Raw genomic sequence first — 53,851 nt, forward strand, 5'->3', positions numbered from 1 at the left:
TATGAGGAGCGCGACCTCACCGGGTTCTTCGGCGAGGAATATGCCGAATATCAGCGCGAGGTGGGGATGGTCGTGCCGGGGTTGGGGCGGCGACCCTGACGGCTATGGCTCAGCACGCCACCACGTTGACCGCGAGCCCGCCCTGGGCGGTCTCCTTGTATTTCGAGCGCATGTCCTCGCCGGTCTGGCGCATCGTCTCGATCACCGCGTCGAGGCTGACGATGTGGCTGCCGTCGCCGTGGAGGGCCAGATACGCCGCGTTGATCGCCTTGATCGCGCCCATCGTGTTGCGCTCGATGCAGGGGATCTGGACCAGGCCGCCGATCGGATCGCAGGTGAGGCCGAGATTATGCTCCATGCCGATCTCGGCGGCATTCTCGATCTGCGCGTTGGTCGCGCCGAGCGCGGCGGCCAGCCCGGCCGCGGCCATCGAGCAGGCGACGCCCACCTCGCCCTGGCAGCCCATCTCGGCGGCCGAGATCGAGGCGCGCTTCTTGTAGAGGAAGCCGATCGCCGCGGTGGTGAGCAGGAAGGTGCGCGATCCGGCGGGCGTCGGGTTGGCGCAGAAGGTCTCGTAATAGCGCAGCACCGCCGGGATCACGCCGGCGGCGCCATTGGTCGGCGCGGTGACGACGCGGCCGCCGGCGGCATTCTCCTCGTTCACGGCGAGCGCCCATAGGCTCACCCAGTCGAAGACGAGCGAGGGATCGCTGCGCGGGCCGCGCGCGAGCAGGCGCTGGTGGAGGTCGCGGGCGCGGCGCTTGACCTTGAGGCCGCCGGGCAACTCCCCCTCCCCGCGCATACCGCGGTCGATGCAGGCCGACATCGCAGCGCGCAGGCTGTCGACGAACGCATCGGTCTCGGCATCGTCGCGCCAGGCGGCTTCGTTGGCGCGGACGATATCGGCGATCGTCGCGCCCTGCGCGTCGGCCACGGCGAGCAGCTCGGCGCCCGAGGTGAAGGCGAAGGGCAGCTTGATGTTGGTCTGCGGCGCCTCGCAGCCACCCTCGACGATCGCGCCGCCACCGATCGAGTAGAAGAAGGTCTCCCAGGGCTCGCCCTCGGCATAATGCGCGACGAAGCGCATGCCATTGGGGTGCGAGGGCAGGAACTTGTCGTCGCGGAAGACGAGGTGGCGGCCCTCGACGAAGGGCACAGTGACATGGCCGCCGAGCGCCAGCTGCTGCTCGGCGCGGACGGTGGCGACGATCGCGTTCACCGCATCGGGATCGACGCTCTCGGGCCGGTAGCCGGCGAGCCCGAGGATCACCGCGATATCGGTGGCGTGGCCGCGCCCGGTGAGCGCGAGCGAGCCGAACAGCTCGCAGGAGACGGCGACGGGGGTGCCGCGATCGAGCGCGGCTTCGGCAAAAGCATGCGCCGCGCGCATCGGGCCGACGGTGTGCGAGCTCGACGGGCCGATGCCGATCGTGAACAGATCGGCCAGCCCAATGGTCGCGTCCGCCCGGGCGCGGGCCCGGGTGGTGGTGTCGTCAGACATTTCTACTCCTGCGTCCGGGCTCTGGTGGCCGGATTGCTCGTTATGGTTGTAGTTTTATGTCTGTAGGTTGAAGTTTTATAACTTCAAGCCGAGGCAATACCCATAACCGTCATCCCCGCGCAGGCGGGGATCCAGAGTGGTGGAGCGATGTCCTGTTTGACTCTGGATCCCCGCCTGCGCGGGGATGACGATGGAAAATAGGATGCGGTGGGTTCACCCCGCCGAAGGATCGACGATGCCGTCGGTGCCCTTCTTGGCGAGGTCCGCCGCGACCTGCGGGGCGAGGCGGATGTTGAGCTCCTTGAGCTGCTTCTCGCTGACGAAGGACGGCGCCTGCATCATCAGGTCCTCGGCCTTCTGCGTCATCGGGAAGACGATCACCTCGCGGATGTTCGGCTCGTCGGCGAGCAGCATGACGATGCGATCGACACCCGGGGCCGAGCCGCCGTGCGGCGGGGCGCCGAACTTGAAGGCGTTGATCATGCCCGCGAAGTTGGTGTCGACATCGGCCTGGGTGTAGCCGGCGATCTCGAACGCCTTGTACATGATCTCCGGACGGTGGTTCCGGATCGCGCCCGACGACAGCTCGATGCCGTTGCAGACGATGTCGTACTGGTACGCCAGGATGTCGAGCGGGTCCTTGGTCTCCAGCGCCTCGAGCTCGCCCTGCGGCATGCTGAAGGGGTTGTGGCTGAAGTCGACCTTCTTGGCGTCCTCGTCATATTCGAACATCGGGAAGTCGACGATCCAGCAGAATTCGAAGCGCTTCCTGTCGATCAGCTCGAGCTGCTCGGCGGCGCGGGTGCGCGCGAGGCCGGCGAGCTTGGCGGCCTGGGCTTCCTTGCCCGCGGCGAAGAAGATGCCGTCGTTCGGGCCGAGGCCCATGGCATCCGCAATGGCCTTCATGCCCTCCTGGCCGTGGTTGTTGGCGATCGGGCCGCCGAACACGCCGTCCTTCTGGGTGGCATAGCCGAGGCCCGGGAAGCCCTCCGACTGCGCCCAGCTGTTCATGTCGTCGAAGAACTTGCGGCTCTTCTCGTGCGTGTTCGGTGCCGGGACCGCGCGGACGACGTCGCCTCCCTCGACGATCGAAGCGAAGCGGCCGAAGCCCGAGCCCTTGAAGAAGTCCGACACGTCGGTGATCAGCAACGGGTTGCGCAAGTCCGGCTTGTCGTTGCCGTACTTCAGCATCGATTCCTTGTACGGGATGCGCTTGAAGGGAAGAGCGGAAACGCTGCGGCCCATGCCCTCCCAATCGGCGAATTCCTCGAACACGCCGTGCAGCACCGGCTCGATCGCGGCGAAGACGTCGTCCTGGGTGACGTAGCTCATCTCGAAATCGAGCTGGTAGAATTCGCCCGGGCTGCGATCGGCGCGAGCGTCCTCGTCGCGGAAGCAGGGAGCGATCTGGAAATAGCGGTCAAAGCCGGCGACCATCAGCAGCTGCTTGAACATCTGCGGCGCCTGGGGAAGCGCGTAGAACTTGCCGGGGTGGACGCGGCTGGGCACGAGATAGTCGCGGGCACCCTCGGGGCTGCTCGCGGTGAGGATCGGCGTCTGGAACTCGGTGAAGCCCTGGTCGATCATCCGGCGGCGCAGCGAGGCGATGACGCTCGAGCGCAGCATGATGTTCTTGTGGACCTTCTCGCGGCGCAGATCGAGGAAGCGGTACCGAAGACGAATGTCCTCGGGATATTCATTGTCGCCGAACACCGGGAGCGGCAACTCCTGCGCCTGGCTCTGGATTTTCGCCTCGGTGACGCGGATCTCGACCTCGCCGGTCGGCAGGTTCGGGTTCACTGCCGCGGTATCGCGGGCGACGACCTTGCCGGTCATCGTCACCACCGATTCGCTGCGCAGCGACTCGATCACCTGGAAGGCCGGGCCATCGACCTCGGTGACGATCTGGGTGATGCCGTAATGGTCGCGCAGGTCGATGAAGACCAGGTCGCCATGGTCGCGCTTGCGGTGGACCCAGCCCGACAGGCGGACTTCCTGGCCGACATGTTCGGCGCGGAGCTGGGCGCAGGTGTGCGTGCGATAGGCGTGCATGATCGGCATCAACTTTTTGTGCGAGTGAAAAAGGATCGCGTGCGCTTTCCCCTCCCACCCTCTTTTGTCAACCCGAAGACCGGTCTATGGGCCTAGGATGCATATCCATGGTCTGATTGAAGACAGTGCGGCTCTCGCCAATCTCTGCGCCCGTTTCGCCAACAAGCCCTATATCTGCGTGGACACCGAGTTCATGCGGGAAAACAGCTATTGGCCCGAACTCTGCCTGATCCAGATCGCCGACGACGAAGAGGCCGCGGCGATCGATCCGATGGGCGATATCGACATGACTCCCCTGCTCGACCTGATGACGAACAACGAGGACGTGCTGAAGGTCTTCCACGCCGGCGGGCAGGACATCGAGATCGTCTACAACCTCACCGGCAAGACCCCGCACCCGCTGTTCGACACCCAGGTCGCGGCGATGGCGCTCGGGCTGGGCGAGCAGATCGGCTATTCGAACCTGGTCGACACCTATCTGGGCTTCACGATCGACAAGGGCGCCCGCTTCACCGACTGGAGCCGCCGACCGCTCGACAAGCGCCAGATCGACTATGCCATCGCCGACGTGACCCACCTCTCCAAGATCTTCCCCAAGATGTTGGAGAAGCTGAAGAAGACCGGCCGCGGCGCCTGGCTCGACCAGGAGATGGAGCGGCTCGCCGATCCCGAGAACTACCACAACGACCCGGACGAGGCCTGGCAGCGCGTGCGCGTCTCCAGCCGCAAGCCCGAAGTGCTGGGCCGGCTGAAGGCGCTCGGCCGGTGGCGCGAGCTCGAGGCGCAGGGCAAGGACCTGCCGCGCGGCCGCATCATCAAGGACGAGACGCTCGCCGACCTCGCCGGCAACCCGCCGCGCAAGCAGAGCGACCTGGGCAAGGTGCGCGGGCTCTCGGCGGCCTGGGCGGGCAATGATATCGGCGGGCGGCTGATGGCGGCGCTGGAAGGCGCCACGCCGATGTCAGCGGACGAGATGCCGGCGCGCGACGACCGCAAGCCCTCGCTCGGCAAGGACGGCGCGCTGGTGGCGGACCTGCTCAAGCTGCTGCTCAAGATCCGCGCCAAGGAGATCAACGTGGCGCCGCGCCTGCTCGCCCGCTCGGACGACCTCGAATCGCTCGCCGCGGGCGTGCGCGACGGGCTGTCGATCCTGCAGGGCTGGCGCTTCGAGCAGTTCGGGCGCGACGCGCTCAACCTGGTCGAGGGTCAGCTGGGGTTCACCGTCAAGAATGGCAAGCTCAAGATGACCCGCACCGAGGAGCCGGAAGCATGATTCGCCTCGCCATCCCCGCCGCTGCTGCGCTGCTGACGCTGGGCGCCTGCGCGCCCAAGGCGCCGCCCGAGCCGATCCCCGGCGTGGAGTGCAATGCGAGCAAGCTGGGCGGGCTGGTCGGCAAGACGCGCAGCCCGGAGACCGAGGCGGAGGCGCTCCGGCTGTCGCGCGCGCGGACGTCGCGCTGGCTCGGGCCCGACAGCGCGGCGACGATGGATTTCCGGCCGGACCGGCTGAACGTGATCCTCGACGCCGAGGGGAAGATCATATCGGCGCGCTGCGGCTAAGGGCGCGGTGAGCTAGGCCCGCGGCTCCGCACCGAACAGGCTGTCGGTGAACAGGTCGATCGCCTTTTGCGAAATCCCGCTGTTGTTGAGCAGCACCATCGCCTCGCGCGTGTCGTAGCGATGCGCGAGCAGGGTGCGGTAGCCCGCGGTGCGCCCGGTTTCCCATGCCGCCTCCACTGGTTTGCCGCCGATCGTCATCGTCCGCACCCTGCCGCCGAGCGCATAGTCCTGATCGGGCACGCGCACGGTGCGCAGCGCCTGAAGCGACGCCGGCGACAGGAAGCCGGCGTCGAACACCAGGTGGCCGGCGCGGACGAGGTCGGGCGCATTGCTGTAATAGCCGCCCGACGCCGCCGTGATCGGGGTGCGCGGATTGGGCCATTCGACCGGGGGCTCGAGCGTGCGATAGGATAGCGCCGCGCCGGGCGCGATCTCGACGCCCGCCGCTGCGCTGGTGTGGGCGAGGCCGAGCGGATCGAGCGTGATCGCGCGCATTGCCTGCTGGAAGGGCTTGCCCGTCGCCGCCTCGACGATCGCGATGACGAGGAACCAGTTGGTCATCGCATAATCGAACTTCGCGCCCGGCTCGAAGGCGAGATCGCCCGAGGCGAAGCGGCGCACCGAGTCGGCGGTGCCGATATCGGTGGTAAGCAGCGCGGGCTCGGCCTTGAGCGCGGCGATATAGTCGTTGGGGATGCCGCTGGTGTTTGACAGCAGGTGCGCGAGCCGGACCTTGGCGCCGGTGTCCGCGCGGTAGCCCGGCAGCAGCGTCGCGATCGGCGCGTCGAGCGAGAGCCTGCCCGCTTCGACCAGCTTGAGGACGGTCACGCTGGTGAGGAACTTGGAGATCGAGGCGATGCCGTACACCGTATCGGTGGTCGCCGGCCTGGCGGCGGCGATGTCGGCCATGCCGAAATTGCGGGCGTAGAGGAGCTTGCCGGCCTTTGCCCGCACGATCGTGCCGGTGAACCCGTTCGCCTTGACGAACGCGTCGATCAGGGGATCGTCCTTGACGGCCCGGGCGGATGCCGGCAGCGGCGCCAGCGCGGCGACGCCGGTGGCGAGGCTGCCCTGCAAAATGGTGCGTCGATCGATCATGCTGTCCCCCCACAAAGCCACGCGGATGCGGGGTCATTGCGGGAGCGGCATGAACTCCGGATGACTAGACCTCGAGCACCGGCTGGCGCCCGAACGCTGCCGCCAGCGCCTTGTGGCGCTTCTCGACCGCTTCGCCGTAGAGCGCCTCGTCCGCCGGATCGAGGACCAGCGCAAGCGTCTCCGCGTCGATGTGCAGCTCGGAGCGCCGGATCGGCGCGGCGACGCCGCCCGAGAGGCGCTGGCCGAGGCGGATGGCGAGGCCCCAGAGCTTGGCGCGCCACAGCGTGTCGTCGTCGGCGAGCTGTTGGAGCGGCGCCGGGGTGTCGAGCCCGCCGCCGAGCGCAGTGTAGAGCGCCTGGCCGAGCGCGGCGCGGCCGCTCGAATCGATCGCCACCCAATTGCCGTGCAGCGCCGCATCGAGGCCGCGTTCGGCACGGAACTCCGGATTGGCGTGCCAGCCGACGTCCACCAGCTGGCAGGCGGCCTGGCGCAGCCGGGCGAGTTCGGGCGGCTCGCCGGCGAAGAGCGGCGCGATCCACTGGTCGAGCAGGTCGCCATGCTCGGCGAAGCGGCCGAGCCGCTCGCCCTCGTCGCGGGTAGCGGCGATCAGCGGGTCCTGCTGGCGTTCCTCGGCGGAGAGGCGCTGGTAGAGCAGCCCTTCGCGCAGGCCATAGGCGGATACGATCGTGCCGCTGCTGCCGAGCTGCCGGAGGACATGGCCGAGCAGCATCGCGGCGTCCTCGAGCGAGCCGACGCGCGCGCTGGAGATGTTGGGGATCGCCTTGAGATCGGACTTGGGCATCACCGCGATCGAGCTGGCCAGCTCGGCGATGCGGGTGACCGCCATCGGATATTGGTGCGCGACCGGCAGCGGATAGTGGCGCAGGTGCATGTCGAGCCGCGCCAGGCTGCGCCACGAGCCGCCGACCAGGTAGAAGGGCAGCCCCTTGCCCCGCCCCTTCCACCCGGCGTCGGTGAGCAGCCTGGTCACGCGGCGTTCGAGCGCGCCTTTCCCCTCCGCCCGGACTGCGCCGAGGCGCAGCACACCGAGCGGGAACGACACGCGATCGGTGACCGTGCCGGCGACGACGCGGACCAGCTCGAGCGAGCCGCCGCCAAGGTCGCCGACGATGCCATCGGCTTCGGGAATGCCCGAGAGCACGCCCAGCCCCGAGGCCATCGCCTCTTCCTCGCCCGACAGCGTCTCGACTTCGAGGCCGAGGTTGCGCGCGGCGTCGATCAGCTCGCGGCCGTTGGAGGCGTCGCGCACGGCCGCGGTGGCGACGGTGCGCAGCTCGCTCACCTGCATCTCGCGCGCCAGCGTGGCGAAGCGGGCGAGCGCGCCGCGGGCGACGGCGAGGCTGCCGGCGTCGATCGCGCCGGTCTCGGCCAGGCCGCGCCCGAGGCCGGCCATCACCTTTTCGTTGAACAAGGTCGCCGGCAAGCGCGCCGAGCCCTGATAGACCACCAGGCGCACCGAGTTGGAGCCGATGTCGATGATCGCGGTGCGGCCGTCGACGGGCTGGGGCTTGGTGCGTGCCTTGCGGAACAGGAGCGTGCTCATCCCTTGGCCTTGGCCCTTGTTCCGCGGCGCTTCAACTGGAGCTTGGGCACCGGCTTGCGGGCATCGAGCGCGGCGCCGCGGCCCGAAAGCGACGGATTGGTCATGAAATAGCGATGCAGGTTGAAGCTGCCGTCCTCGCCGGGCTCGACCCGCGTGTAATGGCCGTCGCTCTGCAGCACCCAGCTCTGCTCATTGTCGAGCAGGTTCGCGACCATCACCTGGTCGAGCACCTGATCGTGCACCGTCTTGTTGAGGATCGGCAGCATGAACTCGACGCGGCGATCGAAATTGCGCTGCATCCAGTCGGCCGAGGAGATGTAGACCTTGGCGCCGTCATTGGGCAGCGCCTTGCCGTTGCCGAATGCCCAGATGCGACTGTGCTCGAGGAAGCGGCCGACGATCGACTTGACCTTGATGTGCTCGGACATGCCGGGGACGCCGGGGCGCAGGCAGCAGATGCCGCGGATGATCAGCTCGATCTCCACGCCGGCATTGCTCGCCTCGTAGAGCTTCTCGATCACCGCGGGGTCGACCAGCGAGTTCATCTTGGCCCAGATCGCGCCCGGACGCCCGGCGCGGGCATGGGCGATCTCGTCGTCGATCAGCCCGACCAGGTTGTTGCGTAGGTCGCGCGGGGAGATGCCGAGCAGCTCGAGCCCCTGCGGCTCCACATAGCCGGTGACATAGTTGAAGATCTGCGCGGCATCGCGGCCGATGCGCGGATCGGCGGTGAAGAAGCTGATATCGGTGTAGATGCGCGCGGTGACCGGGTGGTAGTTGCCGGTGCCGAAGTGGCAATAGGTGCGATAGCCATTGCCCTCGCGCCGCACGACCATCGAGACCTTGGCGTGCGTCTTCCAGTCGATGAAGCCATAGACGACCTGGACGCCGGCGCGCTCGAGTGCCGTTGCCCAATAGAGGTTCTGCTCCTCGTCGAAGCGGGCCTTCAATTCGACCACCGCGGTCACCGACTTGCCCGCCTCGGCCGCGCTGATCAGCGCGTTGATCACCTGGGGCTGCTTGCCGGCGCGGTAGAGCGTCTGCTTGATCGCCACCACGTCGGGATCGGCTGCCGCCTGGCCGAGGAAGGAGAGCACGACGTCGAAGCTCTCATAGGGGTGGTGGACGACGATGTCCTTGGCCTTGATCGCCGCGAAGCAATCGCCGCCATATTCGCGGATCCGCTCGGGAAAGCGCGCCGAGAAGGGCGTGAACTTGAGGTCGGGCCGGTCCTCGTCGACCAGCATCGCCAGGTCGCCGATGCCGAGGAAGCCGCCGGTCTCGGTGAGCAACGCCTCGCTGCCGCCCAGCTCCTCCTTGAGCACCGCTTCCAGTTCGGGCGAGATGCTCTCCTCCATCTCGAGGCGGATCACCCGGCCCCGCCGCCGGCGCTTGATCGCCGAGCGGAAGGTCATCACCAGATCCTCGGCCTCTTCCTCGATCTCGAGGTCGCTGTCGCGCAGCACGCGGAAGGCGGCGGCGCCGAGCAGCGTGTAGCCGGGGAAGAGCAGGTGCGAGAAATGCTTGAGCACCGTCTCGACCGCGACATAGCGCGCCGGCGTGCCGGGCAGCCGGACGAAGCGCTTGAGCGCGGTGGGAAGCAGCACCAGCTCGCGCACCGGCTCGCGGTCCGACTTGCGGACCAGATCGAAGATCACGCTCGACCCCTGGTTGGGGATGAACGGGAACGGGTGCGCCGGATCGAGCGCCTGGGGGGTAAGGATCGGGAAGATCTGGTCGCGGAAATGGGTTTCCAGCCAGGCCTCGGTCTCGCCCTCGATCTCGGCGGCGTCGAGCACGAAGATGCCGGTCTCGGTCAGGTCGCCGCGGATATCGACCCAGACGCCCTGCTGGTTGTCGGCCAGCGCCTCGGCCTCGGCGGAAATCGCCTCGAGCTGCTGGCTGGGCGTGAGCCCGTCGACCGAGCGCGCCTCCACATTCTGGAGCTGCTGGCCCATCAGGCCGGCGACGCGGACCATGAAGAACTCGTCGAAGTTCGAGCCGGAGATCGACAGGAAGCGAAGCCGCTCGAGCAGCGGCTGGGCGGGGTTGCACGCCTCTTCCATCACGCGGCGGTTGAACGCGAGCCAGCTCAGCTCGCGGTTGAAGTAACGTGTGGAATCTTCCGGCAATTCGGTCATCGAACCCTCTTCAACGGCGCGCATTCTTGCTGCCTTGGCCATCGCCGTTAGTCGCCGTCCGTTTCGGTTATGAGACCAGTCGTGGCCAATGTGGCCCGGACCGCGGGTATCGACAAGCGCTTCCCCGCCTCCAGCTCCAATGCATCGGCAACGCGCAGGATCGCGATATGGCTGCGCTCGATCCGCCGGGCGATCCAGGCGATCACGTCGGGCTTGGCGTGGAGCAAGTGGCGCTCGAAGGCGCGCTCGAGCAGCTGGGGGATGAGCGCGTCGTCGGGCGGGCCGAGCTCGAGCAGCGGCGAGGCGGCGAGGCGCGACTTGAGATCGGGCAGCTTCACCGCCCATTCGGGCGGCGCGGCCTGCGCCACGATCAGCAGCGGGCGGTGATCGGCCTGGGCCTGGTTCCAGGCGTGGAACACCTCGGCCTCCTTGCCGAGATCGGCATCGTCGAAGATCCGCGCGCCGGTCTTGGCGGCGAAGATGCGCGCAAGCAGGCTGCGGCCGGACTTGCGCGGGCCGACGAGCAGCGCCGACATCACCGGCCAGGTTCCCCAATGTTCGAGCTGATGGACCGCGCGGGAATTGGAGTCGCTGACCAGGAATTCCGTCTCGCGCGCCTCGGGCAGTCCAAGCGGCAGGCGAAGCTGCGTCATCCGCCGTTCGGGGCTGCCGTTGCCGTGCCGGTGGGCGCCGGTATCGGTTGCTGGGCACCGCCGCCGCTTCCGCCCGCACGGCGGATGCGGAGCACCCCTGCCCCCTCCTGCACGCTCCAGCCGCGCGCCTCGAGCTGGGCGCGCAGGCCCGGGATCGCGCCGTCATAGGTGACGCGCATCACCGAGACGCCGCCGAGCGCCAGGCTCGAGGTGACCGCGGTGCGCACGCCCGGAATGCCGCGCAGCGCCGCCTCGCCGGCATTGACCGAGCCGACATTGGGCGTGTCGAACTGGATGTTGACCGCCGCGCTGCCGGCGGCGGTGGCGCTTGCCTCCGGCGTGGGCGTGGCTTCCGCGGTCGCCTCGTCGGTCGGCTTTTCCTCCTCGGCCTTGGCCGAGGGCGGGCGCGTGGCGAGCAGCCGGTCGGTATGGAGCTGGCCGAGCGCGAGCGCTTCCTGATAGGCCTTGTCGAGCCGCTGGACGCCGGCGTCCATCAGCGTGTCGAGCGAATCGCCATTGTCTACCCTGAGGGCGAAGTCGGCGATCTTCTGGCGATCGGGGCCGTGGGTGGCGGAGAAGATGCCGATGATCGGACCGCCGGGATATTCGCGGCGCAGCTGCACCTCGGCGATCAGCACGTCGGCCGCGCCATATTGGTCGAGCACCGAGCGCCACCAGTTGCGGCCGCGGCGCAGCACCTGGCCGGCGTTGAGCAGCATCGCGTCGGGGCCGTTGCCCTGCACGCGGACATAATCGACCGTGCTGCCGCCGCTCTTGAAGCGGTTCCACGCCTTGGCCCAGGCAGTCTCGCGCTCGAACACCAGCCCCGAGCCGCCCGAATATTCGAGCGGGACGATCAGCATCGGCGGCGACTGGTTCACCGCCACCGAGACGCCGAGGATGCTGCCCGCCTTGTTGCGATCGAACAGCACGCTGAGCTTGGCGATATAGCGGGTCGGGCCGATCTGCTCCTGCTCGACGACGATGCCGGTGACCAGCGAATCGAGCGCCGAATCGGACATGGTCGAGGCCTTGCCGGTCAGCTTGCGCGACAGCATATCCCAGCCCTTGCGCTGGGCGAGCCGCCAGCCGCCATAGCGGGTGGACTCGGCATCCTTGCCCTTCACGTCGACATCGACGCCCGAGACCTCGAAGCTGCCGGAGGCGTCGATCGGCACGGCGCTGCCGCCGCCGCTCTTGCCGTCGCCTTCCGCCCACACGGCGCCGAGCCCCGCAAGCGAAAGCGCGGAAGCGATGCCGATGGTGAGGAATTTGCGGGCGGCGGTCATGTGAGCGCCCTTTTGGCGAAGCGAGCGGGGAAAACCAAGCGCAGATGTAACAAAGCGCATCCCGGAGCGGGGTGACGCGGCGAACGGATGGCGCTAAGCGCGCGCCATGAGCGACCCGAAGAACTATACCTACGCCCAGGCGGGCGTCTCGATCGCGGCCGGCAACGCGCTGGTCCGTGCGATCGGCCCGCTCGCCAAGTCCACGCGCCGCGCCGGCGCCGACGCCGATCTCGGCGGGTTCGGCGGCGTGTTCGACCTCAAGGCGGCCGGGTTCACCGATCCGCTGCTGGTCGCGGCGAATGACGGCGTCGGCACCAAGCTCAAGCTCGCGATCGACTATGACGCGCATGACGGCGTCGGCGTCGACCTGGTCGCGATGTGCGCCAACGACCTGATCGTCCAAGGTGCCGAGCCGCTCTTCTTCCTCGACTATTACGCCAGCGGCAAGCTGGTGGCCGAGACCGCCGAGCGCGTGATCGCCAGCATTGCCGAGGGCTGCCGCCAGGCCGGCTGCGCGCTGATCGGCGGCGAGACCGCCGAGATGCCGGGCATGTATGCCGAGAATGATTACGACCTGGCCGGCTTCTGCGTCGGCGCGGTCGAGCGCAGCCAGCTGCTCGACGGCAGCGCGATCCGCCCGGGCGACGTGCTGCTCGGCCTCGGCTCCACGGGCGTGCACTCGAACGGCTTCTCGCTGGTCCGCCGCCTCGCCGCGGACAAGGGCTGGAAGATGGACCGCCCGGCGCTGTTCGACCAGGACGTGATCCTGCTCGATGCGCTGATGGCGCCGACGCGCATCTATGTGCAAAGCCTGCTTCCGCAACTTCGCAAGGGCACGATCCACGGCCTGGCGCACATCACCGGCGGCGGCCTGCTCGAGAATGTTCCGCGCGTGCTGCCCGAAGGCTGCCATGCCCGGATCGAGGCGGGTGCCTGGCCGCTGCCGCGGCTGATGGCGTTCCTGCAGGCGCAGGGGAATATCGAGCCCGAGGAAATGGCGCGCACCTTCAACTGCGGCATCGGCATGGTCGCGGTGGTCTCGCCCGACGTGGCGGATGCAGTGAAGGAAGAACTCACCGCCGCGGGCGAGGAAGTGTTCGTGATCGGCACCGTCGAGGCGGGCGAGCGCGGCTGCACCGTGTTCGGCGCGGAAGAGGTCTGGAGCGCGCGTGGCGACTGGTCTGCGACCCACAATGCCTGAGTCCAAGCTTCCCCCGGCGAAGGCCGGGGCCCAGACTCAGCGTTGCAACTTTCAAGACTGGGCCCCGGCCTTCGCTGGGGAAAAGTAGAGCCATGCGGCGCAAGCTGGGGATTTTGATCTCGGGCCGAGGCTCGAACATGGCCGCGCTGGTAGAGGCGGCCAAGGCGCCGGACTGCCCCTATGAAGTCGCGCTCGTCGCCAGCGACAAGCCTGAGGCCGAGGGGCTCGCCTGGGCCGCTTCGCAGGGCGTCGCCACCTTTGCGCAGAGCCCCAAGGGCATGCCCAAGGCAGAGTACGAGGCGAAGATCGATACGGCGCTGCGCGAGGCGGGCGTCGAGGCGATCGCGCTGGCCGGGTACATGCGGCTGCTCTCGGACGATTTCGTCCAGGCCTGGCGCGGGCGGATCGTCAACATCCACCCCTCGCTGCTGCCCAAGTACAAGGGGCTGGACACGCATCGCCGCGCGCTGGTCGCGGGGGACCTGGTCGCGGGCTGCTCGGTGCATGTCGTGACCGAGGAGCTCGATGCCGGCGAAGTGCTCGGCCAGGCCGAAGTGCGGATCGAGGCGCGCGATACGCCCGAGACGCTTGCCGAACGCGTGCTCGGCGAGGAACATCGCCTCTATCCCCGGGTTGTCGCGCAATGGCTGGCGCGCTGAACTCCGATCCCGATCCCGTCCTCGCGCAGGTCCGCGCGATCGCGCTCGACTTGCCCGAGAGCGAGGAGCGGCCCAGCCACGGCCAGGCGACCTTCTTCGTCGCCGGCAAGCAGTTCGCCCAGTTCCGCCACGACCATCATGGCGACGGCCGCACGATCGTCGCGGTGAAGACCGCCGACGACGAGGAAGGCCCGAACCTGATCGAGGTCGCGCCGGAGACCTATTCGAAGGTCGCCTATTTCGGCGTCGGCTGGGTGGGCATTTCGCTCGCCGGGCCCGAGATCGACTGGGATTTCGTCGGCGACCGGATCGCGCGCAGCTGGGAACTCGCCGCCCCGCGCCGCCTGCTCGAGGCCGGCGGTCGCTGAAACCAAAGGTTTTTCGGGATATTTTCCCGTTCACCTTTGTTGGGGTCCCATTCCCGTCTCGCTGCCCGAGACCGGCGAATGGAGAAAATAAGATGGGAAAGATCTCCCACGCCGAACCGGAAGAGCTGCCTGGCGTCGCGACGGCCGAACAGGGTGTGGTGCTGCTCGACGGCCCCGACGGCGTCGCCATCGCGATGACGCCCGAGGCCGCGGAAGAAACCGGCAGGCGCCTGGTGGCGGCGGCGCAGGAAGCCGCCAGCCAGACCAGCGCCGAGGCGCACCCGAGCTGAGGCCCTTGCACATGCTCCCCTGCTCCCGTGATAAGGAGCGCCGATGATCAAGGTCGCCAGCTACAACATGCGCAAGTCGATCGGCACCGACCGGCGCCGGCGGCCCGAGCGCACGCTCCAGGTGCTCTGCGAGATCAATGCCGACATCGTCGCGCTCCAGGAAGCCGATCGCCGCTTCGGCGAGCGCTCGGCGGTGCTGACCGGGCATCTGCTTGCCGAGCATAGCGACTACAAGGCGATCCCCTTCGGCACCAAGGCGCGCTCGATGGGCTGGCACGGCAACGCGCTGCTGGTGCGCAAGGACGCGACCATTCTGGACTGCGAGGCGATCCATCTGCCCGCGCTCGAGCCGCGCGGCGCAGTGATGGCCGATGTCCGGCTGGCGAGCGGCTCGGTGATACGCGTCGTCGGCATGCATCTCGACCTGTCCGGCCTGTGGCGGCGGCGCCAGGCCCATGCGATCATCACGCACCTCCAGGCGAGCACGCACCAGCATCCGACGATCCTGATGGGCGACCTCAACGAATGGAGCGCCCAGTCCGGCTGCCTGCGCGACTTCGCCAGCCACTTCACCTTCGCCGGCACGGGCAAGAGCTTCCATGCCCGCCGCCCAATGGCCAAGCTCGACCGGATCATGGCGAGCCCGGAGTTGACCTTCACCGGTGCCGGGGTGCACGACAGCCTGCAGGCGCGGACCGCTTCGGACCATTTGCCGATCTGGGCGACTATAAAGCTTTAATGGCCGAAACGCGCGACAAGGAACTGCGGCTCGCACTGGTCTGCTACGGCGGGATCAGCCTGGCCGTATACATGCACGGCATCACCAAGGAGATCTGGCGCCTCGCCCGGGCGAGCTGCGCCGAGCGCGACGGTGCCGATGCCAGCCCCGACGTCTATCGCGAGCTGCTCGAGGAGATCCGCGAGACCAGCGGCGTCAACCTGCGCGTGCTGGTCGACATCCTTGCCGGCGCCAGCGCGGGCGGGATCAACACGGTGTTCCTGGCGCAGGCGATCGCCACCGGCCAGTCGCTCGATCCGCTGACCGACCTGTGGATGGACAATGCCGATGTCGAGGCGCTGCTCGAGCCGCGCCAGCGCCCGTCGCACCGCTTCGCCAAGCTCTGGGCGGTGCCGATCGCCTGGCTGGTCGCCAATCGCTCGAAGACGGTGGACGAGACGGTGGAGGCCGGCGCGCGCACCGAAGTGCGCGCCAAGCTCGAGCATTTCGTCCGCTCGCGCTGGTTCGAGCCGCCATTCGGCGGCAAGCGCCTGGCGAACACGATCCTCAACGCGTTCGAGGCGATGGCCAAGGGGCCGAAGGAAAAGCGGCTGCTGCCCGACGGCCAGCCGCTCGACCTGTTCGTCACCGTCACCGATTTCCGCGGCCATCCCGAGGCGCTGCGGCTCAATTCGCCGGCCTCGGTGATGGAGAACGAGCACCGCCTCGTCTTCTCCTTCACCGATCGCGGCTATCCCGGCGAGCAGTTCGCCGATGCGCCGAGCCTGACCTTCGCGGCGCGGGCGACCTCGAGCTTCCCGGGCGCCTTCCCGCCGATGACGGTGGCCGAGATGGACGAGCTGCTCGCCGAGCGGAAACAGGCCTGGCCCGAGCGCGACCAGTTCCTCGAGCGGATGCTGCCGCACCAATGGGAGGACAACAAGGCCGAGAAGGCGATCCTGATCGACGGCTCGGTGCTCGCCAACGCGCCCTTCCGCCCGGCGATGGAAGCGCTCAAGGAGCGCCCTGCCCGCCGCCAGGTCGACCGGCGCTTCGTCTTCGTCGATCCCTTCCCGAATTTCCGCTTCGATTTCTACGGCGCCAGCGACGAGAAGCCGGGCTTCTTCGCGACGATCATCGGCGCGCTCTCCGAGCTGCCGCGCGAGCAGCCGATCCGCGACAATCTCGACGAGATCGCCCGCCGCTCGCACCGGATCGAGCGGATGCTGTCGATCGTCGGCGAGATCCGCGCCGAAGTGGAGACGCAGGTCGAGGCGCTGTTCGGCTATACGCTGTGGCTCGACTATCCCAACCAGAAGCGCCTCGCCGCCTGGCGCCGCCGCGCCCAGGTCGCCGCCGCGGCCAAGGCGGGGTACGGCCACACCGCCTATGGCCTGCTCAAGGTCGAGGGCGCGATCGATCGCACCGCGCGGCTGCTCTACACGGTCGGCGAGCGGCACGGGCCCGAGCGTCTGCACGAGATCCGCGAGGCGCTGGCCGCCGCGGTCCAGTCGCGCGGGGCGGACCGGTTCGGGGCGACGCTGTCCAACGGCGCCTCGCCCGAGACGCTCGAATTCCTGCGCGCGCACGATCTCGGCTTCCGCATCCGCCGGCTGCGGCTGCTCGCCCGGCGGCTGACCGAGATCGACCTGCCGACCAGCCACGGCGCGCTCAAGCCGATGCGCGAGGCGATCTATGACTCGCTCGCCGCCTATCTCGAATTGAAGCGCGCCGACACCTATGCGGACCTGCGCGACGAGGTCCGGATGATGACCGACGATGCCGGGCCGATCCTCGATCGCCTGGCGGAGCGGATGCAGCTCAAGCAGCTCGACGCCGAGACCGATGCGCGGCTGGCCGGGGGGCTGAGCACGCTCTCCAAGGAGCTGCGCCGCCCGCTCCTCCTCGCGCATCTCGGCTTCCCCTTCTACGACATCGCCACCGTGCCGCTGCTCCAGGGCGAGGGCGTCGACGAGTTCGACCCGATCCGCGTCGACCGCATCGCTCCCGACGATGCCACCGCGATCCGCACCGGCGGGGCGGAGGCGACGCTGAAGGGCATCCAGTTCAACAGCTTCGGCGCCTTCTTCAGCCGCGCCTATCGCGAGAACGACTATCTCTGGGGCCGCCTGCACGGCGCCGACCGGCTGATCGACATCGTCCTCTCCACGCTGCTGCTGGAGGCGCGGCTGCCCGAGGAACGCGTGAAGGCGATCAAGCGCCGCGCCTTCCACGCGATCCTCGACGAGGAGGAGACCCGGCTGACCAGCATTCCCGGGCTGTTCGAGGAACTGCGCGCGGAGATCGGGTAATTTCCCTCTCCCCTTGGGAGAGGGAGGGAGCCGCGAAGCGGCGGAAGGGTGAGGGTCGAGAGGTAGAATCTACTCTCACCCTTCCCACTCGCTTCGCTCGCGGGCCCCTTCCCGCTCCCAAGGGGAGCGGGAGTTTGCGCAAAACCCCTTCCCGGCATAGAACCGCCCCGTCCTCACACGGAAGGGAGAAGGATGCGGTTTCTGAAGGTGCTGTTCTGGCTGTTGCTGGGCGGTCTCGTCGCAGGCTTTGTGATCTATAACGGCGACGAGCGCGTGAACGTGCACCTGTGGAGCGGCCTGATCGCCGATTTCAGCCTGCCGCTGCTGCTGATCCTCGTCTTCCTCGCCGGGCTGCTGCCGGTGCTGCTCGCCTATCACGCGCTGCGCTGGCGGATGCGCCAGCGGATCACCGGGCTGGAGCGCGCGCTGAACGACATCCGCGCGATCAACGCGATGCCCGAGCCGGTCGTCGTCGTGCCCGATCCCGTCCCCGCTCCTGCCGCGCCCCAGGCCGCGCTTCCGCTGGGGGACGTGCATTGAGCCCGATCTATGTCGCGATCGATACGCCCGACATCGCGCGCGCCAAGGCGATCGCCACCCGCGTGAAGGCGCATGTCGGCGGGATCAAGCTCGGCCTCGAATTCTTCATGGCGAACGGCCGCGCCGGCGTGCACGAGATGCACGACATCGGCCTGCCGATCTTCCTCGACCTCAAGTTCCACGACATCCCCAACACCGTCGCCAAGGCGATCCAGGCGCTGCGCCCGCTCGAGCCGGCGATCCTGACCGTCCACGCCTCGGGCGGCCGCGCGATGCTCGAGGACGCCAAGGCCGCGGCGCCGACGGGCACCAAGGTGGTCGCGGTGACGATGCTCACCAGCCTCGACGACAGCGACCTGGTCTCGGTCGGCCTCCGGCCCGATCCGCACGAGCAGGTGATGCGGCTGACCGAGCTCGCCCGGTCGGCGGGCGTCGACGGCATCGTCTGCTCGGGCGCCGAAGTCGCCGCGGCCAAGGCGATCTGGCATGACGGCTTCTTCGTCGTCCCCGGCGTGCGCCCGGCGAACGGCGTGGTCGGCGACCAGAAGCGCGTGGTGACGCCGCGCGCCGCGCTCGATGCCGGCGCGTCGATCCTGGTGGTCGGCCGCCCGATCACCCAGGCGGCCGACCCGGATCTCGCCGCGCGCGAGATCGAGGCGACGCTCTGATGCTCGCCGCCGCGCTGCTGCTGGCCTTGGCGGCGGCGCGGGACGGCAACATCGTGATCTTCGGGCCGGACAAGGTCGGGGCGATGCTCCGCCAATGTTCGCGCGCCGTGCCCAAGCCCGGCGAGAGCGGCTGGACGCCGAGCGCGGCGGATGTCGCCAGGCTGGAGGCGAAGCTGCCCGCCGCGCTGCGGCTGATGCGGCCCGATCCCTTTGCCCGCAAGGAACTCGCGGCGGTTCCGCAGGGCTGGCTGCGCCAATATGTCGGCATCGTCCGCGGCGGGAAGCGCTACATCTACGGCAATTTCATGCCGGACACGATCGGGCTCCGCAGCCATTGGCGTGATCAGCCGATCGACATCTGCGATGGCGGCCCGGCCAATTTTGGCGCCGAATATGACGTGGCAAAGGACGCGATCGACCATCTCGCCTTCAACGGCATGGCCTGATCGCGGGTATATCCAGGAGTGAAGCGAAGCACTTAGGCAGGAGGCAGCGATGTTGCGGATCACGGCTTTCGGACTGTTCGCCCTTTTCCTCGCGCTCTGCGGCCTGCGCGCCGCGACTCCGCCCCCGCAATCGGCCAGCTTCGATTGCGCCAAGGCCAGCCACCCGCTCGAGAAGACGATCTGCGCCAGTCCGAAGCTGCGCGCGCTCGATGGCGAGGTGGCGGCGCTGTACAAGGCCAAGCTGGCTGTGCTGTTCGACAAGCAGGGCTTCAAGGGCCAGCAGCGCGACTGGCAGCAGATCCTGCGGTCGCGCTGCGCGAAGACCTGCGACCCCGCCGCGGTCGAGGCCGACTATACCGTCCAGCGCGATTCGCTGAAGAGCTTCGGCGAGGAGCTGTGGGAGGCGAGCTACAAGACCGCCGATGTCGCCCAGCTGACGATCAACCATGTCGATGCGCGGCAGTTCGACTTCGGCATCACGCGCGACCTGGAGGGCAAGATGCTGTGCAGGCTGCCCGCCAGCGACGGCGAGGCCGGCGCGATCGCCACCCTCGCCTCGCCCGCCCAGGCGAGCTGGAGCGCCGGCGCGTGCCGGATCGACTTCGCCCTGACCCGCGACGCGACCGGCCATGTCACCCGGATCGACACCACCGCGTCGGCGGGCTGCAAGCGCTACTGCACGGGCACGTACGGGCTGAGCGACGCCTTCCTGCCCGCGAACAGCTGGGTGGCGAGCAACCAGTGAGTTCTTCCGTCATCTCGGCCTTGAGCCGGGATCCCGCTTCTTCATACGGCGGCAAGGCAGCGGGACCCCGGCTCAAGGCCGGGGTGACGAGGAAGAATGCCTACCCGTTCAGCGCGCCGAACACCTTGGCATAGTCGCCGCGCGCTTCGGCGAAGCGGAGGAACTTGACCCGCTCGGTCAGGTTCTCGTCCGCGCCCGCGTCGAGCTGCGCCATCGTCTCGGCGATATAGTCGGCGAGCGGCATCGAATTGGGGTTCTCGGCATGGCCGGGCATCAGGTCGGTCGCCACTGCCGGCGGAGCGATCTCGATAACCTTCACCGCCGTGTCCTTGAGCTGGTGGCGCAGCGACTGGCTCCAGCTGTGGATCGCCGCCTTGGTTGCCGAATAGGTCGGCGTGGCGGTGAGCGGCACGAAGGCGAGGCCCGAGGAGACGGTGGCGATAACCGCCTTCGGCCGGGCGAGCAGATGCGGCAGCAGCGCGGCGTTGAGCCGGATCGGGCCGAGCAGATTGGTGGCGATCGTCGCCTCGGCGACGGCCAGGTCCGATCCCGGCGCGGTCAGCGCCTCGGCCTGCATGATGCCGGCATTGTGGATGACGAAGTCGAGCGCCGGGTGCGCCGCGACGATCTCGGCGGCGAAGCGGGCGATGTCGGCGGGATCCGACACGTCGAGCGTCGCGGTGGCGATGCCCGGGTTCGCCGCGGCGACTTCCTCGAGCGCGCTCGCGCGGCGGCCCGAGACGATCACCTTGTTGCCGCGGGCATGCAGCGCCTCGGCGAGCGCGCGGCCGATGCCCGAGCCGCCGCCGGTGATCAGGATGGTGTTGCCGGTCATGTCCATGATGCGTCCTTCGATTGGGTGGACGCTGGATATCGTATTGTGGTACCCTTTGGGGAGTAGGCACCCAAAATATTCATACATACCTTTTGGAAACCATGGCGACCAACCCGCACCACGACTATCCTGACCTCGATCCGCGGGTCGAGGCGCTCGTCACCGACATCATCGGTCGCGTCGCCGACAAATGGACGATGATCGTGCTCGAGGCACTCACCGAGCATGGCGAGTTGCGCTTCTCGAAACTGCGCGCCGAATGCGGCGGGATCAGCCAGAAGATGCTCACCCAGACGGTGCGCGCGATGGAGCGCGACGGGCTGCTGATCCGCACCGTCCATCCGGTGATCCCGCCGCGCGTCGAGTATCGCCTCACCGATCTCGGCGGCAGCCTGGCCGAGGCGTTTTGCGGGGTATGGGTATGGGCGGCACGCAATCTGGAACGGATCGACGGCGCGCGAGCCAGCTTCGATGCGCGAGCGGCGGACTAATCTTGGTCGTCCTGACCACCTTGTTCCCCGGCGAAAGCGGGGAACAGCCAAGGAGCCGGTGAGCGCGGGGCACTTGCCAAACCCCCGCTACCGTCCGACAGAGCGCGCATGCCCGAGACCGTCACGATCCGCGCCGCAACCCGCGCCGACCTGCCCGCGATCCATCCGGTGATCGAGCGCGCCTATCGCGGCGAGACCGCGCGTGCCGGCTGGACGCATGAGGCGGACCTGATAATCGACAGCCCGCGCACCGATATCGCCACGCTCATCGCCATCGTCGACGATCCGGCCCAGCGCCTGCTCATCGCCGATACCGGCAATGGCCTGCTCGGCTGCGTGCAGGTGACCAGCAAGGGCGACGGCCTGGCCTATCTCGGGCTGCTCTGCGTCGACCCGGGGCTGCAGTCCGCCGGGCTCGGCAAGCAGCTCGTCACCGCCGCCGAGGAGTGCGCGCGCGAGGCGTTCGGCGCCGGCGCGATGGAAATGACGGTGATCGACCGCCGCGCCGAGCTGATCGCCTTCTACGAACGTCGCGGCTATCGCAACTCGGGCGAGAAGCGCGACTTCCCGGTGCCGCTCGACCCGCCGCTGTTCATGGACGTGCTGGTCAAGGCGCTCTGATGCCGGTCACCGCCAAGATCTGCGGCCTGTCCACGCCCGAGACGCTCGACGCGGCGATCGCCGGCGGGGCGAGCCATGTCGGCTTCGTGTTCTTTCCCCCCTCCCCGCGCAATGTCGGGATCGAGCAGGCGCGGGCGCTGGCGGCGCGCGTGCCCGATCATGTCACCAAGGTCGGCGTGTTCGTCGATCCCGACGATGCGCTGATCGAGGCCGTGACCGGCGCGACCGGCATCCGGACGCTGCAGCTCCACAAGACCGGGTTCGAGCGCGTCGCCGAGCTGGGTGGCCGCGGCCATCATGTCTGGCCGGCGATTTCGGTGAAGCGCGCCTCCGACTTGGCCGAAGGCGCGCGCTATGCCGGCATCCCCGTCGACCGGATCGTGTACGATGCCAAGACGCCCGATGACGCGCTGTTGCCCGGCGGCATGGGGTTGCGCTTCGACTGGACGATGCTGACCGGCTATCGCCATCCCGCCCCCTGGATGCTGGCGGGCGGGCTCGATCCGGAGAATGTGATCCCGGCGATCCAGGTCACCGGCGCCCGCCTGGTCGATGTCTCCTCGGGCGTCGAAAATACGCCCGGCGTCAAGGATGTTGCCAAGATCGCCGCATTCCTTAAAGCGGTGGCGCAATGTTGAGGCTCTCCGCCCCTGTCCGCATCGGATCTCGATGGCGTTGATCGCTCGCTTCCACGCCAGCGCCCGCCAACCGAACCTGTGAGATACGCATGACCGACACTGCCGCGACAGACACTGCACCCTTGGCCAATTCCCTGCGCAACCTGCCTGACGAGCATGGCCATTTCGGCCAGTTCGGCGGCCGCTTCGTCGCCGAGACGCTGATGCCGCTGATCCTCGACCTCGAGCGCGAATATCGCGCGGCCAAGGCGGACCCCGCCTTCCAGGCCGAGTTCGACGACCTGATGGAGCATTATGTCGGCCGCCCGAGCCCGCTCTATTATGCCGAACGGCTGACCGAGCATTACCGCGAGAGTGCGCCCGAGGGTCACGGCGCCAAGATCTATTTCAAGCGCGAGGAGCTGAACCACACCGGCGCGCACAAGATCAACAACTGCATCGGCCAGATCCTGCTCGCTCGCCGCATGGGCAAGACGCGCATCATCGCCGAGACCGGCGCGGGCCAGCACGGCGTCGCCACCGCCACGGTTGCGGCGCGTTTCGGGCTGCCCTGCGTGATCTTCATGGGCGCCAAGGATGTCGAGCGGCAGAAGCCCAACGTCTTCCGCATGAAGCTGCTCGGTGCCGAGGTGCATCCGGTGACCTCGGGCGCGGAGACGCTCAAGGACGCGATGAACGAAGCCCTTCGGGATTGGGTCGCCAACGTCCACGACACTTTCTACATCATCGGCACCGCGGCTGGGCCACACCCCTATCCCGAGCTGGTCCGCGACTTCCAGAGCGTGATCGGCACCGAGACGCGCGCGCAGATCCAGAAGGCCGAGGGCCGCCTGCCTGACCTGCTGATCGCCGCGGTCGGCGGCGGATCGAACGCGATCGGGCTGTTCCATCCCTTCCTCGACGATGCCGACGTGGCGATGATCGGCGTCGAGGCGGCGGGGCACGGCGTCGAGACCGACAAGCATGCCGCGAGCCTGAACGGCGGCGCGCCCGGCATCCTCCACGGCAACCGCACCTACCTCCTCCAGGACGAGGACGGCCAGATCACCGAGGCGCACTCGATCTCGGCGGGCCTCGACTATCCGGGCATCGGCCCCGAGCATAGCTGGCTGCACGAGAGCGGGCGGGTGGACTATCTCCCGGTGACGGACACGCAGGCGCTCGACGCGTTCCAGCTCTGCTGCAAGCTCGAGGGTATCATCCCCGCGCTCGAAAGCTCGCACGCGCTCGCAGCTTTGGAGAGCAAGGCACGGGAAATGCGCGAGGACCAGATCATCGTGGTCAATGTCTCCGGGCGCGGCGACAAGGACATCTTCACGGTGGCGGAGCATCTGGGGTTCGAGCTGTGAGTGCGCATTGCTGCGAGATGATGCGTTCGAACGTCGAGCGGACCTGTGATGCGCATCCCGATCGATATGACTGTCCGGATTGCCTCGTGGACTATAGCGCGCGCCGTAACCTGTATGGCCTGATGATCCGCAATGAGGCTGGTGGCGGCATGGTGACCATTCAATTTTGCCCGTGGTGCGGCACCAAGCTGCCGGAGGCTGCCAATGACTGACCGCCTCTCCGTCGCCTTCCCCGCCGGGGTTCGAGCTGTGAGCATGAAGATCTTCAAGAGAATCGACTGGCGGTACACGGTCTGGAACGCGGACGGCACCCGTGCCTGGGCGCGCATCGCGAAGACCTTTGCGCTGCTCCTAGCTTTTCAGATGCTGGGCGTCGTCGCTGCGACTTGGTTGATGCACCGAAATTTCGAGATGACGCCGAACTTCGTCGGGTTGCTGATCGTCGATCTGGTAATGATAGCCGGCGCATTGTTCTTCGTGCCGGAGCCTGAAAAGTGAGCGCGCGCCTCTCCTCCGCCTTCCCCGCCAACCGCGCCGCGCTGGTCACCTTCATCACCGCGGGCGACGGCGACACCGCCGCCAACCTCGACGCGCTCGTCGCAGGCGGGGCGGACGTGATCGAGCTGGGCATGCCGTTCACCGATCCGATGGCCGATGGCCCGGCGATCCAGGCGGCGAACCTGCGCGCGCTCGCCAAGGGCACGCGCACGGCCGACGTCCTCACGATCGTCGAGAGCTTCCGCGCCCGGCATCCGGAGGTGCCGCTGGTGCTGATGGGCTATGCCAACACGATGACCCGGCCGACGCCCGCGGCCTTTGCCGCCAAGGCGGCTCAGGCCGGCGCGGACGGCGTGATCATCGTCGACATCCCGCCCGAGGAAGCGAGCGAAGTCGCGCCCTTCACCGCGAACGGCATCGACGTCATCCGCCTCGCCACCCCAACCACCGATGCCGCGCGCCTGCCGGCGGTGCTCGAGGGGGCATCGGGCTTCCTCTATTATGTCTCGGTCGCCGGGATCACCGGGCTGCAACAGGCGGCGCAAGGCTCGATCGAGGATGCCGTGGCGCGGCTCAAGGCCGCCACCGACCTGCCCGTCGTGGTCGGCTTCGGCGTCCGCACGCCCGAACAGGCCGAGGCGATCGCGCGCGTGGCCGACGGCGTCGTCGTCGGCTCGGCAATCGTTGAACTCGTCGGAAAACACGGGAAGGGTGCGCCGGAGCAGGTCCGCGCCTATATCCATTCCCTCAAGACGGCCGTGGAGGCCGCAAGGAAAGAAGTCGCATGAGCTGGATCGATCGCGTCCGCAACGTCCTCTCCTTCACCCCGAAGAAGGAGACCCCCGACAATCTCTGGCACAAGTGCAAGGGATGCGGGCAGATGGTGTTCCTCGCCGAGCTCGAGGCGAACCAATATGTCTGCCCGCACTGCGACTTCCATGAGCGGATCGGGCCGGCCAAGCGCTTCCAGTATCTGTTCGACGAGGGCAGCTTCACGCTGCTGCCGACGCCCAAGGTGGCCGAGGACCCGCTCAAGTTCCGCGACCAGAAGCCCTATCCGGTCCGGCTGAAGGCGGCGCGCACTGCGACCGGCGAGCCCGACGCGTTCCTCAACGCCTCCGGCACGATCCTCGGTCGCAAGGCAGTGATCGGCGTGCAGGACTTCGCCTTCATGGGCGGATCGATGGGCCAGGCCGTGGGCGAGGCGTTCATCCAGGGCGTCGAGGCGGCAATCGCGGCGCGGGCGCCGTACATCGCCTTCACCGCGTCGGGCGGCGCGCGCATGCAGGAGGGCATCCTCTCGCTGATGCAGATGCCGCGCACCACCGTGGCGATCGAGATGCTCCACGATGCGGGGCTCCCCTATATCGTCGTGCTGACCGACCCGACCTCGGGCGGGGTGATGGCCGCATATGCGATGCTGGGCGACGTCCAGATCGCCGAGCCGCGCGCCACGCTCGCCTTCACCGGCCGCCGCGTGATCGAGAACACGATCCGCGAGAAGCTGCCCGACGATTTCCAGACCTCGGAATATTATCTCCAGCACGGCCTGGTCGACATGGTGACGCACCGCAAGGAACTGCGCGAGACGCTGGGCCAGCTGATCGGGCTGCTTTGCGAGGGGAAGAAGGCGGCCTAAGGCTGGCGCTAAGCCCCTCCCCCTCGGGGGAGGGGTTTGGGGTGGGACATGTGTCTCACCAAGACTTTCGTTCGCGGATAGCCCCCACCCCAACCCATCCCCTAAAAGGGGAGGGGCTAGAGCAAGATCATGGCCGACCACGCTTCCTCCTCCGATCCGCACGTCCAGCGCCAGCTCGACCGGCTGACTGCGCTGTCGCCGGGCGCCGACATCCTCGGGCTCGAGCGCATCACCCGGCTGCTCGAGCGCGTCGGCAGCCCGCAGCTGGCGCTGCCGCCCGTGCTTCACGTCGCCGGCACCAACGGCAAGGGCTCGACCTGCGCCTTCCTGCGCGCCGCGATCGAGGCCTCGGGGATGCGCGCGCATGTCTATTCGAGCCCGCATCTGGTGCGCTTCAACGAGCGCATCCGCCTCTCCGGCGAGCTGATCGCCGACGCGATCCTGGCGCCGCTGCTCGAGGAGGTGCTCGATGCCGGCGGCGATATCGGCGCGAGCTTCTTCGAAGTGACCACCGCCGCCGGCTTCCTCGCCTTTGCGCGGGTGCCGGCCGATGCGCTGATCCTCGAGGTCGGCCTGGGCGGGCGGCTCGATGCGACCAATGTGGTCGACCGGCCGGCGGTGACCGGCATCGCCCAGCTCGGCATCGACCACCAGGCATTCCTTGGCGACACGCTCGAGCAGATCGCCGCCGAGAAGGCCGGCATCGCCAAGCCCGGCGTGCCGCTGGTGACGATGCGCTATGCCCCGCATATCGCCGAGATCGTCGCGCGCGCCGGCGCGCCGGTGTTCGCGCAGGGGAGCGCCTGGGATTTCGCCGTGCAGGGCGACCGGCTCCACTATCGCGATGCGCGCGGCGAAGTGGAGACGCCCCTCCCCGCGCTGGCCGGGCCGCACCAGCCGAGCAACCTTGCCCTCGCCCTCGCGATGCTGCGCCACCAGCAGGCGCTCGACGTGCCCGACGCGGCGCTTGCCGCCGCCGCTGGCAATGCCCGCTGGCCCGCGCGCATGCAGAAGCTCGGCGACGGGCCGCTGCTCCATCTCCTCCCGCCCGGCAGCGCGCTGTGGCTCGACGGCGGGCATAACGAGGCCGCCGCCGCCGCAGTGAGCGCCACGCTGGCGCAGGTCGCGCAGGGCCGCCCGGTGCAGCTCGTGCTCGGCATGCTCGCCAACAAGGACGCGCAGGGCCTGCTCGCGCCGTTCGCCAAGCTCGCGTCGGGGCTGCACGCGGTGCCGGTGCCGGGGCACGAGCATCATGCGCCGTCGCGGCTTGCCGAGGTGGCGCAGACGCTGGGCATTCCGCATGCCTCGATCGCGCCGGACGTGCCGCGCGCGCTCACCGACATCGCCCGCCTGGGCGGCGCGCCGGTGGTGCTGGTGCTGGGGTCGCTGTACCTCGCGGGCACGGTGCTCGAGGCGAATGGGGAATTGCCGGAATAACCCCTGTCGTCATCCCCGCGAATGCGGGGACCCATCTCCTTGCATCGGCCACAATTGCCACGGCAGTATTTTGCCGAGCCCGTACGAGAGGGGCCCCCGCTTTCGCGGGGTGACGCGAGCGCGCGCACCGAGGAACCGTGGCTCGGGTGCGACCAATCGCCCGCCCTGCATCGCTTTATTGCGATTGACTATTAATTGCACCTGCGCGAGATTTCCGGTTACAGTGATCGGAGTCCCCATGACCGTCAGTGCCACGCTTACTGCCCTGCCCGAACTCCAGCCCGAGGATCCCGGCGCGCGGCTGCTGTTGTTCGGCGTCCGCCAGATGGGCGCGCAGGGCCTGCATGACGCCTGCACCGCCCACGCCTTCGTCACCGCGTTCGGCAAGGGCTTCCAGCGCCCGCTGGTGCTGCTGCGCGCGCTGATGCAGGAGATGTCGGCGCTGGCCGCCGGGCCGATCCAGATCGCGCCCTGGTGCTGCGCGCGGATGACCGGGGCGGAGGCGGCGCTGCTCCAGATCCTGGCGCGGGTGCGCACCCAGCCCCAGTCCGCCGCGGTGCTGCTCGCCGACATGCTCGGGGTGCGCGACGCGACCGGGGTGCTGGTCACCGCGCATGCGCTCGCCAACAGCTTTGCCGATATGGGGCTGGCGCTCGATCAGTGAAGCACGCCCGGCGGCAGCCGGACGTCGACCAGCGTCCAGCGCAGCCCGCGCAGGCGGAACACCAGCGCGGCGCCGTCGCTGCGGGTCAGCTCGAAATGGTCGAGCGCGACGCGGCGATAGCGCATCTCGCTGGCCTTGAGCTTGATCGGCGTCGGGCGCTCGCTCTCCGCCAGCGGCGCGGCGGCGAAGATGAAGCGGATGCCCTCGCGCGAGACCGCGGCATCGACCACGGTATCGGCGATCCCGGCGCGGACCAGCGCGCCGAGCACGCCGCCGCCTTCGCTGCTGCCGCGCATCTGCCCCGAAAGCTGTTCCTTCACGCTGGCGCGCACCGCGTCGAAATCGACATGGGTGGCGAGCGCGTCGACATCGCGCGCCTCGGCGGCGTGCTTCATCTGCCACAGCGTGTAGCGCGGCGATTGCCAGATCCAGCCGCCGACCACCAGCACGGCAACGACCAGCAACGCGATCAGCCAGCGCTTCATGCCTCGACGCCCTTGGCGCGCAACCCGGCCAGCGCCTCACTCGCCCAGCGATACATGTCCGCCTCCGCCGCGCGCTGCTGCCGGTCCATCCGCTTCATCCGCTTCTCGACCTCCTCGAGCACGACCAGCGCCTTGCGGTCCCAGCCCTGCGCGAGCAGCAGCGCGGCATAGCGGCAGCGCGCCTCCTCGCCGGGCATGCGGGTGACGACATCGGCGTAGAGATCGAGCGCTTCCTCGGTGCGCCCGAGATGCTCGAGCAGCTTGGCGCGGAGCAATTGCTGGCGGTCGCGCTCGCTCTGGCCGACCGGCGCGGGGATCGCCTCGAGCAGCGCCAGCGCCTCGGCGCCCAGGCCGGTCTCGTAGAGCGCATTGGCGAGCTTGCCCTGGGTGCGGACATCGGGCTCGCCCGCGGTCATCCGGATCGACTCGCGGTAGAGCGGCACCGCCTCGCCATGCCGGCCGAGCGCAGTCAGCGCATCGGCGACGCGCAGGCGGTTGGCGGCGGTATCGGTCAGGTCGAGCGCGGTGCGGGCGGCGCGCAACTCGCGCTCAGGGTCTAGCGTCGCCACTGCCTTGGCGCGTGCGGTGCGGACATGCCGGTTCTGCCCCAGCCCGGGCAGGATCTCGACGAAGAAATAGGCGATTGCGCTGACCACGGGCAGGAAGATCAACGCAGTGACCCACATCGGGTTGCCGCCGCGCCGCATCAGATGGACGATGCACGCCACCTGCAGCGCGATGATCAGGAGATAGGGCATCAGGCCGCGGCCCCTTCCCCGTTCTCCTCCCCGCCCTCGCCCTGCGTGCCCGCGGTGCCGATCGAGCGCTCGACCAGGCCGGTGCGCATCATCCACCAGAAGATGAGCACGCCGGGCAGCGCGATCACCGTGGTGAACAGGTAGAAGTTCACATAGCCCATCGCCTTGATGAGCTCGCCGGCGGTGGTGCCGGTGAGCAGCCGGCCGAGGATGCTCGCCCCCGCCGAGATCAGCGCATATTGCGCGGCGGTGAAGCGCAGGTCGGTGAGCGCCGAGAAATAGGCGATGACGACGACGCCGCCAAAGCCCGAGGCGATGTTCTCGAAGCCGATCGCGCCGGCCATGCCGATGTTTGAATGGCCCGCGGCCGCAAGCGCGGCGAAGCTGAGGTTCGAGACGGCCATCAGCACCAGGCTGAGCAGTACCGAGCGCTTCATGCCCATCCGCGCGTAGAGCACGCCGCCGATGAACACGCCGATGATATAGGCCAGGAAGCCGAGCGAGACGTCGTAGAACGCGATCTCGTCATTGCTGAACTTCAGATCGTCGAACAGCAGGCGGAAGGTGAGGTTCGCCAGCGTGTCGCCCACCTTGTGGACCAGGATGAAGATCAGCACGATCACCGCGCCCTGGCGCTGGAAGAACTCGACGAACGGCCCCCAGATCGACTTGAGCACGGTAGCCAGCCCCTTGCGCTCGGCGGGCGGGCGATGGCGCTCGGGCTCGCCGAGGACGAGGCCAGTGATGATCGCAGGCAGCGCGAACAGCGCGCAGACGAGATAGGCAGCCTCCCAGCCCGCCCGTGCCGCGACGACCAGCGCCAGCGCGCCGGCGCCGGCGGAGCCAATCCGCCAGCCATATTGCGACATGCCCGAGCCATAGCCGAGCTGGCGCGGCTCGAGAATCTCGATCCGGTAGCCGTCGATCACGATGTCGTAGGTCGCGCCCGCCGCCGCGACGAGCAGCGCCGCGAGGATCATCGGCCAGACATTGCCCGGATCGGCCTGCGCCATCGCCATATTGGCCACAGCGGCGATCACCAGCACGCCGGCGACGATCAGCCAGGAGACGCGCTGGCCGAGCCGGCCGAGGATCGGGATCCGCACGCCGTCGATGATCCAGGCCCAGAGGAACTTCAGATTGTAGACGAGGATGGTCAGCGTGAAGGCGGTGATCGTCGACTTGTCGATGCCGCTCTGCGCGAGCCGGCTGGTCAGCGTCGCACCGATCATCGCGAAGGGGAAGCCGGAGGACAGGCCGAGCGCGAACGAAGCGAGCGGGCCCGCCTCGAAATAGGGGCGCACCCCGTCGGGCAGGTCGCTGCGCCAGTCGGCGGGCGCGGCGGCGCGGCCGGCGAAGAAGGCGGCGGCGAGCGCGACCAGTGCCGCCCAATAGCCTATCGCCGGCTGGGTCAGGCTGGTCGCCAGATCCTTGGGCGGGGCGAAGGCAGCGAAAAGCATGACGATGATCAACAGCAGCCCGCCGACGACGCTGCCGCCGACGATCAGGCTGGCGCCGCCGCGCTGTTTCCAGGGAAAGCTCAGCACCAGGCTCGCGGCGATCGCGATCAGCCCGAGGATGAAGGTCATCGAAGGCTTGAAGGAGCCCGCGCCGGTGACGAATTCATAGCCGCGCATCGCCACCGGGTTCGTACCCGGAGTGATGATGCTCAGCCAGGGTAGCGCCAGCGCGGCCAATGCAGCGGCCAACGCCAGCTGCGCCGCCGGATATGCCCATTGCGGCCGCTTCACCTGCTCCATTCCGTCTTGCTCCCCCGACCTTTCGCGCAGAAACTAGCCGAAAATGCCGGGAAGGCCAGAGGGAGGATTGTCATGAACGCACCGACCGACGGCCAATTAGCGCTGGCCGGAGCGCTCGCCCGCGGCGGATCGCGCGGGGAAGGCGAGATCGCGCATGTCGCGGCCTCGGTCTACACCAGCGCCGATCGCTTCGCCGCCGAGCGCGACAGCATCTTCGCCTGCGTCCCGCTGGTGATCGCACCCTCGGCGCTGCTTCCCGAACCCAATATGGCGATCCCGCATGACGGCTTCGGCAAGCCGCTGCTGATCACCCGCGACAAGGCGGGGGTTGCGCATGTCTTCCTCAACGTCTGCCGGCATCGCGGCACCAGGCTGGTCGAGGGCTGTGACCCGGTACAGGGCGGCCGGCTGGTCTGCCCCTATCATGCCTGGACCTATGCGCTTGACGGCAGGCTGGTCGGCCTGCCCAGGCCCGACACCTTTCCCGGCCTCGACAAGGGCGCATACGGCCTCAAGCGCCTGCCCACGCACGAGGCGGGCGGGCTGATCTGGTTCTCCTTCGCCGAGCAGGCCGATTTCGGCGAGGCGGACATGCTGGCGCGCGACTTCGAGGCGTTCGACCTCGCCGGCCAGCACCTGTTCCGCCGCCGCACGCATGACGTCCAGGCGAACTGGAAGCTGATCATGGACGCGTTCCTGGAGGGCTATCATATCCAGCGCCTCCACGCCGGCACGATCGCGCCCTTCTTCAAGGATGGCGTCTCCACTGCCGACGCGATCGGCCCGCACCAGCGCTCCGCCGTGGGGCGCGAGGCGGCGCTGGCCGCGCTCTCCTCCAGCGACTGGCAGACGCTGCGCGCGGCGATCACCTACACCTATCAGATGTTCCCCGGCACGGTGCTGGTCGTCTCGCCCGACTACATCAACCTGATGGTGCTGATGCCGCAGTCCGAAGCGCGCGTGCTGGTCGAGGATTTCATGCTGATCCCCGAGGCGCCGGTGACCGAAAAGGCGCTGGCGCATTGGGAGAGGAGCTGGGAGCTGCTCGACGGCGGCGTGTTCGCGGCGGAGGATTTCCGCGCCTGCGAGCTCGGGCAGCAGGGTCTTGCCTCGGGTGCGCTCGACCGGGTGACGCTCGGCACGCTCGAGCTCGGCATCCGCCATTTCCACGACGCGGTTAATGCGCGGCTCCGGTAGTTCCCGGACCGGAAATCATCCGAATTTCTCCGGCCGTGCCCGCGATCTATCCCGGCGATAGTTCGAGAGGAAATCCCATGCCGCTGCCCCTGCCGCCCCGCAATCTGCTCAACCTGGACGACGACCAGGGCCTGCCGCCCGGCATGGGCCTGATGATCGCGTTCGGCATCGGCCTGGTGAGCTGGGCGATCGTCGTCGCCCTCGCGCTGGTGCTGCTGAGCCGCTAGGACCCTTAGGCGGGGCTGAGGAACAGGCTGAAGCTGCCCGGCAGTCGCTTGGGCGCCTTGGCTCCCTCCAGCACCGCCTCGATCGCGCCGATCGCGGTCAGCAGATCGCGCTGCGGATAGGGCTTGGCCAGGCATCCCGCTGCCAGCCCGCGCGCTTCCTCGGGGAAGCTGCCCGTCACGAACAGCACCGGCAGCCCGCGCCCTTGTGCCGCGCGCGCCACTTCGATGCCGCTGCCATCGGCCAGCCGCACATCGGCGAGCACCAGGTCGATTTCCTCGTCGGCCGCCAGGACGCGCAGCGCATCGGCCACCGTGTCCACGGTCGCTGCCACGGCGAATCCCTCGCCCGCCAGGAAATGCTCGGTGTCAAAGGCCAGCAGCGCTTCGTCCTCAACCACCAGGACACGCTCGATCCGCCGTTTTTTCCGCCCGAATAACATGCCGCCTAAAGACCCGCCAAGCATCTGAACCCACTGCGCTAACGCGCAAAGCCCTTTCGAGGGCGCAATAATTTTTGAAGCGACCGACATAATCGCTATATGGCGCCGGTGCCCCCGTCCAATCCCAAAGAAGCGCAGCGCATTGCGAAGCTGCTGGCCCGTGCTGGAATCGCGTCCCGTCGCGATATCGAGCGCATGATCACCGATGGCCGAATCGCCGTCGATGGCAAGGTGCTCGACACACCCGCCACGCTGCTGACCTCGCTGCACGGCGTGACCGTCGATGGCCTGCCCGTCGCCGCGCCCGCCCCCGCCCGCCTGTTCCGCTATCACAAGCCCGCCGGCCTGCTCACCACCGAGCGCGACCCCAAGGGCCGCCCGACGATCTATGACCGGCTGCCCGACGGGCTGCCGCGCGTGATGCCGGTCGGCCGGCTCGACTTGAGCACCGAGGGGCTGCTGCTTCTCACCACCGATGGCGAGCTGAAGCGCGAGCTCGAGCTGCCGGCGACCGGCGTCGAGCGCAGCTACCGCGCGCGTGCCTATGGCAACGTCACCCAGCAGCAGCTCGAGGATCTGATGCTCGGCGTCGAGATCGAGGGCATCCGCTATGGCTCGATCAACGCCAATATCGAGCGCCGCACCGGCGCCAATGTGTGGATCGAGATGACCCTCACCGAGGGCAAGAACCGCGAAGTGCGCCGCGTGCTCGAGCATCTCGGGCTCGAGGTGAACCGCCTGATCCGCACCCGCTACGGCCCGTTCTGGCTGGGCGACATGCCGCCGGGCGATGTCGACGAGATCCGCCAGGCCGACCTGATCACCTTCCGCACCGTGCTGACCAAGTCGGGCGGCGGCAAGGCGGCCTCGAACCTGCAGTTCGCGGTGCGCTCGCGCGTCGTCGAGCCGGCGCCGCGGCCGCAGCCCGTCTCCGCCGGCGGCAAGGAGCCCGAGGGGCGGCGCAGGATCGCCCGGCCCGAGCCGGCGGCGAAGAAGCCGCTGTTCACCGCGCGTGTCACGCCGCAAGCCAAGACAGAACCCGCCGCTGCCGAGCGGCCGCGCGCGCCGGGCAAGCCCGGCTTCGGTGCGCGGGGCGCCCCGCAGGCGCGTTCGGATCGCGGCGAGGAACGCCCGCGCGGCCCGGGCAAGCCGGGCTTCGGCCCACGCGCGGCGCCGCAGGCGCGCTCGGAGCGTGGCGAGGAACGGCCTCGCGGCCCGGGCAAGCCGGGCTTCGGCCCGCGTGCCGCGCCGCAGGACCGCTCCGATCGCCGCGACGAAAGGCCGCGGGGCCCGGGCAAGCCCGGCGCTGCCGCCCGTCCCCGGTCCCAGGCCCGCGACGATGCCGAGCGCCCGCGCGGTCCCGGCAAGCCCGGTCCGCGTGCCCCCCGCGAAGAGGCAGCTGCCAACCCTGCGCGCGCCGCCCGTGCCCGCGCCCACCGCGAGACGCTGCAGCCGCGCGAGGGCGATTTCGTCGATCGGCCCAAGCCTTCGCGCCGTCCGGACCGCGGCCCCGCCGGTGGCCGCGGCAAGCCGAGCAAGCCCGCGCGCCCGCCAAGGACGCGCAAATGAGGGTCATCGCCGGGGAATGGCGCGGTCGCCCGCTGGTCGCGCCCAAGGGCGACACCACCCGCCCCACCGCCGATCGCACGCGCGAGGCGCTGTTCTCGATGCTCGCCAGCCGCCTCGGCAGCTTCGAGGAGCTGGCGGTGGCGGACCTGTTCGCAGGGTCCGGCGCGCTGGGGCTCGAGGCGCTGTCGCGCGGCGCTGCCTCGTGCCTGTTCGTCGAGCAGGACAAGCCGGCGCTCGATGCGCTGCGGGCGAACATCACCAAGCTCGGCGCCAAGGGGGCGGAGGTCCGCCCCGGCTCGGTGCTCGCGCTCGGCCCCGCGCGCGCCCCGCTCGACCTGATCCTGATGGACCCGCCTTACGGCACCGGCGCCGGCAGCGTCGCGCTCGACAAGCTTGGCCGGCTCGGCTGGGCGGGCCCGGCGACCTGGATCAGCATCGAGACCGCCAAGGACGAAGTGCCCGACATCGCCGGCTTCACCACCGATGTCAGCCGCGTCCATGGCAAGGCGCGGCTCACGCTGCTGCGCATCGCCGGCTAGAGGCCCACCGGCTAGAGATAGGCCCGGAGCACGAACTCGACGTCACGGGTCTTGCCGCCGTCGCTGTCGACCGTCGCCCTGACTTGCCTGCCCGGCGGTCCTGCCAGTGCAAGCGCCACCGCCCGCGGCTCGCCGACCAGGCGATCGCCCTTTTTCAGCCCCGCCGCGGCGGCGGGACTGCCGGTGCCGACATCGGCGATCACCACCTTGCCCTTGTCGAGATCGAGCCGCAGCCCCGAAAAGGCATAGGCGATCGGGGGCACCCGCGCGTCGTTGGGCGCGATGTAGAGCGATTCGCTCGAAACGTCGGTGGTCAGGTGCAGCTGCCCGAGCAGGTTCAGTCCGATCAGCCCGTCCTGCCCCAGCGTCGGGCTGCCCGGCTCGTCGAGCCGCACCAGCTGGTTCTCGAAGGCATAGGTACCGATCCGCACGCGCGGCGCGCGGATGATCCGCCCGGGCACCGCACCCGGGCCGATGCCGTAGGACTGGGTGGGCGCATAGGGCTTGCTGTCGTCCCACAGCCCGCTCCTGCGCGTCGCCCGGCCGTTCAGCGACATGCCGCCCGGCGAGCCGGTATCGAGCAGGAAATCGCCGATGAATCCGCCGACCGTGCCTTCCGCGATGATCGACGCGCCGCCGGGGTTGCGCGTGAAGTGCGACTTGATCCGGGTCAGCCCGTCGAAGTTCGGCCGCCCGTCGGGATAGGCGCGCCACTCGCCCTTGGTGAAGTCGAGGTCGCTGTCATAGGTGGTGAACAGCCCGGCGCCGAGCGTGCCCACCGAATCCGGGCTCGGCCGCTTGGCGATCCCGGCAAAGGCCATGTTGGGAAAGCTGATCCCGCTGGCGAGCTTCACTTCGCCGGCATTGTACCAGGAACGGTTGGCGACGCCGCCGATGCCGATGATCTGCGGCCCGCGGATCTGGCGCAGGTGGAGCGACTTGGCGAAGCTGTCGTCGATCATGCTGGCGAACGCGCCGGTATCGACCACGAACAGATAGGGCTTGTTATAGATCGTCGCGGCGATCCACACGCGGCCGTCTTCCATGATGATGTGGTTCATCACCGGCTCGCGGCCCGCCGCGCGGGCGCCCGCCAGCGGCAGTGCCGACATCGCCAGCCCGCCGCCGATCACTCCGCGCCTGTCGATCATCGTTCCGTCCCCCTCTTGTCGGCCCGGTGCTATGGCTTCCAAGTGACGGAATAAAGACGACTTATCGGTTTCGGACCAATATCAGCCCGAGCAGGCTGAGCAGCCCCGCGCCGGCGAGGTAATAGCCCACCCAGATCAGCCCGCCCTGCTTGACCAAAGTCTCGGCGATCAGCGGGGTGAGGCCGCCGCCCAGGATGCCGCCCAGGTTGAAGGTGACCGACACGCCGGTGTAGCGCACCCGCGCCGGGAACAGGCTGGGCAGCCAGCCGCCGAGCGGGCCATAGACGAAGCCCATCACGAACAGCCCGAAGGCAAGCCAGGCGGCGACGCTCGCCAGCGATCCCGGCACCAGCAGCATCGCCATCGTCATGCCCACTGGCAGCGTGAAGATGCAGCCGAACATCAGCACGCTGTTCGCGCTGCGCTTGTCGGCGCTGATCCCGGCGGTGACGATGCCCGCGGCCATGAACAGGATCGCAACCAGTTCGATGCCCAGGAACGTCTCGCGGTCATAGCCGAGCGTCTTGGTGCCGTAGCCGATGATGAACACGGTCGAGATGTAGAACAGCGCGAAGCAGGCGACGGTGCCGACGGTGCCGGCGAAGGTGGCGAGCGCGCTGGTGCGGAACAGCTCGCCGATCGGCACCGCGGGCGGGGCTTCCTTCTCGGCTGCGGCGACGAACTCGGGCGTCTCGCTGATCTTGAGGCGCACCCACAGGCCGAGGAAGACCAGCACCGAGCTCAGGAGGAACGGCAGCCGCCAGCCCCATTCGCGGAAGGTCGCCTCGTCCATCACCGCGCCGAGCACCAGGAAGAAGCCATTGGCGAAGATGAAGCCCACCGGCGCACCCATCGGCGGGAAGCTGCCATAGCGATTGGCCCAGCCCGGCGGGGCGTTCTCCACCGCGAGCAGGCTCGCCCCGCCCCATTCGCCGCCCAGCCCCAGCCCCTGGCCGAAGCGCAGCAGGCAGAGCAGCAGCGGCGCCGTCCAGCCGATCAGCGCATAGCCGGGCAGGAAGCCGATCAGCACGGTCGAGAGGCCCATCAGCATCAGCGAGGCGACGAGGGTGGACTTGCGCCCGAGCTTGTCGCCGAAATGGCCGAACAGCACGCCGCCCAGCGGCCGCGCGAAGAAGGCGACCGAGAAGCTGGCATAGCTGGCGAGCTGGCGGATCCAGGGCTCGCTCGCCGGGAAGAACAGGTCGGGGAAGACGAGCGCCGCTGCAGTGGCGTAGATGTAGAAGTCATAGAATTCGACCGACGTGCCGACGAGGCTCGCGAACAGGATGCGGCGGTGCGATGCGGCGGCTTTGGTCATGCCCTCTCCCCTTTTCGCCCTCTCCTTGGATCGATCCGCCGCAAAGGGGAAGCCCGTTCATCGCGGCGACAGTTTCGCCTGCGTACCGGTACGCCGCACTCAGCGACCGACCAGGGAGGAAGGCGATGCAGGAATCGGCAGGCAGGCGGCTGGCCTTTGCGATGGCGTTCGCGCTACTCGCGGGCCTGGTGGTCGCCTTCTGGAACCCGGTCGCGCACTTCAAGGCAGACCTTCGCGCCGATGCCCAGGGCTTCAAGTTCAGCATCGAGCTGGCGACGCATCTGTTCCAGGTCGGCGTGAAGCGGCTTTGATGGAGCCGCTATCGTCATCCCGGCTTTCGCCGGGATGACGGATGAAGCAAGCTGCTCGCATGCGCATCACCACCTTGGCGATCCTCGCCCCGCTCCTGCTCGCCGCCGCGGCCCCGCAACCGCACTACCGCGTCGTCCATGGCTGGCCGGTCCTCCCCGAGAGCCGCCTGCTCGGCCCCTGTTCGGGCGTCGCGGTGCACGGCGGCGAAGTGTTCGTCCTGCACCGCGGCAATCGCGGCACCGATGCCAAGGCGCTGACGTTGGTCAAGGAGCCTGTGGTCGAAGTGTTCGACGCGGGCACCGGCAGGCTGCTCCGCGAATGGGGCGCCGGGCGCTTCGTCATTCCGCACGGCATCAGCATCGGCGCGAACGGCCATGTCTGGATCACCGATACCGGCTCGAACGAAGTGTTCGAGTTCACGCCCGGCGGCGAGCTGCTCCGTATCCTCGGCGAGCACGGCGTCGCCGGTGCCGATGCCAGTCATTTCGATCGCCCCACCGATGTCGCGCCGCTCGCCGACGGCAGCTTCTACGTCGCGGACGGCTATGGCAATTCGCGCGTGATGAAGTTCGCTGCCGACGGCAAGCTGCTGTTCCAATGGGGCAGCCGCGGCACCGGGCCGGGCCAGTTCAACATCCCGCACGCACTGGCGGTGGATGCGGCGGGCCGCGTCTATGTCGCCGACCGCGTCAACGACCGGGTGCAGGTCTTCGACGGGACGGGCCGCTATCTCGGCGAATGGAAGTCCGCCACGATCGGCCGCCCCTTCGGCCTGGCGCTGTTGCCCGGCAGCCGGATCGCGATCCTCGACGGCGGCGCGAACCCGGACAAGGTGCCCGATCATGACGGCGTCACCATCGCCGGGCTCGACGGCCGGGTGACCGCGCATTTCGGCCGGCTCGGCAACCAGGACGGCCAGTTCTGGATCGCGCACGACATCGCCGCGGACGCCGCCGGCAATCTCTACGTCGTCGATATCGCCGGCCAGCGCGTGCAGAAGTTCGCGCGGTAGTAGCGCGCCCAAGCGCGTCATCCCCGCGAAGGCGGCGACCCAGCTCGGGGAGAAGTCAGGCGCGAAACCGCCGTCGCATCAGCCCGCGCGTGCAGGAGATGGGGCCCCGCTTTCGCGGGGGCGACGGCAGCGGGTCAAATCAAAGCCCGAACAGCTTCACTGCGTTGAGCATCGCCCAGTAGAGCCCGCCCGAGAGCAGCATCGCCGCGGGCAGCGTCAGCAGCCAGGCCAGCGCCAGGTTGCGCACCGTGCGGGCCTGCAGCCCCGCGCCGCTCGCCACCGAGGCGCCGGCGACGCCCGAGGAGAGGATGTGCGTGGTCGACACCGGCAGGCCGAACCGGTCGGCGAGCAGGATCGTGCTCGCCCCGACCAGCTCGGCCGAAGCGCCCATCGCATAGGTCATGTGCTGCTTGCCGATCTTCTCGCCCACGGTGACGACGATCCGCTTCCAGCCGATCATCGTGCCGAGACCCAGGGCAAGCGCGACGACGATCTTCACCCAGAGCGGGATGTAGCGCGTGCCGGCTTCGAGGTTCTTCTGATAGTCGGTCAGCGCCTTCAGCTCCGCGGGCTGGTAGCCATCGGGCTTCTTGGTGGCGAGCTTGGTGGTGTCGAGCACCAGGTACATGTCGTTGCGGACATTGCCGGTCGCTTCCGCCGGCACCTTGCTCAGCGAGCCATAGCCCTGGACGCGCGCGGTGAGATCCTTCGACAGGCCCTCGAGCGCGGCGAACACCTGCGGACTGTCGGCCTTGCGCTGCTGGAGCGCGGTGGTGAGGATCTTGCGCGCGTCGACCGGCGCGACATCGGGCAGCCCGCCGCTGCGCGCATCGAACGCGGCCTCGGCGACGGTGGCGGTCTGGACATAGGCCGGCGTGGCGCTCGCCGACTGGGTGCGGTTGAGCGCATAGGCGGTCGGCGCGCAGCCGATCAGGATCAGCATGATCAGCCCCATGCCCTTCTGGCCGTCGTTCGAGCCATGGCTGAACGAGACCGCGGTGCAGGTGAAGATCAGCGCGCTGCGGATGCCGATCGGCGGCGCGGTGTGCGGCATCGGCGAGGTGTAGAGCTTCGGGTTGCGCAGGAAGATGCGCATCACCAGCAGCAGCGCCAGCGCGGCGAAGAAGCCGATCAGCGGCGCCATCCACAGGCCGGTGAGGATCTTGGTCGCCTGGCTCCAGTCGACGCCGGCGGTGCCGCCGCGCGATCCGGTGTTGATCAGCTGGTTGGCGAAGCCGACGCCGAGCACCGAGCCGATCAGCGTGTGCGACGAGCTGTTGGGCAGGCCGATATACCAGGTGCCGAGGTTCCACAGCACCGCGGCGAGCAGCAGCGCGAAGATCATCGCGAAGCCGCCCGCGGATCCGACGTTGAGGATCAGCTCCACCGGCAGCAGCGTGATGATCGAATAGGCGACCGCGCCGCTCGAGAACATCACGCCGAGGAAATTCCAGAAGCCCGACCAGATCACCGCGAAATGCGCGGGCATCGAATTGGTGTAGATCACCGTGGCGACGGCGTTGGCGGTGTCGTGGAAGCCGTTCACGAACTCGAAGCCGAGCGCGATCAGCAGCGCCAGCCCGAGGAACAGGAACACGCTGGTCGCCAGCGTCTCGCCCACACCCCGCGTGTCCGTCAGGACGCTCCAGCCGGCAAAGGCCAGCCCGCCGACCATGATCGCCGCGAACAGCAACTTGGCCAGGGGATGCGTCTTGTAGTCGAATCGGGGCCCCGGCTGCGGTTGGTCAACCGGCGGGGCTTGGTCCAGAGCGAGTGATGCCATGATGATCGCGCCTCTGGCCGGAGGGTGTGACAGGCGTGTGACAAACGCGTGACAGACCGAGGGGTCGGCGCAAAACGATACGCAAAAGAAACGCCCCACCCCGGGGCTGCGGGATGGGGCGTTCGGCCTTGCCGCCTCGATCCTGGGATCGGCGCAGCACGGGAAATCGGCTCCGGCGCGCGCCGGAGCGGCTCAGAAATGAAACTGCATATAGGCCTTGGGACCCGGCTTGATGCCGCGATTGCTGCCCGGCGTGCTCATGAAGCCGCGCCCGCGCAGCCGCCGCAACCAGGCGAAGCCCAGCTCGACATGGTCCGACGCCTCGAAGCTCAGCCGCGCGCCGGCATAGTGGCGGGCATCGCGGATCATGCCGCGGTCCGCATCGAAGCGCGGCGCCTGGGTGTAGCCGGTCAGGCCCAGCCAAGTATGCCCGATCACTTCCTTCTGGACCGACACGCCATATCCCGCGCTGGTCTCGTCCGCGCGCCATTCCTCGCTCGACGCACGCACCGTCGCGGTGGTGCGCAGCCACAACCCCTGGACATGCTCGTCGGTCTTGGTGCGCACTTCCGGCCGCACGACCAGATAGGCCGTCTCCGCCGCCGCAATCGTCTGTGCACAGGCCGGCGCGCAGGCGAAGCCCGCCCCCGCCGCCAAAATCAGACCCGCCCCCCGAATCATCATATATCCCTGCTCCCCAGCTGCGGGATTTGGCCACCAACCGATGGTTGACGGCAATTAGGTATTATTGCGGGTTTGTTTCCGTGGCTAGAGCTTTGTTGCGGGATATTTCCAGGAATCGTGCATAATGTGCGTGTCGCTCGGAGCTTGCGGGGCGGCCGGGCGTTCCCTAGTTGTTCGCTATGACTGTCCCCGTAGAGACCGACGCCAACGCTCCGTATCTGAACGGCCTGAACCCGCCCCAGCGCGAGGCGGTGCTCACCGTGGACGGCCCGGTGCTCGTCCTCGCCGGCGCCGGCACGGGCAAGACCGCGGCGCTCACCGCCCGCCTCGCCCATCTGCTGTGGACCCGCCGCGCCTATCCCAGCGAGATCCTCGCCGTCACCTTCACCAACAAGGCGGCGCGCGAGATGAAGGAGCGCGTCGGCCGGCTCGTCGGCGATGCGGTGGAGGGCATGCCCTGGCTCGGCACCTTCCACGCGATCGGCGCCAAGATGCTGCGCCGCCATGCCGAGCTGGTCGGCCTGCAATCGAACTTCACCATCCTCGACACCGACGACCAGCTGCGCCTGATCAAGCAGCTGATCCTCGCCGCCGATCTCGACGAGAAGCGCTGGCCCGCGCGCCAGCTCGCCGGGCTGATCGACGAGTGGAAGAACAAGGGGCTGACGCCGGCCGAGATCGGTGCCGGCGAGTCCGAGCGCTATGGCGGCGGCCTCGGCGCCGCGCTCTACCATCTCTACCAGGAGCGGCTGAAGACGCTCAACGCGTGCGACTTCGGCGACCTGCTCCTCCACATGCTGGTGATCCTCAAGACCCACCGCGACGTGCTCGAGCTCTACCAGCAGCGCTTCCGCTACATCCTGGTCGACGAGTATCAGGACACCAACGCCGTCCAGTATCTCTGGCTGCGGCTGCTCGCCCAGGAGCGCAAGAACATCTGCTGCGTCGGCGACGACGACCAGTCGATCTATTCCTGGCGCGGTGCGCTGGTCGAGAACATCCTCAAGTTCGAGAAGGATTTCCCCGGCGCCAAGGTGATCAAGCTCGAGCAGAATTACCGCTCGACGCCGCACATCCTCGCCGCCGCCTCGGGCGTGATCGCCAACAACTCCGGCCGCCTCGGCAAGACGCTGTGGACCGACAAGAATGACGGCGAGAAGGTCAAGGTGCTCGGCGTGTGGGACGGGCCCGAGGAGGCGCGCCGCGTCGGCGAGGAGATCGAGGGCGCCCAGCGCGGCGGCAAGTCCCTGGACGACATCGCCATCCTCGTCCGCGCCCAGCACCAGACCCGCGAGTTCGAGGACCGGTTCATCGCGATCGGCCTGCCCTATCGCATCATCGGCGGCTTCCGCTTCTACGAGCGCCAGGAGATCCGCGACGCGCTCGCCTATCTCCGCGTCGTCGCCCAGCCGGCGGACGACCTCGCCTTCGAGCGCATCGTCAACACGCCCAAGCGCGGCCTTGGCGACAAGGCGCTGGCGAAGGTCCACCAATATGCCCGCGCCGCCGGCATCCCGCTCACCGTCGCCGCCGCGCGCATCCTCGATACCGACGAGCTGACGCCCCAGGCCCGCCGCGCGCTCGGCAATCTGGTCGGCGACATGGCGCGCTGGCGCTCCATGGGCAACGATCTCCAGCACCCGGACCTCGCCCGCATCATCCTCGACGAGAGCGGCTACACCGCGATGTGGCAGGCCGATCGCACCGCCGAGGCCGCCGGCCGGCTCGAGAACCTCAACGAGCTCGTCCGCGCGATGGAGGAGTATGAAACGCTCGGCGCCTTCCTCGAGCACGTCTCCCTCGTCATGGACAATGAGAACAACGCCGACGAGGCCAAGGTGACGATCATGACGATCCACGCCGCCAAGGGGCTGGAGTTCGACACGGTGTTCCTGGCGGGCTGGGAGGAAGGCATCTTCCCCTCGCAGCGCGCGCTCGACGAGGGCGGCCTCGCCAGCCTCGAGGAGGAGCGCCGCCTGGCCTATGTCGCGATCACCCGCGCCCGCCGCCTCGCGACCATCCTCCACGCCGCCAATCGCCGCATCTACGGCCAGTGGAACTCGTCGATCCCGAGCCGCTTCGTCGCCGAGCTGCCCGAGGCACATATCGAGAGCGAAAGCACGATGACCGGCGGGGCGAGCCTATGGCAGGCCAACTGGAGCGAACGCAGCGACCCCTTCGCCGATGTCGGCCGCGGCACCGGCCGGGGCCCCGGCTGGCAGCGCGCCGCGGGCGTCGACCCCAAGAACCCCGGCGGCGGCTTCACCGCCCGCACCTTCTCGCGTGAGCCGGCACGCGTGGTGGAAAGCCGCGCGTCTGCGGTGAGCTTCGGCGCCAAGCCCCGCGACGACCTGTCGCTCGGCATGCGCGTGTTCCACCAGAAGTTCGGCTACGGCACGATCGCCGAGATCGAAGGCAACAAGCTCGAGATCGACTTCGAGCAGGCCGGGCGGAAGCGGGTTATGGATAGTTTTGTGACGGTGGGATAAGAAGGTCTCAAGCTATTTTTTTGCCGACTCCAGCGCAGCATCGGCAATCTTATTATTGATAGCCCGCTCCCTAGAAAAATTGACTACATCATGTAGTGAAAACATCATTTCATCCACAAGGTAAGATCTTTCTTTGTTTCTATACATCATTTCACGGAAAATGGGATGATCCATAGTGATGTGGAAAACATGATCGAACTTCTCCAGCGATTCAATCGCAGTAGGATCTCCCGAATTTAGCTTCCGAAAGACGTCTAGGGCCATATCGTAGATCCAAGGAAAGTCGTCTCGAAACTGGCTGGCCATCATGAGCAAGGAAACGCCTTCCGGCAATTCCCTGCCGAAACTGCGAGTCATATCACGCATCATATTGATATCGTGTCGCCGTTTTCTTCTGCTGCCGGATGCATCAGGATCAATGCGGCGCTCAATTCGACTCGGAAGGTCTTGAAACATGACCTTAACCTCTTCGAATAGCTTGGCTACCGACGTACTGTCAGTTTCGCTATCGAGCGATGAATCCCCTTCAGTTTTGGCAGCCAATTCTAGTGCCTTTACCCGGAAGGCTTCAACCTGACTCTTAACAACCTCTCTATCTGGCTCCGAACCTGGAATCCTCTTAACAAGCTGAATCACTAACTGAGTAAGGGCCTCTTCGCTATCATCCGAGTTCTGGAACTGAGCAAAAGGTCCAACGCTCGCATTTTGCAGTGGAATTCCTAGCGCAACTCCATGAACGGGGGTCTCTAACTTCCCCTTGGCTACGCCCGCTTCGTACAATATCCACGGCCTGCCGATGCTGTTTGGCGTCAAGAGACAGACCACATCCGAAGCAGCATCTAGCTTGCTCATGATCTCTGGATACCATTCGACGCCATACTCGATGCCCTGATTACCCTTTTTGTCCGAAGAGCGAAAAGATTTCAGAACGCCAGCGCTGACACTGCTAAGCAGGCGGCTGAATGCCTCAGCAAGAGCAGCGTCCCGCGTGTCGTGGCTAATAAAAACGAGTGGCTTTCGTGTCGATGAAACCGGTGCTTCAATTTCATCTGGTTCGGTACCTTTGCCCACAACCACTACCCTCTCTGCCCCTATCACGACATATGACAGCAGGATCGTTGAGAACGTCAAGAGATGGTAAAGGAGCTTATTCACTTTGCCTCAAACCCTGATATAGTCACCAACCTAGTCAGGAGCCCGCCATCGCCATGGAACGCATCAACCTAGCCGACGCCAAGGCGCGCCTCAGCGAGATCGTCGATCGGGTCGAGGCGGGCGAGAGCATCGAGATCGTCCGGCGCGGCAAGCCCGCCGCGCGGCTTGTGCCCGCGGAGGTCGAGCGCGAGTGGGAGCCAATTGACGTCGAAGCGCTGCGCAAGCTGCATGCGCGGACGCCGGTTCAAAAGGAATCCGCCGGGGAGTTCATCCGCCGGATGCGCGACGACGCACGCTATTGAGCTATTATCTTGACACCTCGGCAATGGTCGCAGCGCTTGTTGTGGAGCAGCATTCGCCTGCGGTTCTCGGTTGGCTGGAAAGCGTGGAGCCGGGAACGGCGTTTATCAGCGATTGGACCCATACCGAAATATCGAGCGCGCTGTCGCTCAAGCTGCGGACCGGGGAAATTACGCTCGAAACCCGGGCCGAGGCCCTGGGGGCGTTTGCTGTCATGGCAACGACCAGCTTGCCGACGCTGGCTGTCGCAGAAGAGCATTTCGAGGTCGCTGCCCGTTTCGCTGCGCAGCATGAGCTCGGTTTGCGCGCAGGCGATGCCTTGCATCTCGCTGTGGCAAAGGACGGAGGCTTCGCGTTGGTAACGCTCGACCAGCGCATGGCCGACGCCGCGCTCCAGCTAGGCGTACCCGTCGAGCGGATATAATTCCGCTTCAAATGTAGGATTTCGTCTGATCTACCCTGGTAGATGGACGACTCACCCTCCCCCGATACGCCCGAAGACGACGGCCCCAGCGCCCTCGCCTTCACTCCCGTTCCCCTCGAACGCATCCACCACAATGGCTGGAGCGAGCGCCGGCAGCGGGACTTCATCACTGCGCTCGCCGCGATGGGCTCGGTCCTCCACGCCGCCCGCGCGGTGGGGATGAGCAAGCAGTCCGCCTACAAGCTGCGCGAGCGGCCCGGGGCGGAGAGTTTTGCGGCGGCATGGGATTTCGCATTGGCTATCGGCTATGCCGATGCCTTCGATCGGGCGGTGGAGCGCGCTACTGTCGGGATCACCACGCCGCGCTTCTACAAGGGCAAGCAGGTCGGTACGCGCCACCGGATCGACTGGCGCCTGGCGATGACCGCGCTCAACGGCACGCCCACGCCGCTCACGCCGCCGCCACGCAAGAAAGTTGCGAGATGAGGCGCATTTCCCCGAACCGAGTCAACCTAGGCGGGCAAGCCCCTCAGGCCGCCGCCTCGATCTGGATCAGCGTCACGCCCTGGTATTTCTCCAGGCTCGGATCGAACAGCGCGCTCGGCGCGAAGTCGCGCTCGAGCAGGGTCAGCTCCTTGAGCCCGTCGAGCTTGAAGGTGCCCACCTTCTCCTCGCGCGGCAGGAAGCCCTCCTTGGAGACGACCACCGCGTCGAGGAACACTGCGTCGTGGCGGGTGTAGAGGATGTGCGGCGCCAGGATCATCCGCGTGCGGTTATAGGTCATCGACACGCATTTGTGGCGGACGATCGCTTCGAACAGCAGCGGCAGCATCGCCGCGGGCGTGGCGGACGGATCGGCTTCGAGACTCAACTTCATCCTCTCCCTATGCCGCTCATGTTGCGGTGCAGCAAGCGTCTGTGTCTAGAGCATAGCATGTGGCGGCGAGGAAAACGCGGAGTCCGGTTGCCGGTTGCGCGGTGGCGGGCGCCGGCACGGGCTAGACTTCGATCCCGTTCCACTCGGTGATCGTGTGGAAGGCCGGCAGGGTCAGCGATCCCTCGGCGGTCTTGGCGACAAAGTTGTTGCCTTGCTGCTGCAGCCCGGCCTCGCCCAGCACCCGCGGCGAGACCCGGTGCCGGGTGGTGAGCACGCCATTATGGTCCTCGACCAGCGGCTGCTCGAACTCGATGCCCTGCTGCTGGCGCATCGCCCGGCGGACGATGGCGACGGCCATCTGCCCCTCGCCGAGGTCGACGACGAATTGCGTGCCCTCCGGCACGTCGACGATCCCGTCGATCAGCGCCCCGGATGCCGAGACGTTCTTGAGCACGGCGGAGTAATAATGGTTCTCGTGGATCACTCCCACCTTGCGGAAGGTGGTGTGGCGGATGTGGCGCTGGCGGGCCGGCCCCTGCGGCTTGATCACCCATTTGCCGTCCTGGAAGCGCGTGACGAGCTCGTCATTGGGCACGGCGCGGCTGTAGAGGAAGCCCTGGATATGGCTGACGTTGAGCCGGCGCATCGTCTCGAGCTGGTCGAAGCTCTCGATGCCCTCGGCGGTGGTCTCCATGCCGAGCGCATTGGCGAGCGCGACGATCGCGGCGATGATCGCCTGGTTGCGGGCGCCCTCCTCGGTGGTGCCGCGGACGAAGCTCTGGTCGATCTTGATCTTGTCGAACGGCGCGGTGCGCAGATAGCCGAGCGAGGAATAGCCGGTGCCGAAATCGTCGAGCGCCAGCCGCACGCCGAGCCGCTTCAGCGCGGCGAAGCGCCCGTCGGTCTCGGCGGTGTCGCCCAGGAACACGCTCTCGGTGATCTCGAGCTCGAGCCGCTCGGGCTTCAGTCCGGAGCCGGCAAGCGCGCTCATCACGATGGCGGGCAGCGCATCGCTGGCGAACTGGATCGGCGAGACGTTGACTGCGATCCGCAGCTCGCCCGGCCAGCGCGCGGCGTCCATGCAGGCCTGGCGCAGCGTCCATTCGCCGAGCTGCGGGATCAGGTTGGCATCCTCGGCGATCGGGATGAAGATCGCCGGCGAGATCCGGCCGCGCTTGGGGTGATTCCAGCGCAGCAGCGCTTCGAAGCCGGTGACTTCCTCGCTCTTCGCCCCGACGATCGGCTGGTAGTGCACCGCCATCTCGCCCTTGGCGAGCGCGTCGAGCAGGTCGTGCTCGAGCTGGCGGCGGTCCTCGGCGACCTGGAGCAGGTCGGAGGAGAAGAAGCGCGCCCGGCCCCTGCCCGCGCCCTTGGCGGCGTAGAGCGCGAGGTCGGCATTGCGCACCAGCTCGTCGCTGGTGACCGCGTCAAAGGGGCTGACGGCGATACCGATCGAGGCGCCGATCAGGCAGCGGCTGCCATTGATGGTGTAGGGGTGCGAGAGCGATTCGATGATCCGGTTGGCGAGGTCGGAAATGCCCACCCGGTTGTGCGCATCGGGCAGGATCACCTGGAACTCGTCGCCGCCCATCCGGGCAATCTGCTCGACATTGCCGACGATCGTGGTCAGCCGCTCGGCGACCTGCTTGAGCAGCGCGTCGCCCACCGGATGGCCCAGGCTGTCGTTGATCGCCTTGAAGCGGTCGAGGTCGATCAGCATCAGCGCGCAGGCACGCTGCTGGCTGCGAAAGGCGGCGATGGTGCTGTCGAGCAGATTGCTCATCCGGCGCCGGTTGGGCAGCCCGGTGAGCGGATCGTACATGGCGAGCCGGTTGCTCTCATGCGCGGCGCGCTGTTCCTTGGTCACGTCGACGCTGTGGCCGAGATAGCCGGTGAACGTGCCGCGCGCATCGCGGGCCGGCTGGCCCGAAAGCGCCCACCAGCGCTCCTCGCCGAGCATGTCGACCATCAGCGGGATCGCGTCGAACCGCGCCTGGCGCGCCATCTGGAACGGCATGGTCCGCCGCCGCTCGGCATCGGCCTCGTCATTGGCGTTGCGGAACAGCGACAGGATGTCGCGGCCGAGCATCCCCTCGACGGTCTCGCCGAGCGAGCGCGCCGCGCCGTCGCTGATATAGGTGATGCAGCCCTCGGGGTCGGTCGCCCAGAACCAGCCCAGGTCCATCGCTTCGTAGTTGCGGAAGAGGCGCAGATGCTCGGTGGCGGACGGATCGGTGCCGCTCCTGCGCACGAACGGCACGCTCGCGCCCGTCTTGGCTGCCGCCCCGCTCCTGCCACCCATCCCGCTTCGACGCCCCGTATCAATCCCGCTCCCTTCTACGCGGACGACCCTTTAGGTTTTGTGAAGCGCGTGAACCGAGCCGATCGCCGAGCGTCGGAAACGACTGGATCCACCGGCCGCTACGATCCGGGCGATTGGCGCGGCGCCGCCGTTTCAGCGCCGCCGCGCAGGGGCTTCCAATGTTGGAAATCATTTCGCATAGACTCGTCGATGGAGACCATCTGCCTTTGCGCGCCCGGTCGCGCCGCGCCGGCGAAGTGCGCCGCCGAGCATGGTGGCCGGCCGCTCGGCCGCCGCGAAATCGTCAAGCAACTGCGCATCGACCGCCGGATGACCGGCATGCCGCTCTCCTCGCGGGTTCTTCATCCGGCAATTCCAGGCGGCAGCGGGGCGGGTCCCGCGCGCACGCGCGTGAATGTCGCGGCCTTTGTGACTTTCCGCGGGTTTCCGGCCCCGATTTGCCCCGTTTCGTTGCGGGTTCGTCGTGCCTGCCCCGTCCGTTCAGCGCGGCTTCACGCGCATGTCCGGAACGTTTCAGAGTTCCCGGCCGTATGGGCCTTCGGGAAGGAGAGAGCATAATGAAGCATCTGGTAACTCTCGCCGCGGCTGCCGCGGCCACTCTGGCGGTCGCATCGCCCGCGTCCGCGCAGCGCGCGCCGGTCTACAGCAGCGGGCAGGAAGAGGAGGCGCGCTTCGACGTCGCGCAGCAGCGCTTCGAGCGCGAATATGACGCGTTCCAGCAGGCGCTCGAGCGCTATCGCAGCTACAGGTCGCGCCCGATCGGTCCGCCGCCGCCCCCGCCGCCGCGTGGCGGCTATTCGAGCTACGACCCCGCCGACGATCAGTTCTACGATCCGGTACGCGACTATCGCGCGCCGCCGCCGAACTATCAGGAGCGCGTGCTGACCCAGGACGACCGCGTCTATCGCGGCCAGGACGGCAAATATTATTGCCGCCGCTCGGACGGCACCACCGGCCTGATCGTCGGCGCCGCGGCTGGCGGCCTGTTCGGCAACATCATCGCCGGCGGCCGTTCGAAGACGGTCGGCACGCTGCTCGGCGCGGTTGCCGGCGGTGCGCTCGGCAGCGCCGCGGACCGCGATTCGGTTCGCTGCCGCTGATATGGAACGCCCCGCCGCGCATTGCGGCGGGGCGCCTCCGTAGCATCCCCGATGGGGGTAGCTCCGGAGCCGCGGCTTCACCGCCGCGCAGGCATAATGGGTCCACAACGGTGCCATGAGGAGTCGCGCAATGCCCGTGGAGCGCGTGCTGAGGCAGCACGGCCACATCCTAGCCAATGCCGATATGCTCGAGACCCTGGTCTCCGGGCCGCGGCCGGCCAATGACGACGGCCTGCCCTTCCGGCGCTGGCTGTTCACCCGCGACCTGTTACTGCATTTCGCCAAGATGGAGGGTCAGGTCTATGGCCCGCTGATGGACATGGTGGGTGGCGATGCCGCCACCTCCGCCAGCAAGGCGAGCGCCGAGACCGCCGCGCTCGTCACCGATTTCCGCGACCATGTCGCGCGCTGGCGCAACCTGCCGAGCGAGGCGCACTGGGAAACCTATGCCCGCGCCTGCCAATGGCTGCTCAACCGCATCCGCGACCGGCTGGAGGGTGAGGCGACCGAGATCGTGCCGCTGCTATCTTATCTCCCGACCGACGACGAAGGCGCATGCCCCGGCAAGCCTGACCATCGCTACGTCGCCGATGCATGGGAAATACGCGAGCTGATCCTCGGCACGGGTGCGCCGGATGCCGCCCGGGACAAGCCCGAGGCGGCCTGACGGCGGATCAGTGCCAGAAAAGCAGGATCAGCAGGATGATCGGGATCGGAATGCCGATCAGCCACAGTAAAATGCCCTTGCCCATCTGGACTCTCCAAGCAGTTGGTTTCGATGGCGAAAGAACCGTTGGATGCGTTTCGGGTTCCCGCTGGAACCGCACGGCTTGTTGATGCACTGAGCGCGGCATGACCGATGGCCTGCCCCAGCCCCGCCGCACCCTCGCCATTGCCGCCGTCTCGTTCGGCTCCGCACTGGTGGTCATCGACGGGGCGATCGCCACGGTGGCGCTCCCGACCATTGCCCGGGACCTGCGGGTAGACAGCGCGGCGGCGGTGTCGATCGTCACGGTCTACCAGCTGACGCTGGTGATGCTGCTCCTGCCCTTTGCCGGGCTCGGCGAGCGGATCGGCCTCAAGCGGATGTACCAGGCCGGGCAGCTGGTGTTCACCGTGGCGACGTTGCTGTGCTTCTTCGCCAAGAGCCTGCCCTTCCTGCTCATCGTCCGCGCCGCGCAGGCGGCGGGCGCGGCGGCGGCGCTCAGCGTCTCCTCGGCGCTGATCCGCCAGGTCTACCCGTCCAAGCATCTCGGCCGCGGGCTGGGGATCAATTCGGTGGTGGTGTCGAGCTCCGCCGCGCTGGCGCCGACGATCGGCGGGCTCGTGCTGGCGATCGGCCCCTGGCCCTGGGTGTTCGCCTCCGCGGTGCCCTTCGCCGTCGCCAGCCTGTTGTTCGGCCGCGCCTTGCCCGACAGCGCGTCGCGGGACGAACCGTTCGACGTGCTCGGCGCCTTGCTCTGTGCCGGGATGTTCGGGCTGGTGATCGGCGGGCTGGAGAGCGGCGTCCATGGCGACAGCCCGGTGGTCTCCGGCGCGGTGGTGCTGGCCGGCGCGGTGATCGGCGTGTTCTTCGTCCGCCGTGAGCGAAAGGAAGCCAAGCCGATCCTGCCGGTCGACCTGCTGACCCGCCCGGTGCTCGCGCTCTCGGTGGTCGGCGCCTACACCGCCTTCATTGCGACGATGACGCTGCTGCTGTCGCTGCCCTTCCGCCTCCAGCACGGCTATGGCTTCGCCCCGTCCGAGGTCGGCGCGGTGATCGCGCCCTGGCCGCTCACCACCATGTTCGTCGCTCCGCTCGCCGGCTCGCTGTCCGACCGCTATCCCGCCGGCGCGCTCGGCGGGATCGGCATGGTGATCGCGGTGATCGGCCTGTTGTTCATGGCCTTCCTGCCCGCTGACCCGAGCTGGCTCGACATCGCCTGGCGCATGTCGCTCACCGGCGCCGGCTTCGGCATGTTCCTGTCGCCCAATGCGCGGCTGATCATCGGCTCGGCGCCGATCGACCGCGCTGCCGCCGCGGGCGGGCTCACCTCGACCACGCGGATGGTCGGGCAGACCACCGGCGCCACGCTGGTCGCCGCGCTGCTGGCGTTCGGCATCGGCCGCGGGATGGTGCCGCCGCTCGTCTCGGCGGGACTGGCGACGATCGCCGGCCTGTGCAGCCTCGCCCGCCTGCGCCCCGCCATCCGCAACCCGCGGGCTGCCGAGACCGAGGATGTGCAGCCCGCCAAGCTGCGCTGAGGAACGGGCCTTGGCGCTGCCCGTTCTGGAGGCTCACTCGCCAGCAGGAGCGCTCCATGCCCACGATCAAGACCCGCGACGGCACCGAACTCTATTTCAAGGACTGGGGCTCCGGTCGTCCCGTCGTGCTGATCCATGGCTGGCCGCTCTCGGCCGACAGCTGGGATCCCGTGGCGCTGAAGCTCGCCGAGGCCGGCTACCGCGCCATCGCCTATGACCGCCGCGGCTTCGGCCGCTCGGACCAGCCGTGGAACGGCTATGATTATGACAGCCTGGCGGACGATCTTGCCGATGTGCTGCAGGAAACCGGTGCGACGGCGGACGCGACTTTGGTCGGCTTCTCGATGGGCGGCGGCGAGGTGGCCCGCTACATGTCGCGCCACGGCGGCAAGGGCGTGCGCTCGGCGGCGCTGGTCAGCTCGGTAGTGCCCTATATGCCCCAGGGCGACGACAATCCGGACGGCGTGCCGGTCGAGCAGCTCGATGCCATCGCCAAGTCGATCGGGGAGGACCGGGCGAAGTTCTTCGGCGGCTTCTTCAAGCAGTTCTACGGCGTCGGCCTGATCGCCAGCCCGGTGAGCGAGGAAGTGCGCAACGCGTCGTGGAACGTCGCGATGACCGCCAGCCTCAAGGCGACGCTCGCCTGCGCCCAGTCCTTCGGCTTTACCGATTTCCGCCCGGACCTTGCCGCGTTCACCGTGCCGACGCTGGTGATCCACGGCAGCGGCGACACGATCGTTCCCCACCAGATCGGCAAGCGCGCCGCGGCGGGCATCTCCAATGCGCAATATGTCGAATATGACGGCGAGCCGCACGGCCTGTTCGCCAGCGCGACCGATCGCCTGGTCAAGGACCTGCTGACCTTCCTCAGCGGCACGCCGGCCCAGGCCGAGCGCGAGACGGAAATTATCGCCTGATAGCCCTGCTTGGCGCTTCCGCACGCAATCGCTCGTTGCGGTTCCGTCGCGGAAGCGCTTAGAGGCTTCGGCATGGCCGAAGCAAAGCATCCGTTCGCCGTTCCCAATTTCCGCTATTATTTCCTCGCCCGCCTCTCGACGACGCTCGGGCAGATGGCGATGGTGATCGTCATCGGCTGGCAGGTGTACGACATCGCCCGCCGGACGATGACCGTGAAGGAGGCGGCCTTCCAGCTCGGCCTGATCGGCGTCGCGCAGTTCCTGCCGCTGCTCTGCCTCTCGCTGTTCGCCGGCTGGGTGGCGGATCGGATCGACCGGCGCTGGATCGCCCGTGCCGCGGTGGCACTCGAGGCGTTCTGCGCGATCAGCCTGGGCGTACTCACCTATACCCATTCGATCACGCTGCCCTGGCTGTTCGGCATCGCCGCGCTGCTCGGCGTGGCGCGCGCCTTTGCCAGCCCGGCGCTGAGCGCGCTCTCGCCCAATCTCGTCACCAAGCAGCTGCTGCCGACCGCGATCGCGCTGAGCTCGCTCTCCTGGCAGATCGGCACGGTGATCGGGCCGGCGATGGGCGGCTATCTCTATGCCGCTGCGGACTGGCTCTCTTATGCGGTGGCCGGCGGGCTGTTCGTCGTCTCGTTCCTGCTGCTGATGCTGATCGGCGAAGTGCCGCGCAGCGCGCGCAAGTTCAGCGGCAGCCCTTGGGCGCAGATGATCGACGGCCTCCATTATGTCCGCCGCAACCGGCTTGTGCTCGGCGCGATCTCGCTCGACTTGTTCGCCGTGCTGCTCGGTGGAGCGACTGCGATG

The 53,851-nt window shown here is 68.0% G+C and carries 59 protein-coding genes (2 of these 59 running past the window's edge); 38 read left to right on the forward strand and 21 right to left on the reverse strand.

The window, feature by feature from the left end; translation table 11 throughout:
* Nucleotides 1-99, forward strand: the final stretch of a protein-coding gene (gene mddA, locus ABLE38_RS17230) for a methanethiol S-methyltransferase (RefSeq protein ID WP_348975480.1). 639 nt of this gene lie to the left of the window's left edge; the window shows 99 of its 738 coding nt (coding positions 640-738); the start codon falls outside the window, past its left edge; it ends in the stop codon at nt 97-99.
* Nucleotides 100-109: 10 nt separating this feature from the next.
* On the opposite strand, the gene ABLE38_RS17235 is transcribed toward mddA, so the two are convergent.
* Nucleotides 110-1,501 (reverse strand): L-serine ammonia-lyase, encoded by a 1,392-nt coding sequence (locus ABLE38_RS17235; protein ID WP_348975481.1) that lies wholly within the window; start codon nt 1,499-1,501, stop codon nt 110-112.
* Between the two features lie 213 nt (nt 1,502-1,714).
* Nucleotides 1,715-3,553 (reverse strand): aspartate--tRNA ligase, encoded by a 1,839-nt coding sequence (aspS, locus tag ABLE38_RS17240; protein WP_348975842.1) that lies wholly within the window; start codon nt 3,551-3,553, stop codon nt 1,715-1,717.
* A gap of 97 nt (nt 3,554-3,650) precedes the next feature.
* Between aspS and rnd the strand changes: the two genes are divergently transcribed.
* Entirely contained in the window at nt 3,651-4,826 is a 1,176-nt protein-coding gene (rnd, locus tag ABLE38_RS17245) for a ribonuclease D (RefSeq protein ID WP_348975482.1), read from the forward strand.
* Complete coding sequence (locus tag ABLE38_RS17250; protein ID WP_348975483.1) at nt 4,823-5,113, forward strand: I78 family peptidase inhibitor; 291 nt, start codon at nt 4,823-4,825, stop codon at nt 5,111-5,113. The genes rnd and ABLE38_RS17250 overlap by 4 nt, the downstream gene beginning before the upstream one ends.
* Nucleotides 5,114-5,125: 12 nt before the next feature.
* Here the strand turns inward: ABLE38_RS17250 and ABLE38_RS17255 are convergent, their stop codons facing one another.
* From ABLE38_RS17255 to ABLE38_RS17275, 5 genes are all read right to left on the reverse strand, one after another.
* Nucleotides 5,126-6,211 carry a serine hydrolase domain-containing protein gene (locus ABLE38_RS17255; protein WP_348975484.1) on the reverse strand — a complete coding sequence of 362 codons (1,086 nt, stop codon included), beginning with the start codon at nt 6,209-6,211 and terminating at the stop codon, nt 5,126-5,128.
* A gap of 64 nt (nt 6,212-6,275) precedes the next feature.
* Entirely contained in the window at nt 6,276-7,775 is a 1,500-nt protein-coding gene (locus ABLE38_RS17260; protein ID WP_348975485.1) for a Ppx/GppA family phosphatase, read from the reverse strand.
* The gene (locus tag ABLE38_RS17265; RefSeq protein WP_348975486.1) at nt 7,772-9,940 is read right to left on the reverse strand and encodes an RNA degradosome polyphosphate kinase; all 2,169 of its coding nucleotides are present in this window, start codon (nt 9,938-9,940) and stop codon (nt 7,772-7,774) included. The genes ABLE38_RS17260 and ABLE38_RS17265 overlap by 4 nt, the downstream gene beginning before the upstream one ends.
* 23 nt (nt 9,941-9,963) lie before the next feature.
* Nucleotides 9,964-10,569 (reverse strand): chromosomal replication initiator DnaA, encoded by a 606-nt coding sequence (locus ABLE38_RS17270; protein WP_348975487.1) that lies wholly within the window; start codon nt 10,567-10,569, stop codon nt 9,964-9,966.
* Nucleotides 10,566-11,858: a heavy-metal-associated domain-containing protein gene (locus ABLE38_RS17275; RefSeq protein ID WP_348975488.1), complete on the reverse strand. Its 1,293-nt coding sequence runs from the start codon at nt 11,856-11,858 to the stop codon at nt 10,566-10,568. Before ABLE38_RS17275 ends, ABLE38_RS17270 begins: the two co-directional genes overlap by 4 nt.
* A 106-nt stretch (nt 11,859-11,964) precedes the next feature.
* Between ABLE38_RS17275 and purM the strand changes: the two genes are divergently transcribed.
* The 10 genes from purM to ABLE38_RS17325 all read left to right on the forward strand — a co-directional run bounded on the left by purM (nt 11,965) and on the right by ABLE38_RS17325 (nt 19,805).
* Nucleotides 11,965-13,059 (forward strand): phosphoribosylformylglycinamidine cyclo-ligase, encoded by a 1,095-nt coding sequence (gene purM / locus ABLE38_RS17280; protein ID WP_348975489.1) that lies wholly within the window; start codon nt 11,965-11,967, stop codon nt 13,057-13,059.
* A 92-nt stretch (nt 13,060-13,151) separates the two neighbouring features.
* Nucleotides 13,152-13,718 carry a phosphoribosylglycinamide formyltransferase gene (purN, locus tag ABLE38_RS17285; protein WP_348975490.1) on the forward strand — a complete coding sequence of 189 codons (567 nt, stop codon included), beginning with the start codon at nt 13,152-13,154 and terminating at the stop codon, nt 13,716-13,718.
* Nucleotides 13,703-14,086, forward strand: coding sequence for an MmcQ/YjbR family DNA-binding protein (locus ABLE38_RS17290; RefSeq protein ID WP_348975491.1), 384 nt, complete (start codon nt 13,703-13,705; stop codon nt 14,084-14,086). Before purN ends, ABLE38_RS17290 begins: the two co-directional genes overlap by 16 nt.
* A 92-nt stretch (nt 14,087-14,178) precedes the next feature.
* A complete protein-coding gene (locus ABLE38_RS17295; protein ID WP_348975492.1) occupies nt 14,179-14,376 on the forward strand; it encodes a hypothetical protein in 198 nt (65 codons plus the stop codon).
* A gap of 43 nt (nt 14,377-14,419) precedes the next feature.
* Nucleotides 14,420-15,115, forward strand: a complete 696-nt coding sequence (locus ABLE38_RS17300) for an endonuclease/exonuclease/phosphatase family protein (RefSeq protein WP_348975493.1) — start codon at nt 14,420-14,422, stop codon at nt 15,113-15,115.
* Complete coding sequence (locus tag ABLE38_RS17305) at nt 15,115-17,406, forward strand: patatin-like protein (RefSeq protein WP_348975494.1); 2,292 nt, start codon at nt 15,115-15,117, stop codon at nt 17,404-17,406. Before ABLE38_RS17300 ends, ABLE38_RS17305 begins: the two co-directional genes overlap by 1 nt.
* Nucleotides 17,407-17,598: 192 nt before the next feature.
* Nucleotides 17,599-17,946 carry a lipopolysaccharide assembly protein LapA domain-containing protein gene (locus ABLE38_RS17310; RefSeq protein ID WP_348975495.1) on the forward strand — a complete coding sequence of 116 codons (348 nt, stop codon included), beginning with the start codon at nt 17,599-17,601 and terminating at the stop codon, nt 17,944-17,946.
* The gene (pyrF, locus tag ABLE38_RS17315) at nt 17,943-18,614 is read left to right on the forward strand and encodes an orotidine-5'-phosphate decarboxylase (protein ID WP_348975496.1); all 672 of its coding nucleotides are present in this window, start codon (nt 17,943-17,945) and stop codon (nt 18,612-18,614) included. Before ABLE38_RS17310 ends, pyrF begins: the two co-directional genes overlap by 4 nt.
* Nucleotides 18,614-19,060, forward strand: a complete 447-nt coding sequence (locus tag ABLE38_RS17320) for a hypothetical protein (protein ID WP_348975497.1) — start codon at nt 18,614-18,616, stop codon at nt 19,058-19,060. Before pyrF ends, ABLE38_RS17320 begins: the two co-directional genes overlap by 1 nt.
* Nucleotides 19,061-19,109: 49 nt before the next feature.
* Nucleotides 19,110-19,805 (forward strand): hypothetical protein, encoded by a 696-nt coding sequence (locus ABLE38_RS17325; RefSeq protein WP_348975498.1) that lies wholly within the window; start codon nt 19,110-19,112, stop codon nt 19,803-19,805.
* A 100-nt stretch (nt 19,806-19,905) separates the two neighbouring features.
* On the opposite strand, the gene ABLE38_RS17330 is transcribed toward ABLE38_RS17325, so the two are convergent.
* Nucleotides 19,906-20,646, reverse strand: a complete 741-nt coding sequence (locus ABLE38_RS17330; protein WP_348975499.1) for an SDR family oxidoreductase — start codon at nt 20,644-20,646, stop codon at nt 19,906-19,908.
* Between the two features lie 95 nt (nt 20,647-20,741).
* Between ABLE38_RS17330 and ABLE38_RS17335 the strand changes: the two genes are divergently transcribed.
* The 10 genes from ABLE38_RS17335 (at nt 20,742) to ABLE38_RS17380 (ending at nt 27,977) form a co-directional block, all read left to right on the forward strand.
* Complete coding sequence (locus ABLE38_RS17335; protein WP_348975500.1) at nt 20,742-21,131, forward strand: helix-turn-helix domain-containing protein; 390 nt, start codon at nt 20,742-20,744, stop codon at nt 21,129-21,131.
* Between the two features lie 108 nt (nt 21,132-21,239).
* A complete protein-coding gene (locus ABLE38_RS17340; RefSeq protein ID WP_348975501.1) occupies nt 21,240-21,752 on the forward strand; it encodes a GNAT family N-acetyltransferase in 513 nt (170 codons plus the stop codon).
* Nucleotides 21,752-22,390: a phosphoribosylanthranilate isomerase gene (locus ABLE38_RS17345; RefSeq protein ID WP_348975502.1), complete on the forward strand. Its 639-nt coding sequence runs from the start codon at nt 21,752-21,754 to the stop codon at nt 22,388-22,390. Before ABLE38_RS17340 ends, ABLE38_RS17345 begins: the two co-directional genes overlap by 1 nt.
* Nucleotides 22,391-22,479: 89 nt before the next feature.
* The gene (trpB, locus tag ABLE38_RS17350; RefSeq protein ID WP_348975503.1) at nt 22,480-23,739 is read left to right on the forward strand and encodes a tryptophan synthase subunit beta; all 1,260 of its coding nucleotides are present in this window, start codon (nt 22,480-22,482) and stop codon (nt 23,737-23,739) included.
* Nucleotides 23,740-23,756: 17 nt separating this feature from the next.
* Nucleotides 23,757-23,951, forward strand: coding sequence for a hypothetical protein (locus tag ABLE38_RS17355; RefSeq protein WP_348975504.1), 195 nt, complete (start codon nt 23,757-23,759; stop codon nt 23,949-23,951).
* Nucleotides 23,944-24,237 carry a hypothetical protein gene (locus ABLE38_RS17360; RefSeq protein ID WP_348975505.1) on the forward strand — a complete coding sequence of 98 codons (294 nt, stop codon included), beginning with the start codon at nt 23,944-23,946 and terminating at the stop codon, nt 24,235-24,237. The genes ABLE38_RS17355 and ABLE38_RS17360 overlap by 8 nt, the downstream gene beginning before the upstream one ends.
* The gene (gene trpA, locus ABLE38_RS17365; RefSeq protein WP_348975506.1) at nt 24,234-25,025 is read left to right on the forward strand and encodes a tryptophan synthase subunit alpha; all 792 of its coding nucleotides are present in this window, start codon (nt 24,234-24,236) and stop codon (nt 25,023-25,025) included. Before ABLE38_RS17360 ends, trpA begins: the two co-directional genes overlap by 4 nt.
* Entirely contained in the window at nt 25,022-25,876 is an 855-nt protein-coding gene (gene accD, locus ABLE38_RS17370) for an acetyl-CoA carboxylase, carboxyltransferase subunit beta (protein ID WP_348975507.1), read from the forward strand. Before trpA ends, accD begins: the two co-directional genes overlap by 4 nt.
* 129 nt (nt 25,877-26,005) lie before the next feature.
* Complete coding sequence (locus ABLE38_RS17375) at nt 26,006-27,313, forward strand: folylpolyglutamate synthase/dihydrofolate synthase family protein (protein ID WP_348975508.1); 1,308 nt, start codon at nt 26,006-26,008, stop codon at nt 27,311-27,313.
* A 238-nt stretch (nt 27,314-27,551) separates the two neighbouring features.
* The gene (locus tag ABLE38_RS17380; RefSeq protein ID WP_348975509.1) at nt 27,552-27,977 is read left to right on the forward strand and encodes a DUF6628 family protein; all 426 of its coding nucleotides are present in this window, start codon (nt 27,552-27,554) and stop codon (nt 27,975-27,977) included.
* Here the strand turns inward: ABLE38_RS17380 and ABLE38_RS17385 are convergent.
* The 3 genes from ABLE38_RS17385 to ABLE38_RS17395 are packed head-to-tail and all read right to left on the reverse strand — an operon-like array spanning nt 27,971 to nt 30,536.
* Nucleotides 27,971-28,462, reverse strand: coding sequence for a DUF2939 domain-containing protein (locus tag ABLE38_RS17385; protein ID WP_348975510.1), 492 nt, complete (start codon nt 28,460-28,462; stop codon nt 27,971-27,973). The genes ABLE38_RS17380 and ABLE38_RS17385 overlap by 7 nt on opposite strands.
* Nucleotides 28,459-29,220 carry a tetratricopeptide repeat protein gene (locus tag ABLE38_RS17390; protein ID WP_348975511.1) on the reverse strand — a complete coding sequence of 254 codons (762 nt, stop codon included), beginning with the start codon at nt 29,218-29,220 and terminating at the stop codon, nt 28,459-28,461. The genes ABLE38_RS17385 and ABLE38_RS17390 overlap by 4 nt, the downstream gene beginning before the upstream one ends.
* On the reverse strand, nt 29,220-30,536 hold the full coding sequence (locus ABLE38_RS17395; protein ID WP_348975843.1) for an MFS transporter: 1,317 nt from the start codon (nt 30,534-30,536) through the stop codon (nt 29,220-29,222). Before ABLE38_RS17395 ends, ABLE38_RS17390 begins: the two co-directional genes overlap by 1 nt.
* A 516-nt stretch (nt 30,537-31,052) precedes the next feature.
* On the opposite strand from ABLE38_RS17395, the gene ABLE38_RS17400 reads away from it, so the two are divergent.
* Nucleotides 31,053-32,177: an SRPBCC family protein gene (locus ABLE38_RS17400; RefSeq protein WP_348975512.1), complete on the forward strand. Its 1,125-nt coding sequence runs from the start codon at nt 31,053-31,055 to the stop codon at nt 32,175-32,177.
* Between the two features lie 77 nt (nt 32,178-32,254).
* On the forward strand, nt 32,255-32,404 hold the full coding sequence (locus tag ABLE38_RS17405; protein WP_348975513.1) for a hypothetical protein: 150 nt from the start codon (nt 32,255-32,257) through the stop codon (nt 32,402-32,404).
* Between the two features lie 5 nt (nt 32,405-32,409).
* On the opposite strand, the gene ABLE38_RS17410 is transcribed toward ABLE38_RS17405, so the two are convergent.
* Nucleotides 32,410-32,844 carry a response regulator gene (locus tag ABLE38_RS17410; protein ID WP_348975514.1) on the reverse strand — a complete coding sequence of 145 codons (435 nt, stop codon included), beginning with the start codon at nt 32,842-32,844 and terminating at the stop codon, nt 32,410-32,412.
* A 99-nt stretch (nt 32,845-32,943) separates the two neighbouring features.
* Here ABLE38_RS17410 and ABLE38_RS17415 point away from each other — a divergent pair, with 99 nt between their 5' ends.
* Both ABLE38_RS17415 and rsmD read left to right on the forward strand, forming a co-directional pair.
* Complete coding sequence (locus ABLE38_RS17415) at nt 32,944-34,413, forward strand: pseudouridine synthase (RefSeq protein WP_348975515.1); 1,470 nt, start codon at nt 32,944-32,946, stop codon at nt 34,411-34,413.
* Nucleotides 34,410-34,952, forward strand: coding sequence for a 16S rRNA (guanine(966)-N(2))-methyltransferase RsmD (gene rsmD, locus ABLE38_RS17420; RefSeq protein ID WP_348975516.1), 543 nt, complete (start codon nt 34,410-34,412; stop codon nt 34,950-34,952). The genes ABLE38_RS17415 and rsmD overlap by 4 nt, the downstream gene beginning before the upstream one ends.
* A gap of 11 nt (nt 34,953-34,963) precedes the next feature.
* Here the strand turns inward: rsmD and ABLE38_RS17425 are convergent, their stop codons facing one another.
* Both ABLE38_RS17425 and ABLE38_RS17430 read right to left on the reverse strand, forming a co-directional pair.
* Entirely contained in the window at nt 34,964-36,103 is a 1,140-nt protein-coding gene (locus ABLE38_RS17425) for an aspartyl protease family protein (RefSeq protein WP_348975517.1), read from the reverse strand.
* Nucleotides 36,104-36,164: 61 nt separating this feature from the next.
* Nucleotides 36,165-37,421: an MFS transporter gene (locus ABLE38_RS17430; RefSeq protein ID WP_348975518.1), complete on the reverse strand. Its 1,257-nt coding sequence runs from the start codon at nt 37,419-37,421 to the stop codon at nt 36,165-36,167.
* 125 nt (nt 37,422-37,546) lie between these two features.
* On the opposite strand from ABLE38_RS17430, the gene ABLE38_RS17435 reads away from it, so the two are divergent.
* On the forward strand, nt 37,547-37,732 hold the full coding sequence (locus ABLE38_RS17435; RefSeq protein ID WP_348975519.1) for a hypothetical protein: 186 nt from the start codon (nt 37,547-37,549) through the stop codon (nt 37,730-37,732).
* A gap of 41 nt (nt 37,733-37,773) precedes the next feature.
* Complete coding sequence (locus ABLE38_RS17440; protein WP_348975520.1) at nt 37,774-38,745, forward strand: peptidyl-alpha-hydroxyglycine alpha-amidating lyase family protein; 972 nt, start codon at nt 37,774-37,776, stop codon at nt 38,743-38,745.
* Nucleotides 38,746-38,884: 139 nt separating this feature from the next.
* Here the strand turns inward: ABLE38_RS17440 and ABLE38_RS17445 are convergent, their stop codons facing one another.
* Together ABLE38_RS17445 and ABLE38_RS17450 are read right to left on the reverse strand one after the other, a co-directional pair.
* Nucleotides 38,885-40,528 carry an inorganic phosphate transporter gene (locus tag ABLE38_RS17445; RefSeq protein WP_348975521.1) on the reverse strand — a complete coding sequence of 548 codons (1,644 nt, stop codon included), beginning with the start codon at nt 40,526-40,528 and terminating at the stop codon, nt 38,885-38,887.
* Between the two features lie 192 nt (nt 40,529-40,720).
* Nucleotides 40,721-41,212, reverse strand: coding sequence for a hypothetical protein (locus ABLE38_RS17450; RefSeq protein WP_348975522.1), 492 nt, complete (start codon nt 41,210-41,212; stop codon nt 40,721-40,723).
* Nucleotides 41,213-41,391: 179 nt separating this feature from the next.
* Here ABLE38_RS17450 and ABLE38_RS17455 point away from each other — a divergent pair, with 179 nt between their 5' ends.
* A complete protein-coding gene (locus ABLE38_RS17455; protein WP_348975523.1) occupies nt 41,392-43,701 on the forward strand; it encodes a UvrD-helicase domain-containing protein in 2,310 nt (769 codons plus the stop codon).
* A gap of 12 nt (nt 43,702-43,713) precedes the next feature.
* On the opposite strand, the gene ABLE38_RS17460 is transcribed toward ABLE38_RS17455, so the two are convergent.
* Nucleotides 43,714-44,856 carry a hypothetical protein gene (locus ABLE38_RS17460; protein ID WP_348975524.1) on the reverse strand — a complete coding sequence of 381 codons (1,143 nt, stop codon included), beginning with the start codon at nt 44,854-44,856 and terminating at the stop codon, nt 43,714-43,716.
* Nucleotides 44,857-44,909: 53 nt separating this feature from the next.
* Between ABLE38_RS17460 and ABLE38_RS17465 the strand changes: the two genes are divergently transcribed.
* From ABLE38_RS17465 to ABLE38_RS17475, 3 genes are read left to right on the forward strand one after another with little or no spacing between them, the layout of a single operon-like run.
* Nucleotides 44,910-45,158 carry a type II toxin-antitoxin system prevent-host-death family antitoxin gene (locus ABLE38_RS17465; protein ID WP_348975525.1) on the forward strand — a complete coding sequence of 83 codons (249 nt, stop codon included), beginning with the start codon at nt 44,910-44,912 and terminating at the stop codon, nt 45,156-45,158.
* Complete coding sequence (locus tag ABLE38_RS17470; RefSeq protein ID WP_348975526.1) at nt 45,155-45,580, forward strand: type II toxin-antitoxin system VapC family toxin; 426 nt, start codon at nt 45,155-45,157, stop codon at nt 45,578-45,580. Before ABLE38_RS17465 ends, ABLE38_RS17470 begins: the two co-directional genes overlap by 4 nt.
* A 42-nt stretch (nt 45,581-45,622) precedes the next feature.
* The gene (locus tag ABLE38_RS17475; protein ID WP_348975527.1) at nt 45,623-46,066 is read left to right on the forward strand and encodes a hypothetical protein; all 444 of its coding nucleotides are present in this window, start codon (nt 45,623-45,625) and stop codon (nt 46,064-46,066) included.
* A 43-nt stretch (nt 46,067-46,109) separates the two neighbouring features.
* On the opposite strand, the gene ABLE38_RS17480 is transcribed toward ABLE38_RS17475, so the two are convergent.
* From ABLE38_RS17480 to ABLE38_RS17490, 3 genes are all read right to left on the reverse strand, one after another.
* Nucleotides 46,110-46,457: a WYL domain-containing protein gene (locus ABLE38_RS17480; protein WP_348975528.1), complete on the reverse strand. Its 348-nt coding sequence runs from the start codon at nt 46,455-46,457 to the stop codon at nt 46,110-46,112.
* Nucleotides 46,458-46,578: 121 nt separating this feature from the next.
* Nucleotides 46,579-48,759: an EAL domain-containing protein gene (locus tag ABLE38_RS17485; RefSeq protein WP_348975529.1), complete on the reverse strand. Its 2,181-nt coding sequence runs from the start codon at nt 48,757-48,759 to the stop codon at nt 46,579-46,581.
* Nucleotides 48,760-48,948: 189 nt separating this feature from the next.
* Nucleotides 48,949-49,125: a hypothetical protein gene (locus ABLE38_RS17490; protein WP_348975530.1), complete on the reverse strand. Its 177-nt coding sequence runs from the start codon at nt 49,123-49,125 to the stop codon at nt 48,949-48,951.
* Between the two features lie 212 nt (nt 49,126-49,337).
* Here ABLE38_RS17490 and ABLE38_RS17495 point away from each other — a divergent pair, with 212 nt between their 5' ends.
* Nucleotides 49,338-49,880, forward strand: coding sequence for a glycine zipper 2TM domain-containing protein (locus ABLE38_RS17495; protein WP_348975531.1), 543 nt, complete (start codon nt 49,338-49,340; stop codon nt 49,878-49,880).
* Nucleotides 49,881-50,010: 130 nt separating this feature from the next.
* Nucleotides 50,011-50,547: a hypothetical protein gene (locus ABLE38_RS17500; RefSeq protein ID WP_348975532.1), complete on the forward strand. Its 537-nt coding sequence runs from the start codon at nt 50,011-50,013 to the stop codon at nt 50,545-50,547.
* 7 nt (nt 50,548-50,554) lie between these two features.
* On the opposite strand, the gene ABLE38_RS17505 is transcribed toward ABLE38_RS17500, so the two are convergent.
* Nucleotides 50,555-50,734 carry a hypothetical protein gene (locus tag ABLE38_RS17505; RefSeq protein WP_348975533.1) on the reverse strand — a complete coding sequence of 60 codons (180 nt, stop codon included), beginning with the start codon at nt 50,732-50,734 and terminating at the stop codon, nt 50,555-50,557.
* Here ABLE38_RS17505 and ABLE38_RS17510 point away from each other — a divergent pair.
* From ABLE38_RS17510 to ABLE38_RS17520, 3 genes are all read left to right on the forward strand, one after another.
* Entirely contained in the window at nt 50,733-52,124 is a 1,392-nt protein-coding gene (locus ABLE38_RS17510; protein WP_348975534.1) for an MFS transporter, read from the forward strand. The genes ABLE38_RS17505 and ABLE38_RS17510 overlap by 2 nt on opposite strands.
* A 56-nt stretch (nt 52,125-52,180) precedes the next feature.
* Nucleotides 52,181-53,041 carry an alpha/beta hydrolase gene (locus ABLE38_RS17515; RefSeq protein ID WP_348975535.1) on the forward strand — a complete coding sequence of 287 codons (861 nt, stop codon included), beginning with the start codon at nt 52,181-52,183 and terminating at the stop codon, nt 53,039-53,041.
* Between the two features lie 72 nt (nt 53,042-53,113).
* Nucleotides 53,114-53,851: the 5' portion of an MFS transporter gene (locus ABLE38_RS17520; RefSeq protein WP_348975536.1), read on the forward strand. Its footprint extends 591 nt past the window's final position; the window shows 738 of its 1,329 coding nt (coding positions 1-738); the start codon lies at nt 53,114-53,116; its stop codon lies beyond the right edge, outside the window.

This window comes from Sphingomonas sp. KR3-1 (assembly GCF_040049295.1).
Lineage (GTDB): Bacteria > Pseudomonadota > Alphaproteobacteria > Sphingomonadales > Sphingomonadaceae > Sphingomonas.

Bases quoted from the DNA above. Each gene is read 5' to 3' on its own strand.
- ABLE38_RS17235 (WP_348975481.1), bottom strand. From the start codon at position 1,501: ATGTCTGACGACACCACCACCCGGGCCCGCGCCCGGGCGGACGCGACC.
- aspS (WP_348975842.1), bottom strand. From the start codon at position 3,553: ATGCACGCCTATCGCACGCACACCTGCGCCCAGCTCCGCGCCGAACAT.
- rnd (WP_348975482.1), top strand. From the start codon at position 3,651: ATGCATATCCATGGTCTGATTGAAGACAGTGCGGCTCTCGCCAATCTC.
- ABLE38_RS17250 (WP_348975483.1), top strand. From the start codon at position 4,823: ATGATTCGCCTCGCCATCCCCGCCGCTGCTGCGCTGCTGACGCTGGGC.
- ABLE38_RS17255 (WP_348975484.1), bottom strand. From the start codon at position 6,211: ATGATCGATCGACGCACCATTTTGCAGGGCAGCCTCGCCACCGGCGTC.
- ABLE38_RS17260 (WP_348975485.1), bottom strand. From the start codon at position 7,775: ATGAGCACGCTCCTGTTCCGCAAGGCACGCACCAAGCCCCAGCCCGTC.
- ABLE38_RS17265 (WP_348975486.1), bottom strand. From the start codon at position 9,940: ATGCGCGCCGTTGAAGAGGGTTCGATGACCGAATTGCCGGAAGATTCC.
- ABLE38_RS17270 (WP_348975487.1), bottom strand. From the start codon at position 10,569: ATGACGCAGCTTCGCCTGCCGCTTGGACTGCCCGAGGCGCGCGAGACG.
- ABLE38_RS17275 (WP_348975488.1), bottom strand. From the start codon at position 11,858: ATGACCGCCGCCCGCAAATTCCTCACCATCGGCATCGCTTCCGCGCTT.
- purM (WP_348975489.1), top strand. From the start codon at position 11,965: ATGAGCGACCCGAAGAACTATACCTACGCCCAGGCGGGCGTCTCGATC.
- purN (WP_348975490.1), top strand. From the start codon at position 13,152: ATGCGGCGCAAGCTGGGGATTTTGATCTCGGGCCGAGGCTCGAACATG.
- ABLE38_RS17290 (WP_348975491.1), top strand. From the start codon at position 13,703: ATGGCTGGCGCGCTGAACTCCGATCCCGATCCCGTCCTCGCGCAGGTC.
- ABLE38_RS17295 (WP_348975492.1), top strand. From the start codon at position 14,179: ATGGGAAAGATCTCCCACGCCGAACCGGAAGAGCTGCCTGGCGTCGCG.
- ABLE38_RS17300 (WP_348975493.1), top strand. From the start codon at position 14,420: ATGATCAAGGTCGCCAGCTACAACATGCGCAAGTCGATCGGCACCGAC.
- ABLE38_RS17305 (WP_348975494.1), top strand. From the start codon at position 15,115: ATGGCCGAAACGCGCGACAAGGAACTGCGGCTCGCACTGGTCTGCTAC.
- ABLE38_RS17310 (WP_348975495.1), top strand. From the start codon at position 17,599: ATGCGGTTTCTGAAGGTGCTGTTCTGGCTGTTGCTGGGCGGTCTCGTC.
- ABLE38_RS17320 (WP_348975497.1), top strand. From the start codon at position 18,614: ATGCTCGCCGCCGCGCTGCTGCTGGCCTTGGCGGCGGCGCGGGACGGC.
- ABLE38_RS17325 (WP_348975498.1), top strand. From the start codon at position 19,110: ATGTTGCGGATCACGGCTTTCGGACTGTTCGCCCTTTTCCTCGCGCTC.
- ABLE38_RS17330 (WP_348975499.1), bottom strand. From the start codon at position 20,646: ATGGACATGACCGGCAACACCATCCTGATCACCGGCGGCGGCTCGGGC.
- ABLE38_RS17335 (WP_348975500.1), top strand. From the start codon at position 20,742: ATGGCGACCAACCCGCACCACGACTATCCTGACCTCGATCCGCGGGTC.
- ABLE38_RS17340 (WP_348975501.1), top strand. From the start codon at position 21,240: ATGCCCGAGACCGTCACGATCCGCGCCGCAACCCGCGCCGACCTGCCC.
- ABLE38_RS17345 (WP_348975502.1), top strand. From the start codon at position 21,752: ATGCCGGTCACCGCCAAGATCTGCGGCCTGTCCACGCCCGAGACGCTC.
- trpB (WP_348975503.1), top strand. From the start codon at position 22,480: ATGACCGACACTGCCGCGACAGACACTGCACCCTTGGCCAATTCCCTG.
- ABLE38_RS17355 (WP_348975504.1), top strand. From the start codon at position 23,757: ATGATGCGTTCGAACGTCGAGCGGACCTGTGATGCGCATCCCGATCGA.
- ABLE38_RS17360 (WP_348975505.1), top strand. From the start codon at position 23,944: ATGACTGACCGCCTCTCCGTCGCCTTCCCCGCCGGGGTTCGAGCTGTG.
- accD (WP_348975507.1), top strand. From the start codon at position 25,022: ATGAGCTGGATCGATCGCGTCCGCAACGTCCTCTCCTTCACCCCGAAG.
- ABLE38_RS17375 (WP_348975508.1), top strand. From the start codon at position 26,006: ATGGCCGACCACGCTTCCTCCTCCGATCCGCACGTCCAGCGCCAGCTC.
- ABLE38_RS17380 (WP_348975509.1), top strand. From the start codon at position 27,552: ATGACCGTCAGTGCCACGCTTACTGCCCTGCCCGAACTCCAGCCCGAG.
- ABLE38_RS17385 (WP_348975510.1), bottom strand. From the start codon at position 28,462: ATGAAGCGCTGGCTGATCGCGTTGCTGGTCGTTGCCGTGCTGGTGGTC.
- ABLE38_RS17390 (WP_348975511.1), bottom strand. From the start codon at position 29,220: ATGCCCTATCTCCTGATCATCGCGCTGCAGGTGGCGTGCATCGTCCAT.
- ABLE38_RS17400 (WP_348975512.1), top strand. From the start codon at position 31,053: ATGAACGCACCGACCGACGGCCAATTAGCGCTGGCCGGAGCGCTCGCC.
- ABLE38_RS17405 (WP_348975513.1), top strand. From the start codon at position 32,255: ATGCCGCTGCCCCTGCCGCCCCGCAATCTGCTCAACCTGGACGACGAC.
- ABLE38_RS17410 (WP_348975514.1), bottom strand. From the start codon at position 32,844: ATGTTATTCGGGCGGAAAAAACGGCGGATCGAGCGTGTCCTGGTGGTT.
- ABLE38_RS17415 (WP_348975515.1), top strand. From the start codon at position 32,944: ATGGCGCCGGTGCCCCCGTCCAATCCCAAAGAAGCGCAGCGCATTGCG.
- rsmD (WP_348975516.1), top strand. From the start codon at position 34,410: ATGAGGGTCATCGCCGGGGAATGGCGCGGTCGCCCGCTGGTCGCGCCC.
- ABLE38_RS17425 (WP_348975517.1), bottom strand. From the start codon at position 36,103: ATGATCGACAGGCGCGGAGTGATCGGCGGCGGGCTGGCGATGTCGGCA.
- ABLE38_RS17430 (WP_348975518.1), bottom strand. From the start codon at position 37,421: ATGACCAAAGCCGCCGCATCGCACCGCCGCATCCTGTTCGCGAGCCTC.
- ABLE38_RS17435 (WP_348975519.1), top strand. From the start codon at position 37,547: ATGCAGGAATCGGCAGGCAGGCGGCTGGCCTTTGCGATGGCGTTCGCG.
- ABLE38_RS17440 (WP_348975520.1), top strand. From the start codon at position 37,774: ATGAAGCAAGCTGCTCGCATGCGCATCACCACCTTGGCGATCCTCGCC.
- ABLE38_RS17445 (WP_348975521.1), bottom strand. From the start codon at position 40,528: ATGGCATCACTCGCTCTGGACCAAGCCCCGCCGGTTGACCAACCGCAG.
- ABLE38_RS17450 (WP_348975522.1), bottom strand. From the start codon at position 41,212: ATGATGATTCGGGGGGCGGGTCTGATTTTGGCGGCGGGGGCGGGCTTC.
- ABLE38_RS17455 (WP_348975523.1), top strand. From the start codon at position 41,392: ATGACTGTCCCCGTAGAGACCGACGCCAACGCTCCGTATCTGAACGGC.
- ABLE38_RS17465 (WP_348975525.1), top strand. From the start codon at position 44,910: ATGGAACGCATCAACCTAGCCGACGCCAAGGCGCGCCTCAGCGAGATC.
- ABLE38_RS17475 (WP_348975527.1), top strand. From the start codon at position 45,623: ATGGACGACTCACCCTCCCCCGATACGCCCGAAGACGACGGCCCCAGC.
- ABLE38_RS17480 (WP_348975528.1), bottom strand. From the start codon at position 46,457: ATGAAGTTGAGTCTCGAAGCCGATCCGTCCGCCACGCCCGCGGCGATG.
- ABLE38_RS17485 (WP_348975529.1), bottom strand. From the start codon at position 48,759: ATGGGTGGCAGGAGCGGGGCGGCAGCCAAGACGGGCGCGAGCGTGCCG.
- ABLE38_RS17490 (WP_348975530.1), bottom strand. From the start codon at position 49,125: ATGAAGAACCCGCGAGGAGAGCGGCATGCCGGTCATCCGGCGGTCGAT.
- ABLE38_RS17495 (WP_348975531.1), top strand. From the start codon at position 49,338: ATGAAGCATCTGGTAACTCTCGCCGCGGCTGCCGCGGCCACTCTGGCG.
- ABLE38_RS17500 (WP_348975532.1), top strand. From the start codon at position 50,011: ATGCCCGTGGAGCGCGTGCTGAGGCAGCACGGCCACATCCTAGCCAAT.
- ABLE38_RS17510 (WP_348975534.1), top strand. From the start codon at position 50,733: ATGACCGATGGCCTGCCCCAGCCCCGCCGCACCCTCGCCATTGCCGCC.
- ABLE38_RS17505 (WP_348975533.1), bottom strand. From the start codon at position 50,734: ATGCCGCGCTCAGTGCATCAACAAGCCGTGCGGTTCCAGCGGGAACCC.
- ABLE38_RS17515 (WP_348975535.1), top strand. From the start codon at position 52,181: ATGCCCACGATCAAGACCCGCGACGGCACCGAACTCTATTTCAAGGAC.